General features: G+C 67.4%; 52 protein-coding genes (2 of these 52 only partly in view). 25 read left to right on the top strand and 27 right to left on the bottom strand.

Going from position 1 to position 56557, the window contains the following annotated elements; genetic code table 11:
• The 4 genes in view from THPRO_RS09350 to THPRO_RS09335 are tightly spaced (at most 21 nt apart) and all read left to right on the top strand, a layout consistent with a single transcriptional unit that may run on beyond the window.
• Positions 1-136: the final stretch of a prepilin-type N-terminal cleavage/methylation domain-containing protein gene (locus THPRO_RS09350; RefSeq protein ID WP_038087825.1), read on the top strand. The gene continues 620 nt to the left of window position 1, outside the view; 136 of the gene's 756 nt are visible here — the last part of the coding sequence; the start codon falls outside the window, past its left edge; the stop codon is at positions 134-136.
• Complete coding sequence (locus THPRO_RS09345; protein ID WP_052064110.1) at positions 136-729, top strand: pilus assembly PilX family protein; 594 nt, start codon at positions 136-138, stop codon at positions 727-729. The genes THPRO_RS09350 and THPRO_RS09345 overlap by 1 nt, the downstream gene beginning before the upstream one ends.
• 21 nt (positions 730-750) lie before the next feature.
• Positions 751-4974: a pilus assembly protein gene (locus THPRO_RS09340; protein WP_082954555.1), complete on the top strand. Its 4224-nt coding sequence runs from the start codon at positions 751-753 to the stop codon at positions 4972-4974.
• 11 nt (positions 4975-4985) lie between these two features.
• Complete coding sequence (locus THPRO_RS09335) at positions 4986-5444, top strand: type IV pilin protein (protein WP_065089539.1); 459 nt, start codon at positions 4986-4988, stop codon at positions 5442-5444.
• A 9-nt stretch (positions 5445-5453) separates the two neighbouring features.
• Here THPRO_RS09335 and ispH read toward each other — a convergent pair whose 3' ends face one another.
• From ispH to THPRO_RS09300, 7 genes are all read right to left on the bottom strand, one after another.
• Positions 5454-6398: a 4-hydroxy-3-methylbut-2-enyl diphosphate reductase gene (gene ispH, locus THPRO_RS09330; protein ID WP_038087828.1), complete on the bottom strand. Its 945-nt coding sequence runs from the start codon at positions 6396-6398 to the stop codon at positions 5454-5456.
• 65 nt (positions 6399-6463) lie between these two features.
• The gene (locus THPRO_RS09325) at positions 6464-6931 is read right to left on the bottom strand and encodes an FKBP-type peptidyl-prolyl cis-trans isomerase (protein ID WP_038087830.1); all 468 of its coding nucleotides are present in this window, start codon (positions 6929-6931) and stop codon (positions 6464-6466) included.
• Complete coding sequence (locus THPRO_RS09320; RefSeq protein ID WP_038087834.1) at positions 6928-7248, bottom strand: low molecular weight phosphatase family protein; 321 nt, start codon at positions 7246-7248, stop codon at positions 6928-6930. Before THPRO_RS09320 ends, THPRO_RS09325 begins: the two co-directional genes overlap by 4 nt.
• Complete coding sequence (locus THPRO_RS09315) at positions 7248-7715, bottom strand: universal stress protein (protein ID WP_038088162.1); 468 nt, start codon at positions 7713-7715, stop codon at positions 7248-7250. Before THPRO_RS09315 ends, THPRO_RS09320 begins: the two co-directional genes overlap by 1 nt.
• A 105-nt stretch (positions 7716-7820) precedes the next feature.
• Positions 7821-9341: a DHA2 family efflux MFS transporter permease subunit gene (locus tag THPRO_RS09310; RefSeq protein ID WP_038087838.1), complete on the bottom strand. Its 1521-nt coding sequence runs from the start codon at positions 9339-9341 to the stop codon at positions 7821-7823.
• Positions 9338-10357, bottom strand: coding sequence for an HlyD family secretion protein (locus THPRO_RS09305; RefSeq protein ID WP_038087841.1), 1020 nt, complete (start codon positions 10355-10357; stop codon positions 9338-9340). The genes THPRO_RS09310 and THPRO_RS09305 overlap by 4 nt, the downstream gene beginning before the upstream one ends.
• 30 nt (positions 10358-10387) lie before the next feature.
• Entirely contained in the window at positions 10388-10819 is a 432-nt protein-coding gene (locus THPRO_RS09300; protein WP_038087843.1) for a MarR family winged helix-turn-helix transcriptional regulator, read from the bottom strand.
• A gap of 113 nt (positions 10820-10932) precedes the next feature.
• Here THPRO_RS09300 and THPRO_RS09295 point away from each other — a divergent pair, with 113 nt between their 5' ends.
• Positions 10933-11148, top strand: a complete 216-nt coding sequence (locus THPRO_RS09295) for a hypothetical protein (RefSeq protein WP_038087847.1) — start codon at positions 10933-10935, stop codon at positions 11146-11148.
• 25 nt (positions 11149-11173) lie between these two features.
• On the opposite strand, the gene THPRO_RS09290 is transcribed toward THPRO_RS09295, so the two are convergent.
• The gene (locus THPRO_RS09290; protein ID WP_065089538.1) at positions 11174-12361 is read right to left on the bottom strand and encodes a hypothetical protein; all 1188 of its coding nucleotides are present in this window, start codon (positions 12359-12361) and stop codon (positions 11174-11176) included.
• A 7-nt stretch (positions 12362-12368) separates the two neighbouring features.
• The gene (gene nadA / locus THPRO_RS09285) at positions 12369-13451 is read right to left on the bottom strand and encodes a quinolinate synthase NadA (protein WP_052064117.1); all 1083 of its coding nucleotides are present in this window, start codon (positions 13449-13451) and stop codon (positions 12369-12371) included.
• A 131-nt stretch (positions 13452-13582) separates the two neighbouring features.
• Here nadA and THPRO_RS09280 point away from each other — a divergent pair, with 131 nt between their 5' ends.
• Entirely contained in the window at positions 13583-14011 is a 429-nt protein-coding gene (locus tag THPRO_RS09280) for a hypothetical protein (protein ID WP_038087851.1), read from the top strand.
• A gap of 7 nt (positions 14012-14018) precedes the next feature.
• Positions 14019-14546, top strand: coding sequence for a protein disulfide oxidoreductase (locus THPRO_RS09275; RefSeq protein ID WP_161489961.1), 528 nt, complete (start codon positions 14019-14021; stop codon positions 14544-14546).
• A gap of 176 nt (positions 14547-14722) precedes the next feature.
• Here THPRO_RS09275 and THPRO_RS09270 read toward each other — a convergent pair whose 3' ends face one another.
• Positions 14723-15472 carry a ParA family protein gene (locus THPRO_RS09270; protein ID WP_038087855.1) on the bottom strand — a complete coding sequence of 250 codons (750 nt, stop codon included), beginning with the start codon at positions 15470-15472 and terminating at the stop codon, positions 14723-14725.
• 140 nt (positions 15473-15612) lie between these two features.
• Between THPRO_RS09270 and THPRO_RS09265 the strand changes: the two genes are divergently transcribed.
• The 8 genes from THPRO_RS09265 (at position 15613) to THPRO_RS09230 (ending at position 25914) form a co-directional block, all read left to right on the top strand.
• The gene (locus tag THPRO_RS09265) at positions 15613-17427 is read left to right on the top strand and encodes an AMP-dependent synthetase/ligase (protein ID WP_407922448.1); all 1815 of its coding nucleotides are present in this window, start codon (positions 15613-15615) and stop codon (positions 17425-17427) included.
• Positions 17420-17821, top strand: a complete 402-nt coding sequence (locus THPRO_RS09260) for an acyl-CoA thioesterase (RefSeq protein WP_038087862.1) — start codon at positions 17420-17422, stop codon at positions 17819-17821. The genes THPRO_RS09265 and THPRO_RS09260 overlap by 8 nt, the downstream gene beginning before the upstream one ends.
• 44 nt (positions 17822-17865) lie before the next feature.
• Positions 17866-19233 carry an OmpP1/FadL family transporter gene (locus THPRO_RS09255; RefSeq protein ID WP_052064119.1) on the top strand — a complete coding sequence of 456 codons (1368 nt, stop codon included), beginning with the start codon at positions 17866-17868 and terminating at the stop codon, positions 19231-19233.
• A gap of 43 nt (positions 19234-19276) precedes the next feature.
• Positions 19277-20272, top strand: a complete 996-nt coding sequence (locus THPRO_RS09250) for an acrylyl-CoA reductase family protein (RefSeq protein ID WP_038087869.1) — start codon at positions 19277-19279, stop codon at positions 20270-20272.
• Positions 20269-20610, top strand: coding sequence for an STAS domain-containing protein (locus tag THPRO_RS09245; RefSeq protein ID WP_038087872.1), 342 nt, complete (start codon positions 20269-20271; stop codon positions 20608-20610). The genes THPRO_RS09250 and THPRO_RS09245 overlap by 4 nt, the downstream gene beginning before the upstream one ends.
• Before the next feature lie 171 nt (positions 20611-20781).
• Positions 20782-22500, top strand: coding sequence for an ABC transporter permease (locus THPRO_RS09240; protein WP_038087874.1), 1719 nt, complete (start codon positions 20782-20784; stop codon positions 22498-22500).
• A 13-nt stretch (positions 22501-22513) separates the two neighbouring features.
• On the top strand, positions 22514-23833 hold the full coding sequence (locus THPRO_RS09235) for an ABC transporter ATP-binding protein (protein ID WP_038087877.1): 1320 nt from the start codon (positions 22514-22516) through the stop codon (positions 23831-23833).
• Between the two features lie 137 nt (positions 23834-23970).
• Positions 23971-25914: a potassium transporter Kup gene (locus THPRO_RS09230; protein ID WP_236717284.1), complete on the top strand. Its 1944-nt coding sequence runs from the start codon at positions 23971-23973 to the stop codon at positions 25912-25914.
• Positions 25915-25931: 17 nt separating this feature from the next.
• On the opposite strand, the gene THPRO_RS09225 is transcribed toward THPRO_RS09230, so the two are convergent.
• Complete coding sequence (locus THPRO_RS09225; RefSeq protein ID WP_038087883.1) at positions 25932-26642, bottom strand: MBL fold metallo-hydrolase; 711 nt, start codon at positions 26640-26642, stop codon at positions 25932-25934.
• A 265-nt stretch (positions 26643-26907) separates the two neighbouring features.
• On the opposite strand from THPRO_RS09225, the gene THPRO_RS09220 reads away from it, so the two are divergent.
• Positions 26908-27621, top strand: a complete 714-nt coding sequence (locus tag THPRO_RS09220) for an MIP/aquaporin family protein (RefSeq protein ID WP_065089537.1) — start codon at positions 26908-26910, stop codon at positions 27619-27621.
• Between the two features lie 70 nt (positions 27622-27691).
• Here the strand turns inward: THPRO_RS09220 and THPRO_RS09215 are convergent, their stop codons facing one another.
• Positions 27692-30370 (bottom strand): bifunctional acetate--CoA ligase family protein/GNAT family N-acetyltransferase, encoded by a 2679-nt coding sequence (locus THPRO_RS09215; protein WP_065089536.1) that lies wholly within the window; start codon positions 30368-30370, stop codon positions 27692-27694.
• Positions 30371-30437: 67 nt separating this feature from the next.
• Between THPRO_RS09215 and THPRO_RS09210 the strand changes: the two genes are divergently transcribed.
• Positions 30438-31385 (top strand): histone deacetylase family protein, encoded by a 948-nt coding sequence (locus tag THPRO_RS09210; RefSeq protein WP_038087886.1) that lies wholly within the window; start codon positions 30438-30440, stop codon positions 31383-31385.
• On the opposite strand, the gene rarD is transcribed toward THPRO_RS09210, so the two are convergent.
• The 6 genes from rarD to ppsA form a co-directional block, all read right to left on the bottom strand.
• Positions 31366-32322, bottom strand: a complete 957-nt coding sequence (rarD, locus tag THPRO_RS09205; RefSeq protein ID WP_065089535.1) for an EamA family transporter RarD — start codon at positions 32320-32322, stop codon at positions 31366-31368. The genes THPRO_RS09210 and rarD overlap by 20 nt on opposite strands.
• Before the next feature lie 189 nt (positions 32323-32511).
• On the bottom strand, positions 32512-33207 hold the full coding sequence (locus tag THPRO_RS09200) for a hypothetical protein (RefSeq protein WP_038087888.1): 696 nt from the start codon (positions 33205-33207) through the stop codon (positions 32512-32514).
• 341 nt (positions 33208-33548) lie between these two features.
• Positions 33549-34721: an MFS transporter gene (locus THPRO_RS09195; protein WP_082954552.1), complete on the bottom strand. Its 1173-nt coding sequence runs from the start codon at positions 34719-34721 to the stop codon at positions 33549-33551.
• Between the two features lie 55 nt (positions 34722-34776).
• Positions 34777-35247, bottom strand: a complete 471-nt coding sequence (locus THPRO_RS09190; protein ID WP_038087889.1) for an RrF2 family transcriptional regulator — start codon at positions 35245-35247, stop codon at positions 34777-34779.
• Positions 35248-35328: 81 nt separating this feature from the next.
• Positions 35329-36237 carry a LysR substrate-binding domain-containing protein gene (locus tag THPRO_RS09185; protein WP_052064120.1) on the bottom strand — a complete coding sequence of 303 codons (909 nt, stop codon included), beginning with the start codon at positions 36235-36237 and terminating at the stop codon, positions 35329-35331.
• A 535-nt stretch (positions 36238-36772) separates the two neighbouring features.
• Entirely contained in the window at positions 36773-39154 is a 2382-nt protein-coding gene (ppsA, locus tag THPRO_RS09180) for a phosphoenolpyruvate synthase (RefSeq protein ID WP_065089534.1), read from the bottom strand.
• Positions 39155-39224: 70 nt separating this feature from the next.
• Between ppsA and ppsR the strand changes: the two genes are divergently transcribed.
• The 6 genes from ppsR to glcF all read left to right on the top strand — a co-directional run bounded on the left by ppsR (position 39225) and on the right by glcF (position 45902).
• Entirely contained in the window at positions 39225-40046 is an 822-nt protein-coding gene (gene ppsR / locus THPRO_RS09175) for a posphoenolpyruvate synthetase regulatory kinase/phosphorylase PpsR (RefSeq protein ID WP_038088183.1), read from the top strand.
• 75 nt (positions 40047-40121) lie between these two features.
• The gene (gene lexA, locus THPRO_RS09170; RefSeq protein WP_038087891.1) at positions 40122-40709 is read left to right on the top strand and encodes a transcriptional repressor LexA; all 588 of its coding nucleotides are present in this window, start codon (positions 40122-40124) and stop codon (positions 40707-40709) included.
• A gap of 6 nt (positions 40710-40715) precedes the next feature.
• Positions 40716-41969, top strand: coding sequence for a DNA polymerase Y family protein (locus THPRO_RS09165; RefSeq protein ID WP_052064121.1), 1254 nt, complete (start codon positions 40716-40718; stop codon positions 41967-41969).
• A 96-nt stretch (positions 41970-42065) separates the two neighbouring features.
• On the top strand, positions 42066-43586 hold the full coding sequence (locus tag THPRO_RS09160) for an FAD-linked oxidase C-terminal domain-containing protein (protein WP_065089533.1): 1521 nt from the start codon (positions 42066-42068) through the stop codon (positions 43584-43586).
• Positions 43587-43602: 16 nt separating this feature from the next.
• Entirely contained in the window at positions 43603-44655 is a 1053-nt protein-coding gene (glcE, locus tag THPRO_RS09155; protein ID WP_236717283.1) for a glycolate oxidase subunit GlcE, read from the top strand.
• 29 nt (positions 44656-44684) lie between these two features.
• Positions 44685-45902, top strand: coding sequence for a glycolate oxidase subunit GlcF (gene glcF / locus THPRO_RS09150; protein ID WP_038087893.1), 1218 nt, complete (start codon positions 44685-44687; stop codon positions 45900-45902).
• A 10-nt stretch (positions 45903-45912) separates the two neighbouring features.
• Here glcF and THPRO_RS09145 read toward each other — a convergent pair whose 3' ends face one another.
• The 8 genes from THPRO_RS09145 to THPRO_RS09110 all read right to left on the bottom strand — a co-directional run bounded on the left by THPRO_RS09145 (position 45913) and on the right by THPRO_RS09110 (position 53326).
• Positions 45913-46446 carry an rRNA large subunit pseudouridine synthase E gene (locus THPRO_RS09145; protein ID WP_065089531.1) on the bottom strand — a complete coding sequence of 178 codons (534 nt, stop codon included), beginning with the start codon at positions 46444-46446 and terminating at the stop codon, positions 45913-45915.
• A gap of 41 nt (positions 46447-46487) precedes the next feature.
• Complete coding sequence (gene lspA, locus THPRO_RS09140; RefSeq protein ID WP_038087896.1) at positions 46488-46955, bottom strand: signal peptidase II; 468 nt, start codon at positions 46953-46955, stop codon at positions 46488-46490.
• On the bottom strand, positions 46952-49792 hold the full coding sequence (gene ileS / locus THPRO_RS09135) for an isoleucine--tRNA ligase (RefSeq protein ID WP_038087899.1): 2841 nt from the start codon (positions 49790-49792) through the stop codon (positions 46952-46954). Before ileS ends, lspA begins: the two co-directional genes overlap by 4 nt.
• A gap of 30 nt (positions 49793-49822) precedes the next feature.
• Positions 49823-50755: a bifunctional riboflavin kinase/FAD synthetase gene (gene ribF / locus THPRO_RS09130; protein ID WP_065089530.1), complete on the bottom strand. Its 933-nt coding sequence runs from the start codon at positions 50753-50755 to the stop codon at positions 49823-49825.
• 123 nt (positions 50756-50878) lie between these two features.
• Positions 50879-51484, bottom strand: a complete 606-nt coding sequence (locus tag THPRO_RS09125) for a DUF1641 domain-containing protein (RefSeq protein WP_038087905.1) — start codon at positions 51482-51484, stop codon at positions 50879-50881.
• A gap of 10 nt (positions 51485-51494) precedes the next feature.
• Entirely contained in the window at positions 51495-52628 is a 1134-nt protein-coding gene (locus tag THPRO_RS09120; protein ID WP_038087909.1) for an NAD(P)/FAD-dependent oxidoreductase, read from the bottom strand.
• 60 nt (positions 52629-52688) lie between these two features.
• On the bottom strand, positions 52689-52919 hold the full coding sequence (locus THPRO_RS09115) for a sulfurtransferase TusA family protein (RefSeq protein ID WP_038087911.1): 231 nt from the start codon (positions 52917-52919) through the stop codon (positions 52689-52691).
• 20 nt (positions 52920-52939) lie between these two features.
• Complete coding sequence (locus THPRO_RS09110) at positions 52940-53326, bottom strand: DsrE/DsrF/DrsH-like family protein (protein WP_038087913.1); 387 nt, start codon at positions 53324-53326, stop codon at positions 52940-52942.
• Positions 53327-53472: 146 nt separating this feature from the next.
• Between THPRO_RS09110 and THPRO_RS09105 the strand changes: the two genes are divergently transcribed.
• Positions 53473-54831, top strand: coding sequence for a sigma-54 interaction domain-containing protein (locus tag THPRO_RS09105; protein WP_052064122.1), 1359 nt, complete (start codon positions 53473-53475; stop codon positions 54829-54831).
• Between the two features lie 6 nt (positions 54832-54837).
• Here the strand turns inward: THPRO_RS09105 and murJ are convergent, their stop codons facing one another.
• A complete protein-coding gene (gene murJ / locus THPRO_RS09100) occupies positions 54838-56400 on the bottom strand; it encodes a murein biosynthesis integral membrane protein MurJ (RefSeq protein ID WP_269085371.1) in 1563 nt (520 codons plus the stop codon).
• 144 nt (positions 56401-56544) lie between these two features.
• Between murJ and rpsT the strand changes: the two genes are divergently transcribed.
• Positions 56545-56557 carry the 5' portion of a 30S ribosomal protein S20 gene (gene rpsT, locus THPRO_RS09095; protein WP_038087916.1) on the top strand. The gene runs 248 nt beyond the window's last position, so only the first 13 of its 261 coding nucleotides appear in the window; its start codon is at positions 56545-56547; the stop codon falls past the right edge of the window.

Below are 56557 nucleotides of genomic sequence, written 5' to 3'. Positions count from 1 at the left end.
TGCCTGGATGCAGGTGCGTACCCTGGTCGTGACGCTGGATTTCGCCAACCCGCTCTATAACGCCGCGCATCCGAACGGGCAGCCGCAGACGCTGCCGTTCACGCGCGTGATCGATCTGCAGAACGTGGTGAAATGATGAACAACGCAAGACATGCCGTGGATGCATCTTGCAGAACGCATGCGCGCGAGCGCGGCTTCGCACTGGTGGTCAGCCTGCTGATCCTGGTCATCCTGACCCTGCTTGGCGTCAGCATGTTCGGCAATGTCGGCCTGCAGGAGCGCATGGCCGGCAACACGCGCGAGAAAAATCGCGCCTTCGCCGCCGCGCAGACGGCGCTGCAATACGCGCAATGGTGGCTGACCCAGGGCGCCAACGCGACCCAGGGCGTCGTCTGCAACAACGCGCCGTCCCCGAGCGCGCCCATCCGCGTGTGCTCCAATCAGCTGTCGTCGGCGACCACCGTGCCATGGACGACCGCCAGTACCTATCAGCCGCAGTCGGGCGTGATGACCTTCAGCAGCTCGGGCGGGGTGAACACCTACAATTCGGCGCCGCAGTTCTACATCCAGTATATCGGGCCCGGCATAGGCACCGGCGGCAGCCTTTATCGGATCACGGCCTGGGGCTCGGGCGGCAACGCCAACGCCGTCGCGGTGGTCCAGAGCGTCTATCTGGTCGGCGGCGGCGGCGGCGGCCACACCGCGGCGAACAATCTTGGCGGGTCCTGAGCGGACCGGGAGCAGGCGGACATGAAGACCCTATTCGGATTCCAAACGCGCTGGGCAGCTCCGGTCATGGCGGCCCTGCTGCTCCTGCCCGCCACGCGCGCACTGGCGGCGACCAGCTACCTCAATCTGGCGCAGGCACCACTGACCATCGTCCAGCAGGGCATCGACCCCAACATCATGTTCCTGCTGGACGATTCAGGCTCGATGCAGTGGGAGTGGCTGGGCGACCAGGGTTCGATCGGGGCCTTTACCTACGGCTACCCGGTGGGCAACACTATCGTGTACGGGTCCGGCAACTATTCCGACTATATCCCAGGCTTCGGCGCCAGCAACGTCTACGGTGCGCAGTTCCGCTCAAGCTACGTCAACGCCAATTACTACAATCCGAGCGCGACCTACACGCCCTGGGCCTGCCCTGCGCCCTACCCCGAAAGCAGCACGCAGACACCCACGCCGACCCAGACCGCCACGACCGGCAACCCCGCCTGCCACTGGGACAGCAACGTCAACCTGTGGGTGATGCCGAACGCCAATCCCAATGCCGCATTCCTGAATCCGTACAACAACAACAATCCGAATTCCAATGTGCGCGCGCTGAACGTGTGGAACGATTCCACGGACTCCAACAACAACACGCCAAACAACGGCTACATCGGCAATTCGCAGGGTTCCAACAACCTGCACTGGCTGGTCGACGGCCCCAATGGCTACGAGTGGTGGACGAGTACCTATCCGAGTGGACTCAATAGCGACAATAATCCGACCGGCTACGGCTTCTGGCCGGCGGTGTACTGGAACTACATCGGCCCGCGGCCGGCGAGCAACAGCGATCTGACCAACATCGCCAATTTCCAGGAGGTGCAGATCTGCCCGCCGACGCTGAGCGCGAATTCCAACGGCAATACCGGCACCTGCACCCCGCCGCCCACCCTGCCCGCGTCGCCGTTGCCCTATCACACCTACACCGAGACCGACGGCGACTACGTCTACATAGAGGGCGACGGCACCCAGGTGGACCGCACCTATGCCGCGGAAATGCAGAACTTCGCCAACTGGTTTCAATTCTATCGTTCGCACATCCTGATGGCCCGCGCCGGTGCCGGCATCGCCTTCATGCAGTTGCCCAATACCTTCCGGGTCGATTTCGGCACCATCAACCAGATGGCGACCAGCGGCAACCCTGAGTTCAACACCACCGAGCCTTTCCTCTTTTCGAACGGCAATCGCGCGGGTTTTCTGCAGCGCTTCTACCAGCAGCCCATTCCGGAGGACGGTACGCCGCTGCGCAAGGCCCTGAAGGGGGTCGGCAGCTGGCTCGGCAAGCAGCCGGGTGCCTCCGCGCCCTGGGGCACCAGCGCGGCCGAGAAACAGGCCAACAACGGGGCGAACTACCTCACCTGCCGCGCCAACTACACCGTGCTGGTGACCGACGGTACCTGGAATGGCAGTAATCCCAACGTCGGCAACGTGGATGGTTCGACGGGCCCCACCATTACCGGGCCGAACGGCCAAACCTATCAATATACGCCCGCAGATCCATACCAGGACGGCGCATCGAATACGCTGGCTGACGTGGCGATGTACTACTGGGAAAACGATTTGCAGTCCGGCATGGTCAACGACGTGCCGACCAATGGCGAGGACCCGGCCTTCTGGCAGCACATGGTGACCTTCGCCATCGGTCTCGGAGTGACGCCGACCCTGGTGCAGGCCTACATGCAAGCAAATCCAGGCGCCACCGAATCTCAGGCCCAGGCCGCCGTTTATGCCGAGCTGCAGAATGGCACGGTCAACTGGCCGACGCCCGGCGCCAATTCCAATGCCAACATCGACGATCTGTGGCACGCGGGCGTGGACGGCCACGGCGGCTTTCTCAGCGCACAGAACCCGCAGCAGTTCGCCAGCGCGCTGGCAAGCACGCTGTATCAGATCGTGGCGCGCACCGCATCCGGTTCGTCGGTGGCGGTGAATGCACAGAAGGCCGGCGAAGTGCAGACCGATACGCAGGTCTATCAGGCGCTCTACCACCCGCTCAACTGGTGGGGCGAATTGCTGGCCAAGCCAATACTCATCAATACGACCAACAATCAGCCCTACGTGAGCGCCAACGCCAATTGGGACGCAAGCTGCGTGCTGACCGGCGGCGCCTGCCCGGCGATGGGCACGAATACACAGGGTCAGGCGACGACTTCGGTGACCGCGCAGTCGCCCAGCAGCCGGGTGATCATCACCGACAACGGTACCCAGGGCGTGCCCTTCGAGTGGACCAGCCTCTCCTCGGCCGAACAGACCCTGCTCAACGGCGCCGACAACCTCGGCCAGCAGCGGCTGGATTATCTGCGCGGTACGCGCAGCGAGGAGGAAGGCGCGGGTAACGGCGGTACCTTGAGGACCCGAACGGGGGTGCTTGGTGACATCGTGCATTCCAGCCCCGTGTGGGTGGGGTATGCAGACCAATCCTACCCCAGCACGCCGGGGCAGCCCGCGACTTGGACCGACAAACTGTATCCTTCCGCAAGCCAGCCGGAAAACGCCAACGCCGCGCAGACCTTCGCCCAGTTCGAAGCCAACAACTGGAGCCGACTCAACGTGGTCTACGTGGGCGCCAACGACGGCATGCTGCACGGATTCCGCGCGGGCAGCTATACCTACAACAGCAGCACCGGCGCGCTGACCTACGATGCCACGAATAACGACGGCCAGGAGGTGCTGGCCTTTGTGCCGCAGAGCGTGTACGCGAATATCAATCAGTACACCGATCCGCAGTACAACCACCATTACTATGACGACGCCACGCCCGCCACCGGCGACGTGTTCTACGGCGGTGCCTGGCACACCTGGCTGGCGAGCGGACTCGGCGCGGGTGGCAAGGAGCTGTTCGTGCTCGACATCAGCAATCCCGCCAATTTCAGCCAGGCCAACGCCGCCAGCCTGGTCAAGGCCGACTGGACGACCGCCAACCTGACCTGCGTGAACGACGCCAACTGCGCGCAGGATCTGGGCGACACCTTCGGCACGCCCGTGATCCGGCGTTTCCACAACGGCGAGTGGGGCATCATCTGGGGCAACGGCTACAACAGCACCAACGGCGAGGCCGGCATCTTCATCGGCCTGATCGACCCGGCCTCCGGCGCGATCAGCGTCTATTGGCTGGGCACCGGCTATGGCCCGGCGCAGGACCCGACCGGCCAGAGCCGCCCCGACGGCATCGGCTACACTACCGCCGTCGACCTCGATGCCGATCACATCACCGACTACGTCTATGCCGGCGACCTGTTCGGCAACGTCTGGCGTTTCAACCTGACCAGCAGCAATCCGCTGGACTGGCATGTCTCGACCTACGGCAACACCGCCGGCACGCCGCTGTTCAGCGCGGTCAACGCCGCCGGCACGGCGCAGGCGATCACCACCAAGGTGCAGGTGGTCTCGATCCCCTCCGGTCTGTCGCCCGGCCAGCCGCAGAGTCGTCTGATGGTGCTGTTCGGCACCGGCAAGCTGCTTGAGCCGCAGGACGGCATTGCCAATACCACCGCGGCCGGCGTGCAGAGCCTCTACGGCGTGTGGGACTGGGACATGTCGAACTGGAATAGCGGCTACACCACCGCCAGCGGCATCACGGTGCCACCGTCGGCCACCCAGTATGCCTCGCTCGGCACGGCGCCGAGCATCTCGCGCAGCACCTTGCTGCAACAGACCATCACCTCGGAGATCTACAGCACCAACTCGTCCGGCACCCAGGTCGGGCTGCGGCAGACCAGTCAGAACCCGGTGCAGTGGGCGGATCTGAGCTACAACGGCACTCCGGGCACGCAATACGGCTGGTATCTGGATCTGGTATCGCCGGTCAACGGTTACCAGGGTGAAATGGTGGTTTACAACCCGGATATCGCTTACGGCGTGTTTGTGGTTAATACCACCATCATCGGCCAGCTGGGCCTGACCTGCGGCATCAACAATAACGGTGGCTGGTCCATGGGATTGGACCCCAGCGATGGCGCGATGTTGAGTTTCAACGCCTTTACGATACAGAACATCGGCGATTATAACGGATCGTTCAATCAAGCGACCCTAGAGGGACTCTATGCGGGCGTAACCGTCGGCGCGGTTGGCAGTCCATCCTGGGTCACCTATGGCGGCGTGGTGTATATGGTCGTTAGCACCAATGACGGCCAGACGAAGCTGATTCCGACCGGCCTCGGTGGGGCGGGACAAAACATCAGGATCAGTTGGCGGCAACTGCGATGAGGACGGAGACGATGCAACGAGGGCGTACGGCCGCCGACGGGGTCGGACAGGGCGGTTTCACGTTGATCGAGCTGATGGTCGCGGTGGCGATCGTGGCGATCATCGCCGCGATCGCCTATCCCAGCTATCTCAAGGAGGTGCGCGATTCCCGGCGCACCACGGCGATCACCAACTTGCTGAATGTCGCCAGCCAGTTGGAAAAGTATTACAGCACCAACAATATCTACCCCCAAAGCCTGACGTCGCTGGGTTATACGGCAACGATCTATCCGGTACCGAATGCGGCTAGCCCCTATTACGATATCCGTTACGGGACCGATACCACCGGCGACACTTACACACTGACCGCGACCCCGACTCAACAGAGTGGGCAGAGTCAGGATGCCTGCGGGGTATTCACGCTCAACGCGCTCGGGCAGAAAGGCGTCACGAGCGCTACGGCCACCGCCAGCCAGTGCTGGGGCAAGTAAGCCGCGGCTTCAGCCGCCGGCCTCGCGCAGCGCGGCCGGCAGGCTGAAGGTGATTTTCTCCTCGCGTCCGCTAAGTTCCGTTACGCCGTTGGCGCCCCAGGCGAGCAACTGGGCGATCACGTCGCGCACCAGTTTCTCCGGCGCCGAGGCACCGGCGGTGATGCCGATGCGCTTGCGGTCTTCCAGCCATTCGCGGCGGATGTCGTCGGCGCCGTCGATGAGGTGGGCCGGGATGCCGGCCTTGGCGGCAAGCTCGCGCAGGCGGTTGGAGTTGGAGCTGTTGGGCGAGCCGACCACCAGTATCAGATCGCAGTCGTCGCTCAGCTGACGCACGGCGTCCTGGCGATTCTGGGTGGCATAGCAGATGTCGTCGCGCCGTGGCCCCTCGATGGCCGGGAAACGCGCGCGCAGGGCGTCGATCACCGCGCTGGTGTCGTCCACCGACAGCGTGGTCTGGGTCACGAAGGCGAGATGCTCGGGGTCGCGGATGTCCAGCGCGGCGACGTCATCCGGCGATTCGACCAGATACATCCGGCCACCCGCACGGGTATCGAACTGACCCATGGTGCCCACGACCTCGGGGTGTCCGGCGTGCCCGATCAGGATCACCTCGCGGCCTTCGCGGGAAAACCGCGCGACCTCGATGTGCACCTTGGTTACCAGCGGGCAGGTCGCGTCGAACACCGTGAGATCGCGCGCTTCCGCGTTGCGACGCACCGCCTGCGAGACGCCGTGGGCGCTGAAGATCACGGTCGCGCCGTCCGGCACCTCGTCGAGTTCCTCCACGAAGACCGCACCCTTGGCGCGCAGCCCGTCGACCACGAAGCGGTTGTGCACCACCTCGTGACGCACGTAGATGGGGGCGCCGAAGCAGGTCAGGGCGCGCTCTACGATGTCGATGGCGCGGTCCACTCCGGCACAGAAGCCGCGCGGATTGGCGAGCAGGATGTCCATGACGTATTCCCGGCTGAATGAAGGTTCGGTTGGGGCGTCTACGTTACCGCAGCCGCCGTGTGCAGTCACCCCGTGCCGGATGGGGGCGTACCGTCGACGGCCCCGTCGACGGCGAGGATCTGCAGTCCGACGGTGAGCACGTGGCCGGCAAAGGGATGATTGAAATCGACGGTGACGGCAGCCTCGTCGATTTCGACCACGGCGCCGGGCAATTCGTCGCCGCCGGGCGTGGTGAAGCCGATGATGTCGCCCGGCGCGACGGCCATGTCCGCCGGAAATTCGTGACGCGGCAGCGTCTTCACCAGCGCCGCGTCGCGCGCGCCGAAGCCGCGTTCCGGCGGCAGCATCACCACGTCGCTGCTGCCGACCGAGCGCCCGATCAGCAGTTTCTCCAGGTTGGGATGCAGGGCGCCTGTGCCGAGCGTCACTTCCACCGGTTCGTCGCCCACGGTGGCGTCGGCCACCGTGCCGTCTTCGAGCGTGATTGCGTAGTGCAGGCGCACGCGGCTATGCGGGCCGACGATGGCGCTCATGCCGTGTCCTCCTCGATCCGCGAGAGCAGGCGCAGGCCGCCGAGCATGCCGCGGATCCGCTGCTCGCGTTCGGTTGCGCTCGCGGGTGGCCAGTGGACGTGGCGCGCGATGGGCGGCAGTGGCGGCAACGTGTCGCGCGCGTCCTGATCGAGACTCACCACGAGGTCCGCCCAGGCCAGCGCCGTGGCCTGCGGCGGGGCGAGCGCGGCGCGCGGCTCGATCCAGCCAGCGCCGAGGCGTGCCGCGCGGGCGCCGATATCCGCGGCGGCCGTGTCGGTGGCCACGAACAGCACGCGGGCGGGGCGTTTATAAGGCATCAGGCGACGTCCACCTCGGCTGGCGCGTGCGCCTCGCCGGGGTGCTGGGCGACAAGAATGCTGCATTCGAGTTCGTCGAGCAGCGAGGCACCCAGCGAGGAGCGCCACCAGCGCGTGAGCGTGGTGCGGCGACTGTGGCCGAGCACCACGAGATCGGCCTCTATTTCGCGCGCCACGCTGACCACCTGATCCACGGGGTCGCCAAGCACTAGACGCCCATGCGCATTGAGCCCACGCTGATGCAGCCGGGTCACGCCTTCGTTGAGAATCGCCTGATAGCGCTCATGGTCGGCATTGAGTATCTCGCCGGCATTGAAGCCCTCGCCGACGGAGAGGCCGAGCGACATGGGCATCACCGAGAGCAGGACGACGCTCGCGCCGCAGAGTACGGCAAGGTCGGCGCCCTGGCGCAATGCGATGCGGCATTCGCGGGTGCCGTCGTAGGCGAGCAGAATGGTGTGGTACATGACGTTTCCCCTGTCAGTCATGTCGAGCCGGTACGCAGCACCCGGCACGGTGGCGAAATTCTGCCCCATTCCCGGAGGATAGTCGATGCGGCGGGCAGGCCCGGATCAGCGGCCGGGCGCACGTCGGCCGAGATCGACGCGGCGCATCAGCAATACCAGCGGCAACATGATCAGGAATCCCCAGGTGATCAGTAAAAAGGCGTCGAGAAAACCCACCATGTCGGCTTGACGGTGCAGCAGCTGACCGAGGAGCTGGGGTGCGGCAGGCGAGTGTACGCCCATGCCCAGGCCGCGCAGGTAGTCATCGACGGCGGGGTTCATGTCGGTGATATGACCGCCGAGTTGATTCCAGGCCATCTGGGTGTGGCGCGTCAGTACCGTGGAGACGATGGAGATGCCGATGGACGAACCGATGGTGCGCAACAGGCTGAACAGTCCGGCGGCCTCGGCCGAATCGCGTGGCGGCAGCGACGAGAAGGCGACGGTGGACATGGGAACGAATATGAGACCCATGCCGAGTCCTTGCAGCACGATTGGCCAGACCGACCAGTAGATGTCGATGTCCAGGCTGTAGAGCGTCATCGCCCAGGCGCCGGTGCTCGCCAGCACGATGCCCGTCGCGATCAGGATGCGCGGGTCGATGCGGCCGATCAGCCGGCCGACCAGCATCATGCTGAACATGCTGGCGAGGCCGCGCGGGGCCATGACCAGGCCGGTGGTCAGCGCCGGGTAGCTGAGCAGTCCCTCCAGCATCAGCGGTTGCACCAGGGCGGTGCCGTAAAGGCCGAGTCCGAACACGGCGATCAACAGGCTGGCGGTGGTGAAATTGCGGTCGCGGAAGATGCCGAGCCGGAAGATCGCGTGATCGCCCGCTCGTACCGCGTGCACGATGAAGGCGATGAAGCTCACGACAGCGATGGCCGAAAGCAGCGTGATGGTGTTCGAGGAAAACCAGGCGTCCTCGTTGCCGCGGTCGAGCACGTACTGCACCGTGCCGATCGCCAGGCCCATGAGCAGGAACCCGGTCCAGTCCATTCGCCGTTCGCGCCGTTCGGTATCGGGCACCACGCGCCAGGCGAGCAGTAGCGAGAGCATGCCGACCGGCACATTGATGTAGAAGGTCCAGCGCCAGCTCAGCACCTCGGTGAGGTAGCCGCCGAGGGTGGGTCCGAGGATCGGGCCGATCATCACGCCCATGCCCCAGATCGCCATCGCGCGGCCGCGCTGTTCCAGCGGGTAGGTGTTCACCATCAGAGACTGCGACAGTGGTACCAGCGCGGCGCCGAACACGCCCTGCGCGAGTCGGAAGATCACGATTTCGGCGACATTGGTCGACAGTCCACAGAGAGCCGAGCTGACCACGAAGCCGGCCACGCTGAGCATGAGATAGCGCTTTTGGCCGAGCCGGTCGGTGAAATAACCGGTCAGTGGCATGAAGATGCCGGAGGCGACGAGATAGCTGGTCAGCACCCAGGAAATCTGGTCGCGGGTGGCGCTGAGCTGACCCTGCATATGCGGCAGGGCCACGTTGACGATGGTCGTGTCCAGCACCTGCATGATGGTGGCCGACATCACCGCAATGGTGATGAGCAGCCGCTCGCGCGGGCCGGTCTGCACTGCGCTCACGGCGAGGCGCGGCCTGTTCCGGCGGCGGGTTTGTCGACGGTGTCGACGGTGACCTCGGCGGAGGTGCCCACCCGCAGCGGGTAGCGGGGGTCGGTGTCGAGAATCTCGACGCGTACCGGTACCCGCTGCGTGACCTTCACCCAGTTGCCGGTGGCGTTTTCCGGCGGCAGCAGCGAGAAGGCCGCGCCACTGGCGGGATTGATGCTGACCACTCTGCCGTGGAAGGAGTGGTCCGGGTACATGTCGACGGTCACCGTGGCCGACTGGCCGGGGTGGATGCGTGCGAGATCGGTTTCCTTGTAATTGGCATCCACCCACCAGTGACGGCCGCAGACCAGGACGAAATTGGGTTGCCCGAGCGTGACCGAATCACCGGGGCGCAGGCTCAGCTGCGACAGCGTACCGTCGCAGGCGGCCTTGACCGTGGTGTCCGAGAGATTGGATTCGGCGATGCCGAGCGCCGCCTCTGCGGAGCGGATTTCCCCGTTGGCATGACCGCTGGGGCCTTGTTGCGCCAATGCCTGCTGCAGGTTGGCCTGTGCCACTGCGAGCGCGGCGCGTGCCGCACGCGCGGCATCGGTCGCGTCCTCTACGGCCTGGGTGTTGGTGTAGCCGCGCTTGGCGAGTGCCTGCTGGCGCCTGGCCCTGGATTCGGCGTTGGCCAAGCGTACCTCGGCCTGGCTGACGTCGGCCCGCGCCGCGCTCACTGCGGCCTGGAGGGCGGCGACATGCTGCTTTGCCAGCTCAAGCCGGGCCCTGGCCTCTTTGACCTGCAGCGCAAAGGTGGTCGGGTCGATGCGATACAGCGTCTCGCCAGCCGTCACCCGCTGATGATCGTGTACGTCAACGGCGACGATCCGGCCGGACACGCGCGGCGCCACGCGGATAACGTGCGCGCCCACGTAGGCATCGTCGGTGCTCGGGTAGTACTCCCGGTGATGCCAGTAGGTATAGCCGGCGACGGTGAATCCGGCAAAGACGATCACACTGGCGGCGATCTTCAGGCTGCGCTTCATGAAGTCCTCGATATCATGTTTGCGGGATGATCAGATCTGGTTGGCACGCTGCTTGATGTGGGCCAACACGCGGGTGCAGCACTGGATTTCATCGGGGCTGAGTCCGTCGAGCAGTTCACGTCGCAGCGCGCCGGCGACCGCCTTGATCTCGCGCGACACGGCATGCGCCTGCTCGGTCAGATGGACCGACTTGCAGCGGCGGTCCTCGGGATGCTCGCGGCGCTCGATCCAGCCGTCGTGCGCCATTCGGTCCAGCAGGCCGACCAACGATGCGCCCTCGATGCCGAGCAGATTGGCCAGCTCCCGCTGCATCAGTCCGTCGCCTTGCTTGGAGAGATAGAGAATGGCCATCCATTTGGCCTGGCTAAGCCCCAGCGGCCGCAGACGCTGGTCTAGCTTGTTGCGCCAGACGCGCGCCGTTTCCGAGAGTTGGCCGCCGAATTGTTCATGGGAGTCGTTCATGGCGATGTCTGCATGGGGTTAATTATTAGCTTCCTAATTATACATGCCCTACTTATTGGCACAAGCACTTCCAGGGCGGACAATGTCTCGTCCGATGGTCAATGGAGTAGCGCGTGAATCACCTGGAACGATATCCCCTGGACGAGCTGAAGCTGATCTACCGCACCCTGCACGCGGCCTTGCCAGAAAATCCGGAACTGATGGATTCGGTGCTGCTGGAGGAGCTGCAGGGGTATCTGCAGACGCGCGCGCGCGAAGCCGGCGTGGATGTTTCGCTGCATGCGCAGTGGGCGGCGTGGCTGGGGGGCGAATTGCTGCGCGGCCTTTAGACCGCGCGGTCGCTGGCGCCGGAGGTCAGCCGATCAGACGGGCGCTGCGGCGCAGCGCCTGCACGAGGTCTTTCTCGAGTTCGTCGAGGTCTTCCATGCGGATCAGCGCCGCGTTGCTCAGCCAGGCGGTGGCCTGCTCGCGCTTGCGCGCGAAGTACAGCAGGATGAATTCCTCCGACTTGAGCACGTAGCGGATGGCGCCCTGCGGGTCGACCTGCAGGAACGGATTGCTGGCGATCTGGCGGGCGGAATGTTCCTGCATCATGCAGTACTGGTTGAGCAGGTAATACAGCGCGGTGCGGGCCTGGCTGAGCAGTTCGCGCACGAATTCGCGCGCCTGCGGGTGCAGGCTGGCGTCGACGATGGTATCGAGCCAGTTGGTCAGGTCGGTTTCGGAAATGGGGACGTCCGCGCTCTTGAGTTCGGCCGCCAGCTGAATGATGCGGGTCTGCAGCTCGCTCTGCTGCTCCTGGGTCTTGCGCCGCTGCAGTGTGCGCTGAAGCAGGCCGCCGGTGGCCTGCAGTTCCTTGGACAGCTGCTGTAGTTCGAGGCGGATGGTTTCGCGCTTTTCCTGCAGCGATTCGACCAGGGCGCGCTTGCGCGACATTTCCAGCCGGGTCAGCTGCAGGCGCAGGGTGAAGAACTGGCCGAGCAGCTGATTGATGCCGTTGATCGCGTGATCCAGGCGGTCGCAGGCCTGCCGAACGGGCGGTTGGAGGCGTTCATCGCGAGGCATGCGCTCGCGCAACAGCTCGCGGGCGCGGATGGTTTCGATCAGCTCGGCACGCACGTCGATCAGCAGATCGTTCATGCGCTTGATGTTGGCGCCCAGCAGCACGAAGTCGGCGCGGCGCTCGCCGCGGGCGATGTCCTGGCGCAGCGAGATGAGTTCGAGCAGTTTGTTGCGGAACACGCGGATGTTGGCCGTGGTGCCGGCGTGGCGCGAACGGTCGAGAGCCGTGATCGCGTCGTCGCCGATCGCTTCCTGCAGGCGGACGCGCAGCGAAAGATGGTAGGCGTTGGCCTCCATGATCAGGCCTTCGATGGCGTTGCGCGAGTAGTAGGGTGCTTCTTCGACGAGGTCCTCGGGGATGTGGTCGGGGAGCTTCTCGACCGGCAGGCGGGCGATCTCGGCCGGCGGCAGATCCTGCACCAGCTTGCGCAGCACCTCCAGGGTGATGGCCGGCGTGCCGCGTTGCGAGGTGGCGCTCATGCGGGCTTCATGCGTCGCCAAGGCCCATGACTTCGCGCCTGAGCTCGGCGGCGAAGTCCAGCATGCGCTGGGTGGCCTGTTGCGCCTTGACGCGGGTCTTCTCCTCCACGTGAATTTCCCCCTCCCCGGTTTCCAGTGTCTTGAGCAGCGCGCGCAGCGAGTTCATCGCCATCCACGGACAGTGCGCGCAGCTGCGGCAGGTGGCGCCGTGTCCGCCGGTTGGTGCCTCGATCAGGGTCTTGCCGGGCGCGGCCTGACGCATCTTGTGGAAGATGCGGTTGTCGGTGGCGACGATGAAGGCCGGGTTGGGCAGGGTGCGGGCCGCGTCGATCAGCTGAGTGGTCGAGCCGACCGCGTCGGCCAGCGCGATCACCGATGCCGGCGATTCCGGATGGACCAGAACGGCGGCCTCGGGGTGCCGGGCCTTGAGCTGTTCCAGGGCCTGGGCGCGGAATTCGTCATGCACCACGCACGACCCGTTCCACATCAGCATGTCGGCCCCCGTCTGCGCCTGCACGTAGGCGCCCAGGTGTTTGTCGGGGGCCCAGATGATCTTTTTCCCCTGGCGGTGCAGATGCGCTACCAGCTTGACCGCGATGCTCGAGGTGACCACGTAGTCGGCACGGGCCTTCACCGCCGCGCTGGTATTGGAATAGACCACCACCGTGCGTTCCGGGTGGGCATCGCAGAAGGGAATGAAATCATCCGCCGGACATTCCAGATCGAGCGAGCATTCGGCCTCGAGCGAAGGTATCAGCACGCGCTTTTCGGGATTGAGGATTTTCGCGGTTTCGCCCATGAAGCGGACGCCGGCGACCACGATGGTGCTGGCCGGGTGCTCATGACCAAAACGCGCCATGTCGAGGGAATCGGAGACGGTGCCGCCGGTTTCCTCGGCGATGCGCTGCAGGGCTTCGTCGACGTAGTAATGCGCCACCAGCACCGCGTCGCGTTCGCGCAGCAGATGCTTGATGCGCGCCATGGCCTGATCGCGCGCCGGTCCGGTCAACGGGGGGTCCAGCGCGATCACGCCCGCTGTTCGCGGCACGACGATGCGGGGAATCTCGGGAATGGCTTCGGCCAGACTCATGCGTGAACGATTCTCACGGCTGTGCGTAATCACGAGTGTAACCCAGCGATTGCAGTGCGGCATCCCCGCGGGGCTTGGCGTCCGGCGACTCAGGCGGTAATTTGACGCCTTTCGTCGGGAAGGACAGAAAAATGGACTATACGGCGGCCTACCGGGCCCTGTCGATCGAGGAACGCAAGGCGTTGGCGCTGGCGGCGGATCTCGACGCGGGGTTTCGTCCGCATCTGGTGCGCGACCAATGGAGCCTGGTCAAGATCTATTTCGGGCGACGCGCGGATCTATGCCCGGACGAAGTCGCCCTGCTGATCGAGGATCCTGACCAGACCGTGCGCATCACCTGCGCACGGCGCGAGGATCTGACGCCCGAGCAGGTGGCACGCTGCGTCGAGGACCGCGACCCCAATCTGCGCTATTTCATCGCCCGCAACGTATTGCTGACCGAGGCGCAGCGCGAGCGCCTGCTGGGAGACGAGGACCCACTGGTACGCAAGGCCGCCGGCAAGGGCCCCAAGCGTCGGCGGCTTGCCGCACGTCCCGGGCAGGCCGAGGTGATCCGCTGAGGTGCCCGTGTCGGCTTGGCTGAGGCGTCTGCGCCCCGGTCGCCGGACCTGGCTGAGGCTGGGGCGCGACGCCGCCATCCTGTTGGTCGTATACGCCGCGGTATCGCTGTGGCAGACACGTCACCTTGCGAGCGGCTCGGCGCCGGCACTGGCCGCGCACGCGATCGACGGCAGCCCCGTCAGCCTCGATGCCCTGCATGGCCGCCCGGTGCTGGTGATGTTCTGGGGCACCTGGTGCCCGATCTGCCGTACCGAGCTGAGCACCCTGCAGGCGCTGTCGCGCGACTGGGCGGTGGTGACCGTGGCCATGGATTCGGGCGATGCCGCCAAAATCCGGGCCTTCATGCGCGAACGGCATCTCGATTTCACGGTCATCGCCGATCCGCAGGGCGCGATGTCGCGCCGCTGGGGCGTGGTTGCCGTGCCTGCGGGATTCGTGATCGGCCCGGCGGGCCAGATTCGCTTCCGGCTGGTCGGTCTGACCTCGAGCTGGGGCTTGCGCGCACGCCTGTGGTTGGCGCGCGGCGGTTTCTAGGGCCTGGTCACCCGATGGGGTGGCGTGCCGATGTGACTGAAAAACCGCAAGGTCGGGCCGCTATTCATGTTTCGCGGTGTTGCCGCGCGCTCATGTGACCGGCCACGCCGCGCGCGGCACCTGGCCTGCCACGAAAAGCGACTCTGCAGCACGCCAATTCTTAGCGCGAACAGACCCTAGCCGTCGCCGTGCAGGCGCAGCAGTCCGGCAAGCGCCTGCCACAGGGCCGCGTAGGCCAACGCAGGCGGCGTGCGCGGCGCGAACAGCGGCAGTGGCAGCCGCCGCGGCCCCATCTGCTCGACGGCCGAGGCGTAGGGAATGGCGGTGTGCAGCAGCGTGCGGATCTGCGCCGGCAGCGCCGCGACGAGTTCGCGGTGTAGCCGGCGTCGGCGATCCACCTGGGTCAGGAAGGGATACAACCGCAGTCCGGTGAGCCGGCGCTTGGCCAGATATCGCACCAGCACCTCATAGGCATGCACCGACAGCGTGGTGGGAATCATCGGCATGGCGATCACGTCGGCGTGCGCGAGCGCCGCCTCGTTGACGGCCTGCAGCCCCGCGGGGCAGTCGTAGATCAGCAGGTGGTAGTCTTCCGCCAGGGGGGCCGACAGGCGTGCCAGCAGGGCGCCGTGATCGGCCTGGGCGGCCTCCAGATGCAGGCTGGAGAGGCCGCCGGCGAGCAGGTCCAGGCGCGCTACCCCGGTGTGCCTGATCAATTCGCCGATCGGCGTCCTGCCGCGCGCAAGGCGTTTCATGCCGCCGGTCTCGTCCATGTCGACGCCGAGATACCAGGCCGCCGCACCCTGCGGATCGAGATCCCAGAGCAGGGTCTTGAAGCCGCTGGCGGCGGCGAGCGCGGCGAGATTGACCGCTGAAACGGTCTTGCCGACGCCGCCTTTGAGATTGAACAGGGCGAGGGTTTTCATGTCGGGGTGAGCGCCCTATGACGGGACTGTTACACTTGGGTCCGGCCGCCTGGGGGCGGTGGGGCGACAGATACTCTAACACCGTCCGGCGGACAGCGGCGCTGGCCAGAGGCGGCAGGCATAAGGATACAGGCATGGTCTTGCAAACAGACCTGATCCGGCTGGAGGAGGCCGGCAATCTCAGCGGACTGTTCCACGAGCGCGTGCGTCGCACGCCGGAGCGGGTGGCCTATACCCACTTCGACGCGGGCAGCCAGCGCTGGGTGGACACCACCTGGCGGGAGATGGCGCTGGAAGTGGGCCGCTGGCAAGCGGCGATGCGCCGCGAGGGGCTGCAGCCCGGCGACCGCGTCGCGGTGATGCTGCGCAATGCGCGCGAGTGGGTGGTGCTCGATCAGGCCGCGCTCGGGCTGGGGCTGGTGACGGTGCCGCTGTATACCGACGACCGGCCCGACAACGTCGCTCATATCGTCGAGGAAACCGAGGCGCGTCTGCTGGTGGTGAACGGCCGACGCCAGTGGCGTCGCCTGCAGGAGGTCAAGGCCGGATTCGATTCGCTCCGGCGCATCGTCAGTCTGGCCAACATCGAGATCGAGGACGGCGCGCGCGACCGGCATCTCGAATCCTTCGCGGAGTGGAGTTTCGGCTGCCACGGTGAGCCGCAGCGCCTGGAGGCGGATGCCGATACCCTCGCCAGCGTCGTTTACACCTCCGGCACGGCGGGCCGCCCCAAGGGCGTGATGCTCACGCACGGCAATCTGCTCGGCAACGCCTGGGCGGTGTGCGACGTGGAGCCATTGACCGCCGACGACGTGTTTCTGTCCTTCCTGCCGCTGTCGCACACGCTCGAACGCACCGGCGGCTACTATTTCCCGATGTTCTACGGTGCCCGCGTCGCCTACGCTCGCTCGGTGCAGCAGCTCGGCGAGGATCTGCGCGCGGTGCGGCCCACCGTGCTGATTTCGGTGCCGCGCGTGTACGAGCGCCTGCATGCGCGCATCGCCAAGGGGCTGTCGCGCAAATCCGCGCTGTCGCGAAGTCTTTTCGAGCTGACCGTCAAGGTCGGCGCGCGCCGTTATCTGCGCGGACTGGGTCAGGCCGCCTGGCGGCCCACGCAGGCGTTGTGGCCGTTGCTCGACCGGTTGGTCGCCGCGAGGATCCGCGCGCAGCTCGGCGGTCGACTGCGTTTCGCCGTCTGCGGCGGCGCGCCGTTGTCGCCGCAGCTGGCGCGGGAGTTTTCGGCTCTGGGCATGCCTGTGTTGCAGGGCTACGGCTTGACCGAGGCCAGCCCGGTGGTCAGCGTCAACCGCCCGGCGGACAACCGTTTCGACAGCATCGGCGCGCCGCTCAAGGGTATCGAGGTGCGTATCGGCGCGGGCAGCGAACTGCAGCTGCGCGGCCCCAACGTGATGCGCGGCTACTGGCAGGACGAGACCGCGACGCGCGCCGTGCTGGATGCGGATGGCTGGCTGCGTACCGGCGACCAGGTGCGTCAGGACGAGGCCGGTCGGCTGTACATTACCGGACGCATCAAGGACATCATCGTGCTCAACAACGGCGAGAAGGTGCCGCCCTCGGAGATGGAGACCGCCATCGGCCTGGACGAACTGTTCGACCAGGTGGTGGTGGCCGGCGAGGGCCGTCCGTACCTCTCGGCGCTGGTGGTGCTCAACGCGGAAGCCTGGCCGGCCTTCGCCGCCGAGTGCGACGTCGATCCAGCGGATCCCGACGCGCTGCTCGACCGCTTCGTGGAGCGTCGCCTGCTGCAGCGTATCGGGCGCGCCCTGCATGACTTCCCGGGCTATGCCCAGATCCGGCGGCTGTCGGCCAGACTTGAACCCTGGACCCTGGAAGCGGGTCTGATGACCCCGACGCAGAAGCTCAAGCGCAAACGCATACTCACGCTGCACGAGCGCGATCTCACACGCCTTTACGAGGGAAACGGCGATGCCTGACGGCCATGAACTTCTGGCGGGCGATGAACCCGTCCTGCGCGTGCCGGCACGGCCCGCGGACATCAATGCCGGCGGCGATATCTTCGGCGGCTGGATCATGTCGCAGGTCGACATCGCCGGCAGTATCCCGGCGGTGGCGCTGGCGCAGGGGCGGGTGGTCACGGTCGCTGTACAGCGCCTGGTGTTCCTCAAGCCCGTCAAGGTCGGCGATCTGGTGAGCCTTTACGCCCGCGTCGAGAGCGTCGGGCGCACCTCGATCCGGGTCGCGGTCGAGGTGTATGTGCACCGCCGGCTGTCGCCGCCGGAATTCATACACGTCTGCGAGGCGGAGTTGACCTACGTCGCCATCGACGAGCAGGGCAAACCGCGTCCGGTTCCGAAATCGGCCGGATGAGATTCCAAGTTACCAAAACAACCTGATCAATAGGGGGAAGACCGATGCAACATGCCATTCGTGCGCGCGCGCGCATCCTGCTGGGCGCGGCCGCGCTCGTACTGCCGTTGAGCGGCCTGGCTGCCGGGTTTGCGATTACCGAACAGAATGCCACCGGCCTCGGCGACGCCTATGCCGGCGCCACGACCGGCAACGGCGAGGCCAGCGGGTTGTATTTCAATCCGGCGGCCATGGCCGACCTGCAGGGTACGCAGCTGAGCGCGGGCCTGATCGACATCGCGCCGACCATCCGCTTCAGCGACGGCCGGTCCAGCGTGGCGGGCATCGGCAATATCACCAACGGCAACAACGGCGGCAATGCTGGCGAGCAGGCATGGGTGCCGAATCTGTATCTGAGCCATGCGCTGGATGCGCGCACCCGCATCGGTTTCGGGTTCAGCGTGCCGTACGGGCTGGCAACGCAGTATCAGGACGGCTGGATCGGCCGCTACCATGCGCTGACCAGCGAGGTGCAGGTGATCAATCTGAATCCGGCGCTGTCCTACCGCGTCAGTCCGACCCTGAGCATCGGTGCCGGCCTCAACGCTCAGTACGCCAATGCCAACCTCAGCAGCGCCGTCGACAGCGGCTCGCTGTGCTACGGCGCGGCGGCACAGGGCCAAGTGCCGGGCGGATTCGCCACCTGCAACGCCTACGGACTGACACCCGGCAACCCGCAGGCGGACGGCCTGGCGCAGGTCAAGGGACACGATTGGGCCTTCGGTTGGAACGTCGGCCTGATCTACGATCTCACCCCGGCCACGCGGCTGGGCCTGAGCTATCGCGCGGCGGTCGACCACAAGCTCAAGGGGCAGGTGACCTACAGTCATATCCCCGCCCTGCTGGCCGGCAACCCACAGTTGGCCGACACCAGCGCATCGGCTGCGCTGGACCTGCCGGCAACGGCCTCGCTGGGCCTGACGCAACGCCTCGACCGGCGCTGGACGCTGAGCGGCGATCTGACCTGGACCCAGTGGAGCCGTTTCTCCAGTCTGCGGGTGGTCAAGGGCAACGGCCAGCCGGATCTGGTCACGACGGAGAACTGGCGCAATACCCTGCGTTATGCGCTCGGCCTGAGCTTCGCGCAGAACGAGCGTCTGACCTGGCGCGGCGGACTGGCCTTCGACCAAACGCCGGTACCCGATGCGCAGCACCGCACCGCGCGACTGCCCGGCAGCGACCGCACCTGGGTGTCGCTGGGCATGGGCTACCGCGTCAGCCCGCAGCTGAGCTGGGATCTCGGTTACACCTACATCCTGTTCCGCAACGTGCCCATCGACAACACCACCGAAGGCAGCTATCGCAACACCCTTACCGGCCAATACCGTGGCCACGTCAACATGATCGGCGCACAGGCGAACTACCGCTTCTGACGGTCGACGCCGGCGCGCCGCTCGCAACGCAGAGGAGAATCGCATGACCGCATTCCGGGCCTATCGCATTCACCGCGCTGAGGACGGCAGCGTGCGCGCCGGCGTCGAATCGTTGACCCTGGGCGATCTCAATCCGGGCGAGGTTGTCGTCCGCGCCCGCTATTCCGGGGTCAACTACAAGGATGCCCTGGCGGGTACCGGGCGCGGTCGCATCCTGCGGCGTTTTCCGCTGGTCGGCGGCATCGATGTCGCCGGCCGCGTGGAGAGTTCGACCGACACCGCCTTCGCGCCAGGCGACCGTGTGCTGATCACCGGCTGCGGACTGTCGGAAACGCGCGATGGCGGCTATGCGGACTATGTGCGGGTCCCGGCCGATTGCGTGGTGCCGCTGCCCGAGGGAATCGACGAATACGAAGCCATGGCCATCGGCACCGCCGGCTTCAGCGCGGCGCTGGCGGTGATGCGCCTGCAGGACAACCATCAGCATCCGGACATGGGGCCGATTCTGGTGACCGGGGCGACCGGCGGGGTCGGCGGTTTCGCGGTCGACCTGCTGGCGGGACTCGGCTACGAAGTGCATGCCCTGACCGGCAAGCCGGAGGCGGCGGCCTATCTGCAGGCGCTGGGTGCGGCGCAGGTGCTCGATCGCCGCGAACTGACGCTCGGCGATCGTCCACTGGAGTCGGCCCAGTGGGGCGGCGCCGTGGACGCCGTCGGTGGCGAAATCCTTGCATGGCTGACGCGCAGCGTGCGGCCCTACGGCAATATCGCCGCCGTGGGCCTGGCCGCAGGCACCGAACTCCAGACCACCGTACTGCCCTTCATCCTGCGCGGGGTCAGCCTGCTGGGCATCCATTCGGTCGACTGCGCGCCGGCCCTGCGGCGCGCGGTATGGGCGCGTCTGGCCGACGATCTAAAGCCGCGGCATCTGGCGAGAATGGTGGCCGGCACGGTAGGCCTGGAGGGTCTGGACGAAGTTTTCGAGCAGGTGCTGGCAGGCCGTATCCGCGGGCGCATGGTGGTGGACCTCGCGTCTTGACGGCGCCAGCGGAGTTTGTGCTGCGGCGTGAAGCCGACGGCACGATCGCGCTTTGTGGCGAACTCGATGCCGCTGGCGTGCCGTCGCTGCGCGCGCGCCTGCAGGTGCTGGCCGGCAGCGCCGCCGTATGCCGACTGGAGCTCGCCACGCTGGATCTGCTCGATGCCGGCGCGGTGATCGGCATGCTCGAAGCCGTGCGCTCGCTGGTGTCAGGCGGGGCCGACGTGACCCTGGTGCATGCGCCCCAGACGCTCGCGCATACGCTCTACCGCGTCGGCGCTCTTGGGCAACCGGGCCTGTTTCTGGTCGAGCCGAGGGAGGAAGAACCCTACGCTTGAGGCAAGGGCTTGTATCTCGGTTTCCACACGGCTATAAAGGGCGCCCGCCGCGCGCGGTCCCGCCCCGCCATCCGGGGCAATGCGCGCGACGTCCGTGATGAGCGGAATGCCGCGAGCCGCCCCGCGACCCGCATGCCGCCATGGCTGCATGGCCCCACAGGAGATCCGCACGTGGCCCAGCTCCCGTCCCTGCCCGCCCGCCTGCCGCTGCCGAACCGCCGCGACCTGATCGCGCTGCCGCTGGTGTTCGGACTGATCTATCTGGTGGCCTGGGCGGGCGGGCGCATGAGCGCGCCCTACGTGATCGGTCAGCCGCTGCCGATCTCCCTGGACCCGACGGCACTGCCCGGTTACGCGCTCTACACGGTGCTGCGCATGGCCGCCGCACTGGGCCTGTCGCTGCTGTTTGCCTTGGTCTACGCCACGCTGGCGGCGAAGAACCGCTATGCCGAGCGCATCCTGGTACCCGCGCTCGACGTGCTGCAGTCGGTACCCATCCTCGGCTACCTGTCGATCACCGTGGCCGGTTTCGTCGCGCTGTTTCCAGGCAGCCTGTGGGGCGTGCAGATGGCCGTGATCTTCGCGGTGTTCACCTCGCAGGCCTGGAACATGGCCTTCAGCCTGTACCACTCGCTCAAGACCGTGCCGCGCGACCTGAGCGAGGCGGCCTCGACCTACCAGCTTTCGCCGTGGCTGCGTTTCTGGCGCCTGGAGCTGCCGTACGCCATGCCGGGGCTGGTGTGGAACACCATGATGTCGGTGTCGGGCGGCTGGTTCTTCGTGGTCGCCGCGGAGGCGATCACGGTGGGTGGGCATCAGATCATGGTGCCGGGCGTCGGCTCCTACATCGCGCTCGCCATCCAGCAGCGCGACCTCGGCGCCATCGGCTGGGCGATCGTCACCATGCTCGGCGTGATCCTGCTCTACGACTGGCTGTTCTTCCGCCCGGTGGTGGCCTGGGCCGACAAGTTCAAGTTCGAAAGCAGCGCCTCCGGCAACGCGCCGGAATCGATGGTGCTCGACTTCATCAAGCGGACGCGCATCATGCGCCTGCTGGCCGTGGTGCCCGGGGTGTTCTGGCAGGCCAGCCTGCGCCTGGGCGCCCGCCCGAAGGCCTTTCCCGGCGAGGAGGATGCGCGCCGCGCGCGCTGGCTCGACCTGATCTTCAATCTGGCGCTGGCGCTGACCGTGGTCGGCACCCTGATCGAGATGTGGCGCATCATCCCGCGCGACTTCGGCTGGGACGAGGTCGGGCATGTGTTCCTGCTCGGCGGTGCCACCGCGCTGCGCGTGTTCGTGCTGGTGCTGCTCGCGAGCGTGGTGTGGGTGCCGATCGGCATCTGGATCGGCCTGCGCCCGCGCCTCGCGCAGCGGGTCCAGCCGTTGGCGCAGTTCCTCGCCGCCTTCCCGGCCAATCTGCTGTTTCCGTTGGTGGTGGTGGTGATCGTCGGTTTCCACCTGAATGTCGATGTCTGGGTCAGCCCGCTGATGATTCTGGGCAGTCAGTGGTACATCCTGTTCAACGTCATCGGCGGCGCCGCGGCCCTGCCCTCCGACCTCAAGGAAGCCTCGCGCAACCTCGGTCTGCGCGGCTGGCTGCGGTTTAGGCGGTTGCTGTTCCCGGGCGTGTTCCAATCCTACGTCACCGGCGCGATCACCGCCTCGGGCGGCGCCTGGAACGCGAGCATCGTGGCCGAGGTGGTGAGCTGGGGCAGCCACACCCTGGTCGCCACAGGCCTAGGCGCCTACATTGCCCAGGCAACCGCGCGTGGAGACGTGCATCATGTCGTGCTCGGCACCGGCGTGATGGCCCTGTTCGTCATCACCATCAACCGCTTCGTCTGGCACCGTCTGTATCAGTTCGCAGAGACGCACTGGCGTCTCGACTAGGAGGGCACCCGATATGGCAGCCAAGGACATCCTGCGCCTGAGCGGCGTTCAAAAGGCCTTCAAGAGCCCGGACGGCGAGGATCTCAAGATCCTCGACGGCGTCGACCTGACCCTGCACGAGGATGAAATCCTGGTGCTGCTCGGTCGTTCGGGGTCGGGCAAGTCGACCCTGCTGCGCATCATGTCCGGGCTGGTGCCGCCGACCGGGGGCGAGGTGATGTACCGCGGCAGCCCGGTGACCGGGCCGGTGCCGGGCCTGTCGATGGTGTTCCAGAGCTTCGCGCTGTTTCCCTGGCTGACCGTGCTGGAGAACGTGGAACTGGGCCTCGAGGCGCGCGGGGTGCCGCGCGCGGAACGTCTGCGGCGAGCACTGGCGGCGATCGACCTGATCGGACTCGATGGTTTCGAGTCGGCCTATCCCCGCGAGCTGTCCGGCGGCATGCGCCAGCGCGTCGGCTTCGCCCGCGCACTGGTGGTCGACCCCGACGTACTGCTGATGGACGAGGCCTTTTCCGCGCTCGACGTGCTTACCGCGGAGAACCTGCGTACCGACCTGCTCGACCTGTGGGAGGCGCGCCAGATTCCGCTGCGCGGCATCCTGCTGGTCTCGCACAACATCGAGGAAGCGGTACTGATGGCCGACCGCATCGTGATCTTCGCCTCCAACCCCGGGCGGGTGGCGGCCGAAATCCCGGTGCGCCTGCCGCAGCCGCGCAACCGCCAGGCGCCCGAATTCCGCCGTCTGGTGGAGGAGATCTACGCGATCATGACCCGTCGCGGCCCGCAGGCGCCGCGGCGCGCCGAGGGCGTCAGCTACCGTCTGCCCACCGCGGCGATCAACCGCCTCGCCGGCCTGGTCGAGGCCATCGACGCGGAGAGCGAAACCTCCGGTCAGCGTTTCATCAGCCTGCCGGAGCTCGCCGACGACATGCAGCTGTCGGTGGACGACCTGTTTCCGCTGGTGGAGTCGCTGGAACTGCTGGATCTGGCCATGGTGGTGCAGGGACAGATCGCGCTCAGCGCCATCGGTCGACGTTACGTCAACGGCGACACCCAGGAGCGCAAGGCGGTGTTCGCCCGCCAGCTGCTCAAGCATATCCCGCTGGCCGCGCATATCCGCAGCGTGCTCGACGAGCGCCCCAACCACCGCGCGCCGGCCGACCGCTTCCTCACCGAGCTGGAGGACAGCCTCAGCGACGAGGAATCCCAGCGCGTGCTCGACGTGGCGATCAACTGGGGGCGCTATGCCGAGATCTTCGCCTACGACGACGACGCCGAGGTGCTCAGTCTCGAGGATCCCGGCGAGGACGACGGCGCCTTGCGATACGGCTGAGCCCAGCGCGCGCGGAACTATTCCGCGGCCTTTGCGTCGTAGTGCTATTCCATGCGCGGCGATGCCGCGCGCCGGAGGTGTACGGTGATCGAAGCGGCGGTTCGATGTGATGTGAGGGAAGCGGGCGTGCGGTCTGCATGGCCTCGCGGCCGATGAACGCCGAGTCGGCCGGCCATCCCGGCGATCACGCCGCGCCAGCGGCGCGCGGCGCCGAGCGGCGCCGCATGGCGGCCCTCAGCCTGATGGCGCTCGGTATCGTCTACGGCGATATCGGCACCAGCCCTCTTTACGCCCTGCATGCCTGTTTTTACAGTGGTGGGGGACTGGCGGTCACGCCCGCGCACGTGATCGGCATCCTATCGCTGATCTTCTGGGCGCTGATCGTGGTGATCTCGGTCAAGTACGTTGCCTTCATGATGCAGGCGGACAATCGCGGCGAGGGCGGCATCCTGGCCCTTCTGGCCCTGCTCGACCCCTGGCACGCGCAGGGGCGCAGCGTGACCGTGCTGATCCTGCTCGGCACCTTCGGTGCGGCGCTGCTTTACGGCGACGGCATGATCACACCGGCGATCTCAGTGCTCAGCGCGGTCGATGGCCTGCGCGTGGCGGCTCCCATGCTCAAGCCCTGGGTGATTCCGGTCACCGTGCTGATCCTGCTGTTTCTGTTCGCCACCCAGCGCAAGGGCACGGCCCGTCTCGGACGCTGGCTGGGGCCGATCATGGTGCTCTGGTTCGCGGTGCTGGCGTTGACCGGCGTGTACGGCATCGCGCAGGATCCGGCAGTGCTCGCGGCCATGAATCCGCTGGCTGCCGGGCGCTTCGTGGCGGCGGCGCCGGGTACCGCCTTTCTGGTGCTGGGCAGCGTATTCCTGGTCGTTACCGGTGGCGAAACGCTGTACGCCGACATGGGGCATTTCGGGCCGGCGCCGATCCGCTGGGCCTGGTTCGCGGTGGTCCTGCCCGCGCTGCTGCTCAACTATTTCGGCCAGGGCGCGCTGCTGCTCGGGGATCCCGCCAAGGCGGCCCATCCCTTCTATAGCCTAGTGCCCGGGTGGGGCGTTTATCCGATGGTGATACTGGCCACGGTGGCCACCGTGATTGCTTCGCAGGCGGTCATCTCCGGCGCCTATTCGCTCGCGCGCCAGTCGATCCAGATGGGCCTCAGCCCGCGCCTGAACATCGTGCAGACCTCGGCCGAGGAGATGGGGCAGATCTACATGCCGGGCGTCAATCTGGCGTTGATGATCTCCACCATCGCGGTGGTCGTGGGCTTCGGTTCGACCGCGCGCCTGGCGGGGGCCTACGGCGTGGCGGTCAGCGCCACCATGGCGATCACCACGATCCTGGCCTTCCGGGTCATGCGCAGCCGTTGGCACTGGTCGCGCGTGCACGCGGGCCTGGTTGCCGGCTTGTTCCTGCTGCCCGATCTGGTGTTCCTCTCGTCCAACCTGCTCAAGGTGCCGGACGGCGGCTGGCTGCCCTTGCTGGTGGCGGCAGCGGTGGTGCTGCTGATGACGACCTGGCGGCGCGGCATGCGCCTGCGGCGTGCGATGGCGCAGGAACACGGCATGCCGGTGGCGACCTTCCTGCAGAGCCTGTCCTACGAGCCGCCGGCGCGGGTGCGTGGCACCGGCGTGTTTTTATGCGGCCCCGGCGATACCGTGCCGCAGGGATTGCTGCACCATCTCAAGCTCAATCAGGTGCTGCACGAACGCGTGTTGCTGATGACCGCGATCACCCGCGATCTACCGCGCGTGCCGGCGGCGGACCGCCTGGAGATCACGCCACTGGGTGCGGATTTCTACCGCGTGTTCGTGTATTACGGGTTCATGCAGACGCCCAATCTCAGTGTGGCGACCAAGCTGTGCCAGGATCTGGGCGCGATTCCCGGCCTGGAGGCGGAAACCACCACTTATTTCGCCGACCGCCTGCATATCGCCGTCGCCGGCCGCAACACACGACTGTCGCGCTGGCGCCGGCGCCTGTTCGCCTTCATGGCGCGCAACGCGCAGGGCGCGGTCGAGTACTACCGCCTGCCCGCCGGGCGCTCGGTGGAGCTCGGCATCCAGGTCGATCTCTGAGATTCGCCGATGACGGGCTAAACCGGCGCCGCAGCCGCCTTGCGGCGCGCGCGTCCGCAGGCCTCGTTGGCGGGCAGCGCCTCGTCTATGCGGCGGGGATAGGGCAGGCGCAGACCACCCATCAGCGCGACGAACGCCTCGCGGTCGCGCCCGGCGATTCTGGAGTTGAGCCGGCGCTCCTCGTCGATACACGAGACCCGACGGCCGGCGTAATCATGCGCGGGATAGACCAACGTCTCGCCGGGCAGTGCGAGCAGGCGCTGCAGGCTGTCGTACAGTTGCCCCGCATCGCCTTGCTGGAAATCGGTGCGGCCGCAGCCGCCGATCAGCAGGGTATCTCCCGTGAACACCCGGTCGCGCCAGCGGTAGCTGGTGCAACCGCGCGTATGGCCCGGCGTCGCCATTGCGATAAGCGTTTCTCCGCCTAATTGCAGCGTCTCGCCGTTGCCGATGGCGCGGTCGGCGCAGTCCACTCCGGCAGCCGCGCCGACCACCACGCTCGCGCCGGTGGCCTCGCGCAGCCGCGCGGCGCCGGTGACGTGATCGGCGTGTACATGCGTCTCCACCACATGGCGCAGCGTCAGCCCGCATTCGCGAATCAGCGCCAGGTCGCGCGCCACCTGCCCCAGCACGGGATCGATGATCAGCGCCTCGCGCGAGACTTCGTCGGCGATCAGATAGCTCAGCGTCGAACTGTCGTCGTCGAATAGCTGGCGGAACAGGCCCATCGTGTCCTCCGAGGTGTGTACCCAAGCTTAATAGTTGAGTCTTTTGCTCGGATTTTAAAGGGTGCGATAGCCCGCGGCTTGGACGGCGATAGCCAAATCCTTACCAAAGCGTAATGCGTAAAGCCCAGAACCGGCGGGGTGGAATTCAGTCCTATGCTTGGCGCTGAAAATTAAACAGTGTCCAGAAAATGTTGTATCTATATGTCATAAATGGATTTGATGCATCGGCGAATGGGGCTTAATCCGTCCAAAGGAGAACGCTGCAATGCAAGATTTGAGTAAGGCTCTGATCGCTGAGTTCATAGGGACTTTCGGACTCATCTTTTTCGGCGGCGGCGCGGCCGCCATGGTGGCCACGGGACATGCCGGCCTGCTGGATGCGGCGCTGGCCAATGGCCTGGCGGTGGCGATTGCCGCCTTCGTGTTCGGCGACATCAGCGGCGGGCTGGTGAACCCGGCGATCACGCTCGGCGCGGCGGTGGCGGGCAAGCTGCCGCCGGCGCGCATCGTGCCCTACATCGCGGCGCAGATCGCGGGGGGCATCGTCGCCGGGCTGATCCTCGGTTTCGTCTTCGCGCACGACCACAGCGGCACGCATATGTCCCCGTACGGCGACCTCGGCGCCACCCTGATCAACACCAAGCTGACCACGATCACGGGCGGTTTCGTGCTGGAAATGCTCGGTACCTTCTTTCTGATGTCGACCGTGCTGCACACCGCGATGAGCGACCGTGCCGGTGCCGTGGCACCGCTTGCCATCGGCCTGACCATCTCGATTTCGGTGATGTTCTTCGGCGGCCTGACCGGCGCCAGCCTCAACCCGGCGCGGACCATCGGGCCGGCAGTCGCCTCCGGAGTGTATACCGACATCTGGGTGTATCTGGTGGCCACGCCGATCGGTGCCATGGCGGCCGGCCTGCTCTACCGGGTGATGCGCGCGGGCAAGGCACTGCCGGCGGCGGAGCCTGCCGGCGCATGATGGGCCAGGGCGGGCGCCGCTGTGCGTCCGCCCGTCTTGCCCGCGGGTGCGAACAAACCCTGAGGCGTGATCACAACGCCCGCGACACGACGCGCACCTCGGAATCCTCGGGGTGCGTTCGTTTTTCGAAGCCGAGACGGGCCACCAGGGCAAGCATCGCCTGGTTGCGCGCCACCACCTCGCCTTCCATGCGTTTGATCCCGCGGTCGTGGGCGGTGCGCATCAGCGCTTCCATCAGCCGGCTGCCGATGCCCTTGCGCTGCCAGGCGTCGGCGACCACCAGGGCGAACTCGCAGCTTTCCCGGTCTGGATTGACGATGTAGCGCGATACGCCGATCTCGGTTTCGGCATCCTCCGGCCCGGTGACCGCGATGAAGGCCATCTCGCGGTCGTAGTCGATCTGGGTGAAACGCACCAGCATCTCCGGCGTCAGCGCATTGAGCGTCTGGCGAAAGCGGAAATATTTGCTCTCCTCGGACAGGCCGAGCACGAAGCTCTGCTCCACCTCGGCATCCTCCGGGCGGATCGGCCTGATGCGGATATCGGTGCCGTCGGCGAGCTGCCAGCGCTGCGCCAGATGTGCCGGATAGGGGTGGATGGCCATGTGCGCGTAGGGATCGGGTCCGCCGCGTGCGGGCGCCACCACGAAGCGCGCATCCACCGCGATCACGCCGCGCTCGTTGGCGATCAGGGGATTGATGTCCATCTCGCGGATTTCCGGCAGCTCGCACACCAGTTCGGAAACGCGATGCAACACCTGCGTCAGTGCTGCGCGGTCGATCGCCGGCAGCTGGCGGAAATCGCGCAGCAGCCGCGACACGCGGGTGCGTTCGATCAGCGAGTCGATGAGCAGGGCGTTGAGTGGCGGCAGCGCGATCGCGCGGTCCTTGAGAATTTCGACCTGGGTGCCGCCGGCGCCGAAGCTGATCGCAGGCCCGAACACCGGGTCGCGCACGACGCCGATCATCAGTTCGCGCGCGTTGCGGGTGTCCGCCATGCGCTCGACGGTGATGCCGTCGAGCGCCGCGTCCGGCCGCGCCTTGAGCACGCCGTCGAGCAGTTCGCGGTAGGCCGCGCGCACGCCTGCCGCGGTGCGGATGTCCAGGCGCACGCCGCCGACGTCCGATTTGTGAGTCAAATTGCGCGAGGCGATTTTCATCGCCACCGGGAAGCCCAGCGTTTCCGCAGCGACCAGGGCTTCGTTGGCGTCGCGTGCCAGCATGGCCGGCATCACCGGGATGCGAAAGGCGGTGAGTAGAGCCTTGGATTCCTGCGTGGTCAGGGTGTCGCGCCCTTCGTTCAGCACGCCTTCGACGATCATGCGCGCGCCTTCGATATCGGCCTCGGCATGGGGCGAGAGCGAGCCGGGTACCTGCATCAGCAGATGCTGGTTGCGATGGTATTTGGCCAGATAGTCGAGGGCCTCGATGGCGGCCTCGGGCGTGTGGAAATACGGTAGATGTGCCTCCGCGAAACGGCTCCAGGCCGGCGCGACCTGTTTTTGCCCCATCCAGCAGGCGGTTACGGGCTTGCCGCGGTGCTCGACGCCGATCACGGCCTCGGCGCAACCCAAAGGATCGGTCATGCCCTGGGGGGTGAGCATCACCAGCGCGGCATCGACGCCGTCGTCGGCGAGGCAGATATCGAGGGCCTTGGCATAACGCGCGGGTTCGGCGTCGCCGAGGATGTCTACCGGATTCGCCCGCGGCCACTGCGCCGGCAATGCCTGATCCAGCGCGGCAATCGTATCGGGCGCGAGCTGCGCCAGTGCCAGATCCAGCTCGCTGGCACGATCGGTGGCGAGCACGCCGGGACCGCCGGCGTTGCCGAGGATGAGCAGCCGGTTGCCGCGCAGGCGGTGCCCGCTGGACAGCATCTGGGCGGCGGAAAAGAGCTGTTCGATGCTGTAGGCGCGCACCACGCCGGCGCGTTCCAGCGCGGCGTTGAACACATCGTCGGCACCGACCAGAGCCCCCGTGTGCGAGCTGGCGGCGCGCGAGCCGGCCGCGTGGCGGCCGGCCTTGATCACGATCACCGGTTTCATGCGCGCGGCGGCGCGTAGGCCGCTGATGAAACGGCGCGCATCCTTCACGCCCTCGACATAGAGCAGGATGCTGCGTGTGCGGGCGTCGAGAGCGAGGAAATCCAGGATGTCGCCGAAATCCACGTCGGCGGCATCGCCCATCGACACCACGGCCGAGAAACCGACCTGGTTCGGCTCGGCCCAGTCGAGTATGGCGGTGCACAGCGCGCCCGATTGCGACACCAGGGCGACGTCGCCGGGCAGTGCCTGATTGTTGCCGAAGGTGGCGTTGAGGCCCAGGTGCGGGCGGATCAGGCCGAGGCAGTTCGGCCCCAGCACGCGCAGGTCGTAGGCGCGCGCCGCTGCGAGCAGATCGAGCTGTCGCTGATGTCCCTCGGCGCCACCCTCGCCGAAGCCGGCGGAGATGACGATGGCGGCACTGATGCCGTGCTCGCCGCACTGGCGCAGGATGCCGGGCACCGTGGCGGCCGGCGTGGCGATCACGGCCAGTTCGACGCGATCATCGACCGCGCCGATGTCGGGGTGGCAGCGGCGCCGGCCGATGCGCGCGTATTTCGGATTGACCGGGTGGATGCGGCCGCGGTAACCGGCTTCGATCAGATTGCGCAGCAGGCGGCCGCCTACGGCTTCCGGGCGGGGGCTGGCGCCGATGATGGCGATGCTCTCGGCGGCGAACAGCGACTCCAGGGTGTGCGACGACGGCATGGGGGTTCCCTCGATGGCCGGCGGGCGAGTGGTAAGCTTAGCGGATGCCTGCTTTCGGGAATACGACATGTCGGTGTTGATGTTCAGCCATCCGGTCTGCCGGGCTCACCAGACCGGCGCCGGGCACCCAGAGTCGCCGGCCCGTCTCGGCGCCATCGGCGATCAGCTCATCGCGGCCGGGCTCGACGGCCTGCTGCAGCATGTCGAGCCGCCGGCCGCGACCCGCGAGCAGCTGTTGCGGGTGCACGCCGCGGCCTACCTCGATGCCCTGGAGGCGGCAGCGCCCGCGGATGGCAGCGCACGGCTGGACGAAGACACCGTGATCTCGCCACACAGCCTGGAAGCCGCCCGCCACGCGGCGGGTGCGGTGGTGACGGCGGTGGACCGCGTGATGACCGGCCCGACGCACCGCGCCTTCTGTGCCGTGCGCCCGCCGGGCCACCATGCCGAGCCGGCGCGCGCGATGGGTTTCTGTCTCTACAACAACGTCGCCGTGGGCGCGGCGCACGCGCTGTCCGCGCACGGGCTGGCACGTGTCGCCATCGTCGATTTCGACGTACATCACGGCAACGGTACGGAAGCGGCTTTCCGCGACGAGCCGCGCGTGTTGTTGTGTTCGACCTTCGAGAGCCCGCTGTACCCCTACTCCGGCGCCGACACGTGCAGTGATCACATCGTCAACGTGCCGCTGCCTGCGGGCACGGACGGCGCCGCCTACCGGCAGGCCTTCGAGGCACGCGTGATGCCGACGTTGGAAGCGTTCGCGCCCGAACTCGTGCTCGTGTCCGCCGGTTTCGACGCGCACCGCGACGACCCGTTGGCCCACCTGGCGCTGACCGAGGCCGATTACGACTGGATCACGCGGCGTCTGCTCGACGTCGCCGAACGTCATTGCCACGGCCGCCTGGTATCGGCGCTGGAGGGCGGCTACGCGCTGCCTGCGTTGGGCCGCAGCGTGGCCGCGCACGTCAAGGCATTGCTGGAATACGCCCCGCTCAATGCACTTCCTGATTGAGCGCGGCGAGCGCCTCGCGTTCGCGGGCGGCCTTCGCCGCCTGCCTGCCCTGATGTCCAACCGAAATCGCATCGGCGCTGAACACGGCCAGCGCCACCCAGATCAGCGCGAAGCCGACCCAGCGCAGCGGCGACATCGGCTCGTGCACCACGGCATAACCCACGATGAACTGCAGGATCGGCGCGATGTACTGCAGCATGCCGAGGGTGCTCAGCGGCAGCCGGCGCGCGGCGGCGGCGAAGCTGGTCAGCGGCACGGTGGTGACCAGTCCGGTCGAGGCGAGCAGCAGCAGCGAGGTCAGCCCGTCGTAGGTGAAATGCGTCTCGCCGCGTGCACCCAGCCATAGCAGCACCAGCAGCGCCAGCGGGCTGAGCAGCAGGGTTTCGATGGTCAGGCTCTGCACCGCGCCCACGCGACGTCCGGCGAACTTTTTGGCCAAGCCGTAAAACCCGAAGCTGAAGGCCAGCAGCAAGGCGATCCACGGCGGATGCCCATAGGCGAAGCCGATGCAGAGCACCGCGACCAGTGCCAGGCCGATGGCTGCCCACTGCAGCGGCCGTAGCCGCTCGCGCAGGATCACCACGGCAAGCAGTACCGTCACCAGCGGGTTGATGAAGTATCCCAGCGAGGCCTGCAGCACCTGCCCGTGATTGGCGGCATAGACGTAACCCAGCCAGTTCAGGCTGATGAAGCAGGCGGCTGTGGCGAGGTAGCCGAGCTGGCGCGGCGTGCGCAGCATCTGCACGACATCGCCCAGGCGCCCGGTCGCCGCCAGGATGGCGGCGCAAAGCAGCAGCGACCAGAGGATGCGGTCGGCCACGATCTCGATCGACGAAGCGAAGGCCAGCTGCATGAAATAGAGCGGAAACACGCCCCACAGCGTATAGGCGGTAATGCCGAACAGCAGGCCGCTGCGCGGGGTGCCGATATCAGACATGCGGTTTCCTCGGGGAGGCGGTGCCGCGCCCCGTTTCGGGACAGCATTGCGGCAGGTGAAGGCACCCGAGGATAACCGAAGCGACAGGTATGCGGTAGCGTCCCGCAGAAACCGAGTTGCCGCTCGGGAGCGCCGCAAAATGGCATGTCGCGGGCGAGGAACTCGCCGCGACATGCCATCGAAACGCTGTTACGCGCGCGGCGTGTTTTCCTCATGGATCGGGATGGAGGGAAGCTGTATCTGTGATGCGTGCTGCGATTTCAATGCGACCAGCCGGAACGTGCCGCCGATGGCAAGCGGCGCCATGTGTCGCAGCTGCGGGTCGCCCTCGATGGCGCGCAGCGTTGCGGCCAGCTCATGCGATGGCAGGAGGTCGCCGACCCCGGTGAGGGCTTGCCGCAATGCCTGCCGCAGCCGATCCCCGTTCGGTCCACCCGCCAGCACGGCCGTCCAGCTGCGCATCTGGCCGTCGATACGGGCGCTGATGCGATACTCGCGCCCCTGCTGGCCGAACAGTTCCACATGCCGCTGCGTCGGCGTGATGCGGATATCGCCGATCGTCGGATCAGCGGCATGCGGACGAGCAAGCGTGACGCGATGCGCCCGTGCCTCCGTGTCGCCGGGCTCGCTGAAGCGGCTGATCACGGTGTCGCCCTTGATCCAGTAGGTGACGTGTTTGCGCCCGAGCGCGTGTGCCTTGCCGTAGGTGAAGTTTTCGCGGACGACTCCGGCGGGGTCTATGCTGAGATCGACGCGGTGATGGCCCGGCAGCGCGTATCCGGCAGTCAGCACGCGCGTCGCGGGCGTGCCGGACGCGAGCGCCGGGGTGGTGATGCAACAGCAGGCGATGGCCAGTGCGATGTCTTGCAGCGTTCTCGTCTTCATGATGCCCTCCTCAACAGCCGTTGAGTACGATTGATTCCCCCGGTACAAGTCGTCCCCGTCGCTTTCTCCGCTAAGCACGCCGTGTTGCCCGGCAGCGTTTCATAGAATTCGCGTATGACGTTGGTTTCCCGGGATGTCTGGAGGGGTAAGGCCGATGAAAAACCGTGGTGCGCCGGGCGGCGCGCGCGAGCCGCCGCGCCGTCGCCCGCCCGGCGTCGGCCGTTCCTGCGCACGCGATTGCCGCGTGCGAGCTATCCGGATGGCTATCGCATCGATGAACTGGGGTCGCCGCCGGACGCACAGGGGCCGCGCCGTCGCCCGCCGGCAGCCGCGCGCCGCGACTAGGCACCGCCGGGCGGAGGGCGTCGGCGCAGCAGGGTCAGCGCCAGCGCCGCCAGTAGCAGGCCCGTCAAGACAATCGTCTGGGCGTCGGCGCGCATCGCGAGGCCGCCGAGCACGGCCCCGGCGCCGATGCCCAAGTAGATGGCCGAGGCGTTCAGCGCAATCAGCAGTTGACCGGCGTCGGGGGCCAACGCGATCAGCCGGTGCTGCTGCGGCGGCGTCTGCGACCAGGTCGAGCCGCCCCAGAGCGCGGCCGCGACCGGCAGAAGCGCGGGGCGGGTCTCAGGCTGCGCGAATGCCGCCAGCAGCAGAGCGAACGCGGCGCACATCACGACATAGGCCCAGCCGAGCACCCGTTCCGACCCCCAGCGATCGGTGGCGTGTCCGCAGAGCAGGTTGCCGAGCAATGCGCCCGCGCCATACAGAAACAGGACGCCGTTGGCCGCGGGAGGCGAGGCGCCCAGCGCGGTCATCACGGGCAGGGTGTAGGGATACAGCGTGTAGCTGGCGGTCATGCCGATCATGGTCAGCAGCAGCGTGGCGGGCACGCCGGGCCTGAATCCTGCAGCCAGACGTTCGCCCAGGCCGGGCGCTCGCAAGCCGGGTTGACCGCCGGCGGCCGATATCTGGGCGATGCCCACCGCAAGGGCGAGCAGACCGACGCCGGCCAGGGTGTCGCGCCAGCTCAGCCAATGCGCGACCAGTCCGCCGAGCGGCACGCCCAGCGCTGTGGCCAGCGTCAGGCCGCCGATCACCACCGACAGTGCCCGTCCGCGATGGCGCGGACCAAACAAGCTTGCGGCCAGCGCGCCCGCCGCAGGCGTGTAAGCCGCGGCGCCGAGCGCGGCCAGGGCGCGGCTTGCGAGCAGTTCGTCCAGTTGGCGTGCGCTGGCGGCCGCCAGATTGGCCACTGCGAGCGTGGCGAGCGCCGCGACCAGCAATCGCCGTCGCGGCAGCCCAGCCGTCAGCGCGGCGAGTAGAGGTGCGCCGAGCGCGTAAACCAGGGCGAACAGGGTCACGCTCAATCCCGCCGCTGCCGGCGTGACGCCGAGACCCTTCGCCATGGCGGGCAGCACGCCGGCCACGACGAAGGCATCGGTCCCCACCGTGAAGGTGCCGAGCGCGAGCAGGGCGAGCGTCAGCTGGCGTCGTGGTATTTTCAGGATGTTCATTATCCAGATTCTCCTCGCGACCCAATGGCGAAATCTGCGCCGTAGGGGCGCAAGCTCAGCGGCGGTTGAGTTCGAACCAGCGTCGGGCGCGGGCCGGCGCGTGCGGCGGCGATGCGGCCATCACGTCGGCGAGCGTCTGGCGCGACAGGGCCTCGCGCCAGGCAGTCTCGGCGATGTGCATCGCCTGTGCCACGCTGCACGGCTGGCGGCATTCGTCCGCATCCGCGCCGGCGCGCTGGCGGATTTCGGTGCAGCGGAATGCAGGCGCCTCGCCCTCGATAGCGGCGACCACGTCCCATAGCGTGATGTCGGCGGGCGGGCGCGCGAGCCGGAAGCCGCCGCGGCTGCCGGCGGTCGAGGTAAGTATGCCGGCCTGTGCGAGTGCCTGCAGACACTTGTTGAGGTAGGCCGCGGGCAGATCGAAGCGGGCCGCGAGTCTGGCGGTCGGCAATGGCTCGCTGCCGCCCGCCCAGGCCAGCGTGAGACAGCAGTGCAGCCCCCATTCCACGCCTTGCCCAATGCGCATCGCGGTCTCCCATGAGCGGATATTAACTGGATAAATAATATCCAGTTTTGGCGCGCATGACTACCCGAAGGCGCGGGGAGGTCAGGGTGTCGGGCGATAACCGTTGATGATGTAAGAGGCGACCTGGGCGGTAACCTCGTCGGTCGCGCGTTGGCAGATCGCCAGCTGGATCTCTGGCAAGGGCGGGAAACCCTCGTCGGCCGTCAGAGTGGGTGGGGCGTTCTTCAAGGGGGGCTGTGGCAAAAACCCGACCCCCAGACCGGCTGCGATCGCGCCGCGAACATTGTGGTACGAGGCGCTCGTGTAGGCAAAAAACCAGGGTCGCCCGGCTGCATCGAGCGCGCGCAGCGCCGCTTCGCGGTAAATGCAGCCGTCGGGAAAGCCAACCAGCGGGACGGACTCGAAATGATCGATAGCCACGCGTCGATGGTACAGCCAGTGCAATGGATCGCTGCGCAGAATACGGCAATCGTGGTCGGGCGCGTCCGCCTGGACGATGCGCTTGAAAATGGCGATGTCGAGCTGCTGGCTGTCGAGCTGCTCGGTGATCCGGTTCGACAAGGTCGAGGTGATCTCGATCTGCAGATCCGGATTACGGTCAAGACAGCGTGAAACCACGCCATGCAGCTCGGCGACGGCAAAATCCTCGGTCACGCCTAGGCGCACGCGTCCACGCAGTCCGGGGCGGCAGATGGCCTGCACGGCGTCCTCCATGCGCGCCAGGATGTCGCGCGCGTAACCGAGGAAGCGCTGGCCTTCCTGCGTGAGGCCGTCGATGTGCCCCTGCCGCCGTATCACCAGCCGGTAGCCGAGGATGTCTTCGAGGCGCTGCAGGTTTTGCGAGATGGCGGACTGCGAACGGTGCAGCAGCTCGCCGGCCTTGCCGAAGCCGCCGTCGCTCGCCACGGTGACAAAGACCCGCAACTGCTCGAACGTCAGCCGGCGGTCTCCTCCCAAGCGGGAAACCAGATGGTTGCCGGGTTCGTCCATGTACCACCTTTTTTGATAATTATTTCAAATGATTAATCTTCATTCGACTTCGCGGTTTTGTGAGTATAGACGGCGATTCCGGTTTGGCTGGATTTGCACATGGAAACGACTTGCCTGGTTTGCGCGGCACGTGGGCGACAGGGTCTTATCGCCAGCAAATGCGGCTTCCTCGCCCGCCTCTTGCTCATCGTTACGATCAACTTGAGCGAGGTGATGGTGCTGGCGGGCTGCGCACGGCTGTTGCCGGGCCGCTGCGCGCGTGAGGCTGCAGCCTGCGAGTCAGGTCGCCCAGCCGGCGCCGAGCGCCTTCTGGGCTGCATCGAGCAGCAGAATGGCGAGGACCACGAGCGTGTAGATCAGATAGATCGAAACGGGTTTCATGGGTCTTCTCCCGAGGAGGGCGTAACGGATTGCCTCCTGCATGGCCGGGCGGCCTTATATGGGATCAGCACGCAGGACGCACGGCCAGCGTTGCATGATTGGTCCGGGAAACGGACGAATGGCGGGAGCGCCCGTGGCGGGCGCTCCCGGGGGGTCAGCTTGCGCCGGCGGTCTCGGCCAGGCGCAGCCAGGTGGGGATGACGGTGTCGGGGTTGAGCGAGATGCTCTCGATGCCCTGGGCCATCAGCCACTCGGCGAGATCCGGGTGGTCGGACGGCCCCTGGCCGCAGATGCCGACGTACTTGCCGGCCTTGCGGCAGGCCTCGATGGACATGCCGAGCAGGCGCAGCACCGCCGGGTTGCGCTCGTCGAACAGCCCGGCGACCACGCCCGAGTCGCGGTCGAGGCCCAGGGTCAGCTGGGTCATGTCGTTGGAGCCGATCGAGAAGCCGTCGAAGTATTCGAGGAAGTCGTCGGCGAGCAGCGCGTTGGACGGCAGTTCGCACATCATCATCACCTTGAGTCCGGCCTGTCCGCGCGCGAGGCCGTTGGCGGCCAGCAGCTCGGTGACCTGGCGTGCCTCGTCCACGGTGCGCACGAAGGGGATCATGATCTGCACGTTCGTAAGCCCCATGGTCTCGCGCACGTAGCGCACCGCGCGGCACTCCAGCTCGAAGCAGGGACGGAACTCCTCGGAGATGTAGCGCGAGGCGCCGCGGAAGCCGAGCATCGGGTTTTCCTCGTCCGGCTCGTAGCGGTGGCCGCCGAGGAGGTTGGCGTATTCGTTCGACTTGAAGTCGGACAGGCGCACGATCACCGTTTCCGGCGCGAAGGCCGCGCCGATGGTGGCGATGCCCTCGGCGAGGCGGCGGACGTAGAACTCGATCGGATCGCCGTAGGCCTCGATGCGCTCGCGGATCTCGTCCTGCAGTTCGCTGGGCAGGCGGTCGAATTCGAGCAGCGCCTTGGGATGGATGCCGATCATGCGGTTGATGATGAACTCCAGCCGGGCGAGGCCGACGCCGCGGTGCGGGATGCCGGCGAAGGCGAAGGCACGGTCGGGGTTGCCCACGTTCATCATGATCTTGACCGGGATCTCGGGCATGGCGCCGGTGCTGATCTTGTCCACCGAGAAGTCCAGCCGGCCCGCGTAGACGTGGCCGGTGTCGCCCTCGGCGCAGGAGACGGTGACCTCGGTGCCGTCCACGAGCTGCTCGGTCGCCTGCCCGGTGCCGACCACCGCCGGAATGCCCAGCTCGCGCGCGATGATGGCGGCGTGGCAGGTGCGGCCGCCGCGGTCGGTGACCACCGCCGCCACGCGTTTCATCACCGGCTCCCAGTCGGGGTCGGTCATGCCGGTGACCAGCACGTCGCCGTCGCGCACCTTGTCCATCTCGCTGAGGTCGTGGATCACGCGCACGGTGCCGGCACCGATGCGGTCGCCGACCGAGCGGCCCTCGGTGAGCACCTTGCGCGGGCGCTTGTCGTTGAGCTGGTAGCGCATCATCGACTGCGCGCTGTGGCTGTGCACGGTCTCGGGGCGCGCCTGCAGCACGTAGACCTGGCCGTCGTGGCCGTCCTTGCCCCACTCGATGTCCATCGGCCGGCCGTAGTGCCGCTCGATCAGCAGCGCCTGGCGGGCCAGCGACTCGACGTCGGCGTCGTCGATGCAGAAGCGGCGGCGCTCGGCGGGATCGGTGTCGACGGTGACCACGGTTTCGTGATGGTCGTCGGGCGCGTACACGATCTTGGAGGCCTTGCCGCCGAGGGTGCGGCGCAGGATGGCGGGCCTGCCGGCCTGCAGCGTGGGCTTGTGCACGTAGAACTCGTCCGGGTTGACCGACCCCTGCACCACCGCCTCGCCGAGGCCGTAGGACGCGGTCACGAAGACCACGTCGCGGAAGCCGGATTCGGTGTCGATGCTGAACATCACGCCGCTGGCGCCGATGTCCGAGCGCACCATGCGCTGGATGCCGGCGCTGAGAGCCACGCCGCTGTGCTCGAAGCCCTTGTGCACGCGGTAGGAGATGGCGCGGTCGTTGAACAGGCTGGCGAACACGGTGCGTACCGCGTCGAGGATAGCGTCGATGCCGCTGACGTTGAGCAGGGTTTCCTGCTGGCCGGCGAAGGAGGCATCGGGCAGGTCCTCGGCGGTGGCGGAGGAGCGCACGGCAAAGGACGGCGCGGGGCCGCTTTCCGCCTCCAGGCGGGCGTAGGCTTCGCGGATGGCGGCTTCCAGCGCCGGCGGGAAGGGTTGGGCCATGAGCCAGCCGCGAATTTCCGCGCCGGCCGCCACCAGGGCGTTGACGTCGTCGACGTCGAGGGCGTCGAGCCGTGCGCGGATGCGCGCGTCGAGGGATTCGTGGGCGAGGAACTCGCGGTAGGCGTCGGCCGTGGTGGCGAAGCCGTTGGGGACCTGCACGCCGAGTTCGCTCAGGTGGCTGATCATTTCGCCCAGCGAGGCGTTCTTGCCGCCGACCTCGCCGACGCTGTGCATGCCCACCTGGTTGAACCAGAGGACGTATTCAGTTCCCATTACCATCTCCTGTCTGATCTTTGGCACTATCGGGTGGGTTAATCCGGTCAATATGGAGGCGGACGGCAAGATGGCCAAGGTGCGCGGTGCATTTTTTTTGTCCGATCGGACCGGTATCACCTCCGAAACACTGGGGAATATGCTGCTCACCCAGTTCGCGGGGGTGCAATTTGACCGCGTCACGATACCTTTTATCAACTCCCTGTCGAAGGCGCGGGACACCGTGGCGCGCATCGATGCCTATCGCGAGCGCCACGGCGAGCCGCCGCTGATCTTCAGCACGGCCGTCGACGACGAGATCCGCGCCATCCTGGCCACCGCCGACGGCGTGTTCATGGACTTCTTTGAGTCCTTCATCGCCCGTCTGGAAGACACCCTCGGCGTGCGCGCCTCGCATTCCGTGGGGCTCGCACACGGCGCCAATCCCAGCACCTATCACCGGCGCATCGAGGCAGTGAACTTCGCGCTCGCCCACGACGACGGCGCGCGCATGGACCACTACGCCGAGGCCGACCTGATCCTGCTCGCGCCCTCGCGTTGCGGCAAGACGCCCACCTGCCTGTATCTGGCGCTGCAGCACGGTCTGCGCGCTGCCAATCTACCGCTGACCGAGGAGATACTGGAGGCCGAGCGGCTGCCCGAGGCGCTGACCCGCTTCCGCAGCAAGCTGTTCGGTCTGACCATCGACGCCGAACGGTTGGCGCAGATCCGCAGCGAACGCCTGCCCAACAGCCGTTACGCCTCGCGCGAACAGTGCGCACGCGAGCTGCGCCTCGCGCAGGGCATCTACCGGCGCCTCGGTGCGCCCTCGCTGGACACCACGCACGTCTCGGTCGAAGAGATTGCCGCGCACATCATCCATCAGATGGGATTGAAGTCGATTCTGCGCTGAGCGCAACGCCGCGCTTGCCAATGTTCGATGAATGTTCTAGATTGGCGTTGCCATCGAACATTCATGGGACATTTTATGCATCCGCGCCAATCCGAGATCCTGCAGTGCATCCGCGACTACGCCACCCGCCACGGTCGCTCGCCGACCCTGGCCGAGATCGGCGCCACCCTCGGCGTCGGCCGCAACACCGTGCACTATCACGTACAGTCGATGCTTGCAGCCGGCTTGCTGGAGCGCGAATCCGGCTGGCGCGGCCTGCGCATCCCGCAGGATCCGGCCGGGCCGTACGCGATGCCGCTGGCGGGGCGCATCGCCGCCGGCCGGCCGATCGAGGCGATCCCCGGGCAGGAGCACATCGATCTGTCCGCCATGCTGCTGGGGCCGGACCGCTTTGCGCTGATCGTCAAGGGCGACTCGATGATCGACGCCGGCATCTTCGACGGCGACTACGTGGTCATGGCGCGCCGCGACAGCGCCGAGGACGGCGACATCGTCGCCGCGCTGATCGACGACGAGGAGGCCACGCTCAAGCGTCTGCGTCGTACCAGCGGCGGCGAAATCCTGCTGATTCCCGAAAACGTCGACATGGCGCCGATGCACTACAGCCCCGAGCGGGTACGCATCCAGGGTGTGCTGGTCGCCCAGTTTCGACGCTACCGGTAAGCCCTCATGAACGCCGCCGGTACTTCAGCCTCCGTCGACCGCCGCTGGCCCCGCGCCATCGTCCTTGTCGACATGAACGCTTTTTTCGCCTCGATCGAGCAGCTCGACGATCCGTCGCTGCGCGGCCGGCCGGTGGCCGTCACCAACGGCGACCAGGGTACCTGCATCATCACCTGTTCCTACGAGGCGCGCGCCTTCGGCATCCATACCGGCATGCGCCTGCCCGAGGCACGGCGGCGCTGCCCGGAGCTGATCCGCATCACCGCGCGCTCGGCGCGCTACGCGCAGATCTCGGCGCGCATCATGTCCGCGCTGCAGGCGATCACGCCCGACATCGAGGTGTTCTCGGTGGACGAGGCCTTTCTCGACGTCACCCGCGTGCAGCGCCTGCACGGTGCCCCGCCGGTGATCGCTAAAAAGGTGCAGCGACTGGTGCGCGAGGTTTCCGGTCTGCCCTGTTCGGTCGGCGTCGCCGGCGACAAGACCACCGCCAAATGGGCGGCCAAGCAGCGCAAGCCGGAGGGGGTGACCGTGGTGCCGCCGTGGGAAACGGCCGCCCGCCTGCGCAACGTCCCGGTTACCGAGCTGTGCGGCGTCGGCCGCGGCATCGGCAGCTTTCTCGCCAGTCGCGGCGTGCAGACCTGCGGCGACATGGCGCGTCTGCCGGTCAGCGTGCTGGCGCAGCGCTGGGGCAACGTCGGCCGGCGCATCTGGCTGATGGCGCAGGGGCGCGATCCCGAAGGCGTCAGCCCGGCGGTGGCGCCGCCCAAGAGCGTGGGCCATGGCAAGATCCTGCCACCGGCGACGCGCGACCCGCGCCTGCTGCAGCAGTATCTCGAACACATGGCCCAGAAGGTTGCCGCGCGCCTGCGCCGCAACGGCCTGGAGGCGCAGCAGCTGTTCATTGGGCTGCGCACCGACACCGGCTGGCTCGGCGGACGTTACCTGACCCCGCGCCCGACCGACGACGGCCAGCCGATCGCCGCGCTTTGCCGTCAGGTGCTGGCGCGGGTCTGGCAGGGCGAGGGCGTGCATCAGGTTCAGGTCACCGCCCTCGATCCCGCACCCGCGGACGTGCAGCTGGATCTGTTCGAGGATCCCGTGGCGCCGACCCGACAGGCCGTGAACCGTGCGGTCGACCGCATCAATCGCCGGTTCGGCGGTCAGGCCGTGGCCACCGCTTCCCTACTCGGTCGCGTGCCCCTGCACGATGTCATCGCCCCCGCCTGGAAGCCCGACGGCATTCGCCGTACGGTCTGAGCCGCGCGCGCATTCAAAATCGCGGTCACCTGCGTGTAAACTGCCTCGTTTACGCGCCCGGCACGTCCCGCCGGGCGCGCGATGGCATCCCATACGATGGGGCGACAGGAGGCGCGCTTGGAGGCGCATAACCACAGTGGACCGGCCGAGCCGGCTGCGGCCGTCGACCGCGGGCGCGTGATCGAAGCGCTGGGCGCGCGTTTGCCGCCGCATACGCTGCTGCTCAGCGAGGAGGAACGCAGGCCCTACGAATGCGACGGTCTGACCGCCTACCGGCGGCTGCCGATGCTGGTGGTCCTGCCTGAGACCGTCGAGCAGGTGCAGGCCGTGATGCAGATCTGTCACGCGCTGCGGGTGCCGGTGGTGGCGCGCGGCGCCGGTACCGGGCTGTCGGGCGGCGCACTGCCCCATGCCGGCGGCGTGCTGCTGTCGCTCGCCAAGTTCAACCGCATCCTCAAGATCGACACGCTGGCGCGCACCGCGCGCGTGCAGCCCGGCGTGCGCAACCTCGCGATCAGCGAGGCTGCGCGCCCCTACGGCCTCTATTACGCACCCGATCCCTCGTCGCAGATCGCCTGCAGCATCGGCGGCAACGTGGCCGAGAACGCGGGCGGCGTGCATTGCCTGAAATACGGCCTGACGGTGCACAACGTGATGCGCGTGGAGGTGGTGACCGCCGAGGGCGAGCGCATTACCCTCGGCGGCGATGCGCTGGATGCGCCGGGCTACGATCTGCTCGCGCTGATACACGGCTCGGAGGGCATGCTCGGCGTGATCGTCGAGGTCACCGTGCGCCTGCTGCCGGTGCCCGAGCGCGCCCAGGTGGTGATGGCGGCCTTCGACGACGTGGCCACCGCCGGCGCGGCCGTCGGCGCGATCATTGCGGCCGGTATCGTGCCGGCGGGACTGGAAATGATGGACCGCTTCGCGATCGCCGCGGCCGAGGATTTCGTGCACGCAGGTTACCCCCGCGAGGCGGCAGCGATTCTGCTGTGCGAGTTGGACGGCACCAACGAGGAGGTGTCCGACCAATTGCTGCAGATCCATGCGCTGCTCAAGCAGGCCGGCGCCACCCGCCTACGCACGGCGCAGGACGAGGCCGAGCGCCAGCGTCTGTGGCTGGGCCGCAAGGCGGCCTTCCCCGCCGTGGGACGTTTGTCGCCGGACTACTACTGCATGGACGGCACCATTCCGCGTGCCCGTCTGCCCGAGGTGCTGGATGGTATCGCCGCGCTCAGCCGCGAATATGGCCTGCGCGTGGCCAACGTGTTTCACGCCGGCGACGGCAATCTGCATCCGTTGATTCTCTACGATGCCAACGTGCCCGGAGAACTGGAGCGCACCGAGGAATTCGGCGGTCGCATCCTGGAGCTGTGCGTGGCTGTCGGCGGCACGGTGACCGGAGAGCACGGCGTCGGCGTGGAGAAGATCGACCAGATGTGCGTACAGTTCGGCAGCGCGGAGCTGAGCCAGTTCCACGCCGTCAAGGCGGCCTTCGATGCGCACGGATTGCTCAATCCCGGCAAGGCCGTGCCCACCCTGCAGCGCTGCGCCGAGTTCGGCGCCATGCACGTGCACGGTGGCGCGTTGCCCTTCCCCGAACTGGAGCGCTTCTAGGATGGCGACCGGGGATATGACCACATCGCTCGCCGAGCAGGTCCGCGAGGCGGCGGCGGCGCACCGCGGGCTGCGCATCGCCGGCAGCGGCAGCAAGGCCTTTCTCGGCCTTTCGACGGCCGAGTCAACGCTCGCGGTCGACGGGCATCGCGGCATCGTGCATTACGAGCCTGTGGAACTGGTGCTCACCGCGCGCGCCGGTACGCCGTTGGCCGAGATCGAGGCCGCGCTGGCCGAGCAAGGCCAGATGTTGCCCTTCGAGCCGCCGTATTTCGGCCCCGGTGCGACGCTGGGCGGCACGCTGGCGTGCAATCTCTCCGGCCCGCGGCGCCCCTACGCCGGCGCCGCCCGCGATTTCGTGCTCGGCACGCGGGTGATCAATGGCCGTGGCGAGGTGTTGCGCTTCGGCGGCGAGGTGATGAAGAACGTCGCCGGCTACGACGTATCGCGTCTGATGGCCGGCAGCCACGGCACGCTGGGCGTGCTGCTGGAGGCCAGTCTCAAGGTGCTGCCGCGTGCGCAGGCCGAAACCACGTTGCGACTCGAGCTTTCGCCGCAGGAGGCCATCCGCCAGCTCAATACCTGGGCGGGCCTGCCGCTGCCGTTGACCGCGGGCGTCTATGACGGCGAAAGCGTCTACCTGCGCCTGTCGGGGACTGAAGTGGCGCTGCGCGCCGCACAAAGACGCATTGGCGGCGAGCCGGTGGACGACGGCGCGGACTTCTGGCGTCGTCTGCGCGAGCAGACGCACGCGTTTTTCCGCCACCCCGGGCGTCTCTGGCGCCTCAGCGTGGCCGCGTCCGCCGCGCCCATCGAACTGCCGGGCCATTGGCTGCTCGACTGGGCCGGCGCGCAGCGCTGGTATGCCGGCGAGGCGGATGCCGCCAGCGTGCGTCAGGCGGCGGTGCGCGCCGGCGGCCATGCCACGCTGTGGCGCGGCGTGGCCGCGGACGGTCCGCGCTATCAGCCGCTGCCGCCCGCGGTGCTCGCGCTACACCGCCGAATCAAGAGCGCGCTGGATCCGGCCGGCATCCTCAATCCGGGGCATCCGCTGTATCCGCAGAACTGAACGCTTCCCACCCCGAGCGAACGCAAGCCATGCAAACCCACTTGAGCCAAGCCCTGCTGGATACGGCCGAAGGCCGCGAGGCGGAATCCATCCTGCGGACCTGTGTGCACTGCGGTTTCTGCAACGCCACCTGCCCGACCTACCAGCTGCTCGGCGACGAGCTGGACGGTCCGCGCGGGCGCATCTATCAGATCAAGCAGGTGCTGGAGGGCGAGGTCACGGGCGAGGCGACGCGCCTGCACCTGGACCGCTGCCTGCAGTGCCGCGCCTGCGAGACCACCTGCCCCTCCGGGGTGCGCTATGCGCGTCTGGCGGAGATCGGCCGCGCCGCCGTCGAGCGCGAGCAGCCGCGTAACTGGCGCGCGCGGGCGTTCCGCTGGGGCCTGAGACGGGTGCTGCCGCATACGGGCCGTTTCGCCGCCCTGCTGTGGCTGGGGCGGCTGGCCGAACCCTTCATTCCGCGCCGGGTACGGCCGGCATTGCCGCCAGTGCGTCCGGCGGGTGTCTGGCCGCGCGCCGTGCACGAACGGACGATGCTGCTGCTGGACGGCTGCGTGCAGCCGGCCGCGGCGCCGCTCACCAATGCCGCCGCCGCACGCGTGTTCAACCGCCTTGGTATCCGCCTCGAACGGCCGCAGGGCCAAGGCTGCTGCGGCGCGGTCAGCTACCACCTCAATGCACACGCCGAGGGCCTGTCGCAGGCACGGCGCAACATCGACGCCTGGTGGCCGGCGATCGAAGCCGGCGCGGAGGCGCTGGTGATCACGGCCAGCGGTTGCGGGCTGCAGGTCAAGGAATACGGTGAGCTGCTGCGCGACGATCCGGCGTATGCCGAAAAGGCCACGCGCGTCAGCGCCCTCGCCCGGGATGTGGCCGAGGTGCTGTCCGCCGAGGACCTGTCGTCCCTGCCGCGCGGCGAGGGGCGTCGCGTCGCCTTTCACGCGCCCTGCACGCTGCAGCACGGTCAGCGCCTGGGCGGGGCGGTTGAAGGGTTGCTGCGTCAGCTCGGTTACGAGCTGGCGCCGGTGGCCGACGCGCACCTGTGCTGCGGCAGCGCCGGTACTTATTCGATCCTGCAGCCTGAACTGTCTCGCCAGCTGCGCGCCAACAAGCTGCACGCACTGGCGGCCGGGGAGCCGGAGCTGATCGTCAGTGCCAACATCGGCTGCCAGCTGCATCTGCAGCAGGCCAGCGAGACGCCGGTGCGTCACTGGATCGAACTGCTCGACCCGGCGCCGCCGGTTTAGGCACGTGCGTTCAGGGCTGTTCGCGCCATTCCCCGGGTGCCAGTCCGTCCAGCGTCCAGGAGCCGATGCGGTAGCGTATCAGGCGCAACGTCGGGTGGCCGACCGCGGCGGTCATCCGGCGCACCTGACGGTTGCGGCCCTCGCTCAGCGTGAGCAGCAGCCAGGCGGTGGGAATCGCGCGGCGCACGCGGATCGGCGGCTCGCGCGGCCACAGGTTCGGCGGCGCCTCGATGCGCACCGCCTTGGCCGGCAGCGTGAGGCCGTCGCGCAACTCGACGCCGTTGCGCAGCGCGGCGAGCGCGGCCTCGTCGGGTTCGCCTTCCACCTGCACCCAGTAGGCCTTGCTCATCTTCTGCGCCGGGTCGGCGATGCGATGCTGCAGCGCGCCGTCGTCGGTGAGCAGCAGCAGGCCCTCGCTGTCGCGGTCCAGACGCCCCGCGGCATACACGCCGGGCACGGGAACGTAATCGGCGAGGGTCGGGCGACCGTCGGAATCGGTGAACTGCGGCAGCACCCCGTAGGGCTTGTTGAACAGGATCAGCATGAGAGACGGGCCTTCGGAGGCCGGCTTGGCGGCCGGCTGCTTCAGCGGCGGAACAGCGTACGTACGACCAGGATGGCCGCACCCAGGGTGATGGCGGAATCGGCGAGGTTGAATACCGGCCAGTGCCACTGTTTGTAGTACAGGTCGATGTAGTCGATCACGTGATCGCGCATCACGCGATCGAGTGCGTTGCTTAGCGCGCCGCCCAGGATCAGCGACACGGCGGCACCCACCCAGCGCTCGCGCGGGCCGAGCCGGAGCAGCCAGGTCACCAGCGCGACGGCGACGACCGCGGCCAGCGCGATGAACAGCCAGCGCTGCCAGCCGCCGGCGCCGCTCAGCATGCTGAAGGCGGCACCGGTGTTGAACACCAGGGTGAGGTCGAACCCCGGCAGGATCGGTACCGGCCGGCCGTAGGGTAGCGACTGCAGGGCCAGCCACTTGCTCGCCTGATCGAGGGCGATGACCGCGATCGTGAGCCAGAGCCAGCGCAACCCGCGACGGTTCATGCGAAACGCCGTGTTTCGCCGTCGCCGGCCACGTTCACGACGCAGCGTCCGCACAGCTCGGGATGCGCGGCATCCCGGCCGATGTCGGCGCGATGATGCCAGCAGCGCGGGCACTTGGCGTGTGTGCTGGCCGTCGCGATGATGTGCAGCGTCTCGCCGTTGGCGAGGGTCTGCGCGGCGGCGTCGGCCGGTGCGGGCTCGCGGCTGACCGCAGCCTCGGAGGTAATCAGCACGAAGCGCAGCTCGTCGCCCAGGCGCGCCAGCGTCTCGGCGGTCTGCGGGCCGCAGTGCAGCGTCACCTCGGCGTCGAGGTTGGCGCCGATGGCGCCGCCCTGGCGCAGGCCTTCCAGCACCTTGTTGACCGCCTCGCGCACCTCGATCACCGCGTCCCAATAGGCCGGGTCCATGTCCGCGGGCAGCACGCTGGCGTCGGCCAGCCCCGCCGGGAAGTCGTACCAGGTGGCGAGCAACACCGAGTCGGCGCGTTCGCCCGGCACGTGGCGCCAGATCTCTTCGGCGGTGAAGCTCAGGATCGGCGCCAGCCAGCGCGGCAGCGCCTCGGCGAGGTGGTACAGCGCGGTCTGCGCGGAGCGCCGCGCCAGGCTGTCGGCCTGGGTGGTGTACTGGCGATCCTTGATGATGTCGAGATACAGCGAGCCCAGTTCGACCGAACAGAAGTTGTGCACCTTCTGGTAGATCAGGTGGAACTCGTAGCGCGCGTAGGCCTCGCGCAGCTCGCTCTGCAGGGCCGCGGCGCGGCTGCAGATCCAGGCGTCGAGCGGCAGCATGTCCGCTGGCGCGACGAGGTTGATCGCGGGGTCGAAGCCGGCCAGGTTGGCGAGCAGGAAGCGCGCGGTGTTGCGGATGCGCCGGTAGGCGTCCGACATGCGCTTGAGGATCTCGTCGGACACGGCCATCTCGCGGCGGTAGTCGCCGGAGGCGACCCACAGGCGGATGATGTCGGCGCCCAGCGTGCCCACCACCTTCTGCGGCGAGATCACGTTGCCGAGCGACTTGGACATCTTGCGGCCCTTCTCGTCGACGGTGAAGCCGTGGGTGAGCACGCCGCGGTAGGGCGGCACGCCGCGCATGGCCACCGAGGCGAGCAGCGAGGACTGGAACCAGCCGCGGTGCTGGTCTGAGCCTTCAAGGTAGAGGTCGGCGGGGAAGCCGAGCTCGGGGCGGCGGTCGAGCACGCTGGCGTGGGTGGTGCCCGAGTCGAACCACACGTCGAGGATGTCGGTGACCTTTTCGTAATCCGCCGCCTCGGCGCCCAGCACTTCGGCCGGGTCGAGGTCGAACCAGGCGTCGACACCCCGCTGCTCGACGCGCTCGGCCACCGCCTCGATCAGGCGCGGCGTGTCGGGGTGCAGCTCGCCGCTGTCGCGGTGCACGAACAGCGCCAGCGGCACGCCCCAGTTGCGCTGGCGCGAGATGCACCAGTCGGGTCGGTTGGCGACCATGCCGGCGAGGCGCTCGCGGCCCCAGTCAGGGGTGAACTGAATGTCGGGCAGGGCCGCGAGCGCGGTGGCGCGCAGGCCTTCCTTGTCCATGCTGATGAACCACTGCGGCGTGGCGCGGAAGATCAGCGGGGTCTTGTGGCGCCAGCAGTGCGGGTAGCTGTGGCGCAGCTTCTCGGCGTGCACCAGGGTACCCCTTTCGCGCAGCACTTCGATCACGTGGGCATTGGCGTCGAATACCTTTTCGCCGGCGAAGAACGGCGTGTCGGCACGGAAGCGCCCGTCCGGGCCGACCGGATGGTCGACCTCGAGGCCGTAGCGCAGGCCGGCGACATAGTCCTCCTGGCCGTGGCCGGGCGCGGTGTGTACGGCGCCTGTACCGGCATCGAGGGTCACGTGATCGCCCAGGATCACGGGTACCTCGCGGTCGAGGAAGGGGTGGTGCAGCTTCACGCCTTCGAGGTCGGCGCCGCGACAGCGCGCGACCGTGCGCCAGGTCTCGATGCCCCAGCGCTGCAAGGCCGATTCGGCGAGTTCGGCGGCGAGCAGCAGGCGTTCCGCGCCGTTCGGTCCATCGCAGGCGACGACCGCATAGTCCAGCTCGGCGTTCAGCGCCACGGCCTGATTCGCCGGCAACGTCCAGGGCGTGGTGGTCCAGATGACCACCGACAGCGGGCCGGAACCCGTGCCCTCAGTTTCGCAGCGCGCGAGTAAGCTTTCAGGATCGACGACGGCGAAGCGCACGTCGATCGCCGGCGAGGTCTTGTCCTCGTATTCCACCTCGGCCTCGGCCAGCGCCGAGCCGCAGTCCACGCACCAGTGCACCGGCTTGTAGCCCTTGATCACGTGGCCGCGCTCGATGGTGCGGCCGAGCGCACGGATGATGTCCGCCTCGGTGCGGAAATTCATCGTGAGATAGGGCTCGTCCCAGTCGCCGACGATGCCGAGACGCTTGAAGTCGCGGCGCTGGCCCTCGATCTGCTCGGCGGCGTATTCGCGGCAGGCCTTGCGGAAGGCTGCGGGGTCGATGCCCTCGCCGACCTTGCCCACGGTCTGCTCGACCTTGTGTTCGATGGGCAGGCCATGGCAGTCCCAGCCGGGCACATAGGGTGCGTCCAGCCCGTCGAGGCTGCGGCTCTTGACGATGATGTCCTTGAGCACCTTGTTGACCGCGTGGCCGATGTGGATGTCGCCGTTGGCGTAGGGCGGACCGTCGTGAAGGATGAAGCGCTCGCGCCCGGCGCGCTCGCGGCGCAGCCGATGGTAAATGTCCAGCTCGGCCCAGCGCGTGAGGGTGTCTGGCTCGCGTCGGGCGAGGTCGCCGCGCATGGGGAAATCGGTGCGCGGGAGATTGAGCGTCTGTTTGTAATCGGTCACGGGTGTCTGCCGGTTGTCGTCGTGTCTGAATCAGGTGGGCTGCGCCAACAGCGCTTCGGCGAGGCTGGCGTCGCGGCGTATCTGGTGGACCAGGGCATCGAGCGAATCGAAGCGCTGTTCGTCGCGGATCTTGCGCTGCAGCGATACGCACAGGTGTTGATGGTACAGGTTGCCTTCGAAGCCGAGCAGATGCACTTCCAGCAGCGCGTGGCGGCCGTCGACCGTGGGCCTTGTGCCGATGTTGGCGACGCCGCGGCCGTTCAGGCCCTCTTCGGAAGTCACGGTCACGGCGAACACCCCGCGCAGCGGACTCGTGCCGGTGGGCAGGGCGATGTTGGCGGTGGGGAAACCGATGGTGCGCCCGCGGGCATCGCCGTGGCGTACGCGTCCGCTCAGGGTGTAGGGACGTCCAAGCAGCTCGCGGGCGTGTTCGAGGTCGCCGGCGGCGAGCGCGTGGCGAATGCGTGTGCTGCTCACCCGTTCTCCACCCAGCTCGTAGGTCTCGCGGCGAATGACCTCGAAGACGTGGTCCTCGCCGGCCTGGCGCAAGCTGGCGAAGTCGCCGGCGCGGTCGCGGCCAAAACGAAAATCGTCGCCGACCAGCATGGCGCGGATGCCGAGGCCGCCGACCAGGAGACGCTCGACGAAATGATTGGCCTCAAGATCGGCCAGCTGACGGTCGAAACGCAGCAGCAGCACGCGGTCGATGCCGTGCAGTGCGAACTGGCGCAGGCGTTCGCGCAGGCCGGTCAGGCGCGCGGGTGCGCTGGTGCCGCGGAAGAATTCGTGCGGCAGCGGCTCGAAGGTGATGACCACGCTGGGCAGATTGCGGGCCTCGGCTTCGCTGCGGAGTTGGGCCAGGATGGCCTGATGCCCGAGGTGCACGCCATCGAAGTTGCCGATGGTGGCGACGCAGCCGCGATGCTGCGGTTGCAGATTGTGGGCGCCGCGAATGAGTTCCATGACTGGCCGCGTGTCTCCGGACGGGGCAAAGTGCCTGATTATACGCGGCGATGGGCGGCGACTTAAGCTTTGTGGCGCAATTCGTGCCCGCCGCCGCTTCGGGCGACGGCGGGCAGTGCGGTTTCAGCGTTTGAGGTGTCCCGCCAGCGCGTTCATGAAGCGCAGGGCCTCCTGGGTCTGCGGATCCCGCGCGAGCCGCAGTATTTCGCCCAGGCCGCCTCCGGCCGACGGTGTCGCACGCAGTTCGGCACGTGCTGCGCCGAGCCCTTCGAGGAGGGCGGCAACGCCGTCCAGAACCTCGTCGCGTTCGAGCAGGGCGAGCAGGCGCGGCACGGCCGGCGAGCGTGTGACGCGGTCGGCGAGCGCCAGGCCGTCGGCGGCCAGCCCCGCCAGCCGTCCGATCATGTCGTCGGTCAGCGCGTCCTCGGCCGAGCCGAGCAGGCGGGCGAGATGGGTGATGCGCTCCAGGTCGCCGTTGTCGACCATCGCGGCGATCGCCGGCAGGGCGCGGATCACGCCGCTGCGGTTGACCCGGTCGAGCATGTCGAGGCTGTCGCCGGCGAGCCCGGCCAGGCGGCCCACCATGTCGTCGGTGAGCGCGTCCTGCGCCGCGCCGACGAGGCGCGCCAGGTGCACCAGGCTGTCGAGATCGCCGTTGTCGACCAGTTCGCCGACCAGCGCATCAATGCGTGTCCGCGTGTCCGCGGTCTTGTCTGCGGTTTCGGTCATGGCGATCTCCTCACAGCAGGCCGCGGGCGGAGGCCCAGTAGAGCTGGTTGTAGGCCATCTTGAACCAGTGCACGGCGCGATTGGGCGCACGCGGCGCGGGCGGCTGGTTGTAGTTGAACATGGCGTAGGTGGCGCGGTCGCTGCCGGCTTCGATGAAGCAGAACACCTTGCCGTCGTAGTCGCGCACCGGCTCGCCGAGCTTGACGATGGCGGCCAGGTTTTCGGCCAGCGCCTCGGCCTCGAAGTGGGCGGTGGAGCCGGCCTTGGAGATCGGTAGGTTGGTGGTGTCGCCGAGCACGTAGACGTTGTCGCGCCCTTCCATCTTCAGGCTGTGGCGGTCGGTGGGAATCCAGCCGCTCTGGCCGAGGCCGTTCTCCTCGATCACCGCCATGCCCTTGTGCGGCGGCACCGCGACCAGCAGGTCGTAGTGGCTCTGGGTGCCCTCCTCGCTGTGCACCACCTTGTTGGCGCCGTCGACCTCCTTCATGTTGAACAGGGTCTCGTACTGGATGCCCAGGCGGTCGAACTCGCCCTTGGCCCACTCGCCGACGGGCGCGAGCGAATGGATGCGGCCGATCGGATAGGTGTACTGAAACTTGACCTTGTCGAGGATGCCGCGCTCCTTGAAGTAGTCGTGCAGCACGAAGGTGACCTCCAGCGGGATCATCGGGCACTTGTGCGGTACGCCGACGGCGATGGTCACGGTGCCGCCCTGGAATTCGCGCACCTGACGCCACATTTCGACCGCGTTGGCCTCGGTGTAGCAGTTGACCGAATTTTCGGCCAAACCCGGAATGGTCTCGGGCATGGCGCGCGAGCCGGTGGCGATGACCAGCATGTCGTAGCCGTAGGTCTTGCCGCTCTGCGTGGTGACCTGGTTCTGGTCGAGCGTGAAGGTGGTCACGGGGTCGACGTGGAACTCGATCTCCGGCTCCAGCAGCGAGGTCTGTTCGCGGTAGAGCGCGTCGGTGGCCATACGGCCGATACTGACGTAGAGCAGTCCGGGCTGATACATGTGCCGTTCGGAGGCGGAAAGCATGGTGATCTGCGCCTTGCCCTGCTTGAGCTCGTGTTTGAGGCGTCTTGCGAGGTTGTTGGCGAGGATGGTGCCGCCCATCCCGCCGCCGACGATCAGTATCTTCATGGCCTTCTCCTTTGGCGTTGCATTGGTGTTGTTGTCATGCCGGCGCGCCTGCGCCGGGTGCTACTTGGTCTTGCGTATCACCACGTGCCAGACCCCGTCCGCCTGAAAACTGTCGACCATTTCGTGGCCGACCTTTTTCACCCACTCGGGGATGTCGTTGGCCGAGCCCTTGTCGGTCGACAGTACTTCCAGCTCATCCCCGATCCCGGCCTGCTTGATGCGGGCAATGAGTTCCATGAGGGGCCCCGGGCAGTAGCTGCCGCGAGCGTCGATCTGATGTCTTTCGGCCATGCCGGCTCTCCATGCGTGGGTTAGAAACTCCAGGTCTGCGCATCCTGCGCCTCGCTCAGGAACTTGGTCAGTCCGAGCGGTGCGCCGAGGAACGGCAACAGTTCGTCGCGTCCCACGCCCAGGATGTCCATTGCCATCGAGCAGGGGTGGATGCGGGCGTCGCCCAGCTCCGCGGCCTGCTCGAAGAGTTGCAGAAAGGGCGGCGCCTGCTTGTCCAGCAGCAGCCTCCCGATCTCGCCTTCGACCGGTACGTCGTCGGCGTGATCCTTGACGAAGGGGGCCAGCGCGTTCATCGACAGAAACACCAGCACCTCGCTGCCGCTGACCGCGCCGACCGAGGCAAGCATGCCGGCCATCTGCAGTTTCTCGCGGCTGCCCGAGGTGACGAGAATGCTGATCTTTTCCATATGGGCAGGCTCCATTGCGCTCTGGACAATGATCCATTGGCACTCAAGACTTGTGCCAGCCTGGGAGGGGTGTAAAGCGCGCCGGTTATGGGCGTATGCTGGGCAGGTTGCTGACATGATTGTCAGGCCATGCTGACGGAGCCGTCATGACAACTTCCGCCCCCTCTCCGCAGCGCGTCGCCGTTGCCGGAACCGGTATCGAGCTGGTCCAGTCGCTGATCGATGCGCAGGAACATCCTTTCGTCCTGATCGACGACGAATACCGCCTGGTTGCCGCCAATCGCGCCTACCGGCGCGCCTACGGACTGGACGAGCGTGCCGGGCTGGTCGGACGCCATTGCTACGAGGTCTCCCATCGGCTTGACCGGCCCTGCCATCTCAACGGCGAGGACTGTCCGCACCGCCAGGTATTTGCGACCGGGGGGACCCACGAAGTGCTGCACACCCATTACGACGGCCGCGGCCAGGCCGAGCAGGTGCGTATCCGCGGCCACGCGATTCGCGGCGCTGGCGGGCAGTTGTGGCTGGGTGAGGCCATCGAGCGTCTGGCGACGCCCGAGACGACGCACTGCGAGGGGCGCATGATCGGCTTCTCGCCGCGTTACCTGCGCATGCTGCAGCAACTCGGCCAGTCGGCGTCGAGTCAGGCCAGCGTGCTGCTGCAGGGCGAGAGCGGTGTGGGCAAGGAATTGGCCGCGCGCTTCGTGCATCATCGCAGCCCACGCGCCGAGGGGCCGCTGGTCACGGTCGACTGCACCACGCTCAACGCGAATCTGTTCGAGGCCGAACTGTTCGGCCATGAGCGCGGCGCCTACACCGGCAGCGTGGGACGGCGCCCCGGCCTGTTCGAGCAGGCCGACAAGGGCACGCTGTTTCTCGACGAGGTCGGCGAGCTGCCGCTGGAGCTGCAGGCCAAGCTGCTGCGCGTGCTTGAGTCCGGCGAATTCCGCCGCGTCGGCGGGCGCAGCCAGCTGCATGCCGACGTGCGCGTGGTCGCCGCCACCAACCGCGACCTGCGCCGCAGCGTGAGCGACGGGACCTTCCGCGAGGATCTCTATTACCGGCTGGCCTGCATCGTGGTCGGCTTGCCGCCGCTGCGCGAGCGGCGCGAGGACATCCCCGCGCTGGCCGATGCCCTGCTCAACCAGCTGTGCCGTGAACACGGGCGCCCCTGCTACATGACCCGCGAGGCGGTGGACTGCCTGATGGAATACGACTTTCCCGGCAACATCCGCGAACTCAAGAATCTGCTGCAACGGGCCGTCGCGTTGTCGTCGGACGGCGTGATCGACGTACGCCAGCTCGACCTGTGTCCTAGCGGCCCGGCGAAGCGTCGCGCGCATGCGGTCGAGCCGGGCGGGGCGCCATCGCTGCGCCGGGTCGAGAGCCGCTACATCGAGGAACTGCTTGCCGAGCACGGCGGGCACCGCCGGCGGGTGGCCGAGGCGCTCGGCGTCAGCGAACGGACCCTGTACCGCAAGCTGCGTCGTTACGGTCTGGGCTGAACCGGTTCAGCCGCGGGGACGTCCGAGCAGCGCGCGCGGGCGCACGCCGAGCAGCCACAGCGGTATCGCGTAGGCCAGCGCGCCGGCGCCGACCAGTCCGCCGAGATGCAGCGCGCGATGCAGCGCATCCCACCCCGTCCAGGCCGTGGCCGGCGGCGTCAGCCAGTACAGGCAGGCCGCCATGGCGGCGCCGGAGACCAGCGCGCGCCAGCCGTAGCCGCCCCAGCGCGGGGTGGCGTACACGCCGTCGAGGCGCAGCCGGCGGTATAGCAATCCGGCGTTGAGATAGGCGGCCAGCGAGGTGGACAGCGCCAGCCCGGCGTGCGGTCCCGGCAGTTTGAGCAGATACCAGGGCGTGACGATCAGCGCGGTCAGCGTCATGTTGACCAACATCGCGACGATGCCGATGCGCACCGGTGTGCGCGTGTCCTGACGGGAATAGAAGCCGGGAGCGAGCACCTTGATGAGCATGAACGCCGGCAGGCCGCTGGCGAAGGCGGCGAGGCTCATCGAGGCCATGCGCGCGTCCTCGGCATTGAAGGCGCGGTATTCGATCAAGGCGGAGAGAATCGGGCCGGACAGCAGGGCGAGCCCCAGCGCGGCGGGCACGGCGACGACCAGCGCGATGCGGATCGCCCATTCCAGGGTCGCCTCGAAATCGGCGACCGCGCCCTGTGCCTTGTGCCGCGAGAGCTGTGGCAGGATCACGGTGCCGAGCGCGATGCCGAACAGCGCCAGCGGCAGATCGACGAATCGATCCGAGTAATACAGCCACGAGATGCTGCCGGCGGCCAGGAACGAGGCCACCAGGGTGTCGAACAGCAGGTTGACCTGCACCACCGAAGAGCCGAACAGCGCCGGCACCATCAGGCGCATGATCCGACGCACGCCCTCGTGCGCCCAGGCCAGCTGGGGGCGCGGCAGCAGGCCGAGACGCAGCAGGAAAGGCAACTGGAAAAGCAGCTGCAGCACGCCCGCGATCAGCACACCGATGGCCAGCGCGACCACCGGTTCGTGCAGGTGCGGCGACAGCCACAGGGTGGCGCCGATCAGCGAGAGGTTGAGCAGCACCGGGGTCAGCGCGGGCACCGCGAAGCGGCCGAAGCTGTTGAGCACGCCTCCGGCCAGTGCGGTCAGGGCGATGAACAGCAGATACGGGAAGGTGATGCGCAGCATCTCGCTGGCCAGCGCATAGCGCGCCGGGTCGGTGGTGAAGCCCGGGGCGAACACGAAGATCAGCACGGGTGCCGCGACGACGCCGAGCGCTGTGACCACGAACAGCACCCCGCTCAGGGTACCTGCGGTGCTGGCCAGCAGTTCGCGCAGCTCCTCCGGCGACTGGCGTTCCTTGTATTCGGTGAACACCGGCACGAAGGCCTGCGAGAAGGCACCCTCGGCGAACAGCCGGCGCAGGAAGTTGGGGATGCGGAAGGCGACGAAGAAAGCGTCGGTCGCGCCGTTGGCGCCGAAATAGACGGCCAGCACCATGTCGCGCAGATAGCCGAAAATGCGCGAGACCAGGGTCATCGCGCTGACGACGGCGGTGGAGCGGAACAGCTTGCGGCTCAGGGGCGGGCTCCGGGTTCGAGGGACACGACACAATAAGTACGCACCCCCGCGCACGCAAGCCCGGCGGCGGGATTGACACGGCGAAGCCGCGCAAGGATAATCCGGCACCTTTCCCGATACTGAATTCCCTTAAGGAGTCAAACCTTGGCCAATATCG

This window comes from Acidihalobacter prosperus, from assembly GCF_000754095.2.
Classification (GTDB): Bacteria; Pseudomonadota; Gammaproteobacteria; order DSM-5130; family Acidihalobacteraceae; genus Acidihalobacter; species Acidihalobacter prosperus.
Note: the sequence above shows the minus strand (reverse complement) of the source record. Positions and strands in the feature narration are given on the sequence as shown.

What these genes read in the sequence shown, in the direction of transcription:
- THPRO_RS09345 (WP_052064110.1), top strand. Translation starts at nt 136, where the DNA reads ATGAACAACGCAAGACATGCCGTGGATGCATCTTGCAGAACGCATGCG.
- THPRO_RS09340 (WP_082954555.1), top strand. Translation starts at nt 751, where the DNA reads ATGAAGACCCTATTCGGATTCCAAACGCGCTGGGCAGCTCCGGTCATG.
- THPRO_RS09335 (WP_065089539.1), top strand. Translation starts at nt 4,986, where the DNA reads ATGCAACGAGGGCGTACGGCCGCCGACGGGGTCGGACAGGGCGGTTTC.
- ispH (WP_038087828.1), bottom strand. Translation starts at nt 6,398, where the DNA reads ATGGACATCCTGCTCGCCAATCCGCGCGGCTTCTGTGCCGGAGTGGAC.
- THPRO_RS09325 (WP_038087830.1), bottom strand. Translation starts at nt 6,931, where the DNA reads ATGAGCGCCATCGTCGGCCCGCATAGCCGCGTGCGCCTGCACTACGCA.
- THPRO_RS09320 (WP_038087834.1), bottom strand. Translation starts at nt 7,248, where the DNA reads ATGCCTTATAAACGCCCCGCCCGCGTGCTGTTCGTGGCCACCGACACG.
- THPRO_RS09315 (WP_038088162.1), bottom strand. Translation starts at nt 7,715, where the DNA reads ATGTACCACACCATTCTGCTCGCCTACGACGGCACCCGCGAATGCCGC.
- THPRO_RS09305 (WP_038087841.1), bottom strand. Translation starts at nt 10,357, where the DNA reads ATGAAGCGCAGCCTGAAGATCGCCGCCAGTGTGATCGTCTTTGCCGGA.
- THPRO_RS09300 (WP_038087843.1), bottom strand. Translation starts at nt 10,819, where the DNA reads ATGAACGACTCCCATGAACAATTCGGCGGCCAACTCTCGGAAACGGCG.
- THPRO_RS09290 (WP_065089538.1), bottom strand. Translation starts at nt 12,361, where the DNA reads ATGAGCGCCACCTCGCAACGCGGCACGCCGGCCATCACCCTGGAGGTG.
- nadA (WP_052064117.1), bottom strand. Translation starts at nt 13,451, where the DNA reads ATGAGTCTGGCCGAAGCCATTCCCGAGATTCCCCGCATCGTCGTGCCG.
- THPRO_RS09280 (WP_038087851.1), top strand. Translation starts at nt 13,583, where the DNA reads ATGGACTATACGGCGGCCTACCGGGCCCTGTCGATCGAGGAACGCAAG.
- THPRO_RS09270 (WP_038087855.1), bottom strand. Translation starts at nt 15,472, where the DNA reads ATGAAAACCCTCGCCCTGTTCAATCTCAAAGGCGGCGTCGGCAAGACC.
- THPRO_RS09260 (WP_038087862.1), top strand. Translation starts at nt 17,420, where the DNA reads ATGCCTGACGGCCATGAACTTCTGGCGGGCGATGAACCCGTCCTGCGC.
- THPRO_RS09255 (WP_052064119.1), top strand. Translation starts at nt 17,866, where the DNA reads ATGCAACATGCCATTCGTGCGCGCGCGCGCATCCTGCTGGGCGCGGCC.
- THPRO_RS09250 (WP_038087869.1), top strand. Translation starts at nt 19,277, where the DNA reads ATGACCGCATTCCGGGCCTATCGCATTCACCGCGCTGAGGACGGCAGC.
- THPRO_RS09235 (WP_038087877.1), top strand. Translation starts at nt 22,514, where the DNA reads ATGGCAGCCAAGGACATCCTGCGCCTGAGCGGCGTTCAAAAGGCCTTC.
- THPRO_RS09230 (WP_236717284.1), top strand. Translation starts at nt 23,971, where the DNA reads ATGGCCTCGCGGCCGATGAACGCCGAGTCGGCCGGCCATCCCGGCGAT.
- THPRO_RS09225 (WP_038087883.1), bottom strand. Translation starts at nt 26,642, where the DNA reads ATGGGCCTGTTCCGCCAGCTATTCGACGACGACAGTTCGACGCTGAGC.
- THPRO_RS09220 (WP_065089537.1), top strand. Translation starts at nt 26,908, where the DNA reads ATGCAAGATTTGAGTAAGGCTCTGATCGCTGAGTTCATAGGGACTTTC.
- THPRO_RS09215 (WP_065089536.1), bottom strand. Translation starts at nt 30,370, where the DNA reads ATGCCGTCGTCGCACACCCTGGAGTCGCTGTTCGCCGCCGAGAGCATC.
- THPRO_RS09210 (WP_038087886.1), top strand. Translation starts at nt 30,438, where the DNA reads ATGTCGGTGTTGATGTTCAGCCATCCGGTCTGCCGGGCTCACCAGACC.
- rarD (WP_065089535.1), bottom strand. Translation starts at nt 32,322, where the DNA reads ATGTCTGATATCGGCACCCCGCGCAGCGGCCTGCTGTTCGGCATTACC.
- THPRO_RS09200 (WP_038087888.1), bottom strand. Translation starts at nt 33,207, where the DNA reads ATGAAGACGAGAACGCTGCAAGACATCGCACTGGCCATCGCCTGCTGT.
- THPRO_RS09195 (WP_082954552.1), bottom strand. Translation starts at nt 34,721, where the DNA reads ATGAACATCCTGAAAATACCACGACGCCAGCTGACGCTCGCCCTGCTC.
- THPRO_RS09190 (WP_038087889.1), bottom strand. Translation starts at nt 35,247, where the DNA reads ATGCGCATTGGGCAAGGCGTGGAATGGGGGCTGCACTGCTGTCTCACG.
- THPRO_RS09185 (WP_052064120.1), bottom strand. Translation starts at nt 36,237, where the DNA reads ATGGACGAACCCGGCAACCATCTGGTTTCCCGCTTGGGAGGAGACCGC.
- ppsA (WP_065089534.1), bottom strand. Translation starts at nt 39,154, where the DNA reads ATGGGAACTGAATACGTCCTCTGGTTCAACCAGGTGGGCATGCACAGC.
- ppsR (WP_038088183.1), top strand. Translation starts at nt 39,225, where the DNA reads ATGGCCAAGGTGCGCGGTGCATTTTTTTTGTCCGATCGGACCGGTATC.
- lexA (WP_038087891.1), top strand. Translation starts at nt 40,122, where the DNA reads ATGCATCCGCGCCAATCCGAGATCCTGCAGTGCATCCGCGACTACGCC.
- THPRO_RS09165 (WP_052064121.1), top strand. Translation starts at nt 40,716, where the DNA reads ATGAACGCCGCCGGTACTTCAGCCTCCGTCGACCGCCGCTGGCCCCGC.
- THPRO_RS09160 (WP_065089533.1), top strand. Translation starts at nt 42,066, where the DNA reads ATGGGGCGACAGGAGGCGCGCTTGGAGGCGCATAACCACAGTGGACCG.
- glcE (WP_236717283.1), top strand. Translation starts at nt 43,603, where the DNA reads ATGACCACATCGCTCGCCGAGCAGGTCCGCGAGGCGGCGGCGGCGCAC.
- glcF (WP_038087893.1), top strand. Translation starts at nt 44,685, where the DNA reads ATGCAAACCCACTTGAGCCAAGCCCTGCTGGATACGGCCGAAGGCCGC.
- THPRO_RS09145 (WP_065089531.1), bottom strand. Translation starts at nt 46,446, where the DNA reads ATGCTGATCCTGTTCAACAAGCCCTACGGGGTGCTGCCGCAGTTCACC.
- lspA (WP_038087896.1), bottom strand. Translation starts at nt 46,955, where the DNA reads ATGAACCGTCGCGGGTTGCGCTGGCTCTGGCTCACGATCGCGGTCATC.
- ribF (WP_065089530.1), bottom strand. Translation starts at nt 50,755, where the DNA reads ATGGAACTCATTCGCGGCGCCCACAATCTGCAACCGCAGCATCGCGGC.
- THPRO_RS09125 (WP_038087905.1), bottom strand. Translation starts at nt 51,484, where the DNA reads ATGACCGAAACCGCAGACAAGACCGCGGACACGCGGACACGCATTGAT.
- THPRO_RS09120 (WP_038087909.1), bottom strand. Translation starts at nt 52,628, where the DNA reads ATGAAGATACTGATCGTCGGCGGCGGGATGGGCGGCACCATCCTCGCC.
- THPRO_RS09115 (WP_038087911.1), bottom strand. Translation starts at nt 52,919, where the DNA reads ATGGCCGAAAGACATCAGATCGACGCTCGCGGCAGCTACTGCCCGGGG.
- THPRO_RS09110 (WP_038087913.1), bottom strand. Translation starts at nt 53,326, where the DNA reads ATGGAAAAGATCAGCATTCTCGTCACCTCGGGCAGCCGCGAGAAACTG.
- THPRO_RS09105 (WP_052064122.1), top strand. Translation starts at nt 53,473, where the DNA reads ATGACAACTTCCGCCCCCTCTCCGCAGCGCGTCGCCGTTGCCGGAACC.